Genomic DNA, 57,671 nt, shown 5'->3' with positions numbered 1-57,671 from the left:
TGCCTGCTAAAGCAGGTGGAATTTTATCAATAAGAACCAGTAACAGTACGGCAACTACCAGCATGACAAACATTTCTTTAAGCATGATGTTTTCAGACATTGCAGCGTAATATTGATCTACAAAGGATTTACCAATACCAATAATTAAAATCATGGCAAAAGCTTGTAATGCAATCCCCAACACAGTTTTGTAGTAGTTAATTGCAATGTCCTGAGTCCAACGGCCACCGCCAAACCCCAATAAAACAATGCCACCATAAGTTAAAATCCATGCGGTGATTAAGATAATGAGCATATTGATACTGACTAAAGCCAATATAATCAGAATAACCCCTGCAACGAGTAATCCTACTGTAGTTGCTGCAGGTGACCAGATGGATGAGCTGTCTATGGCTTTTGAAACAATATCAAACCCAACATCCACAATATCAGAAGGAGAGACATGCTCATTAATTCCTGATGCCTTGGCTGCAAGTTGCCGCATCGAGTCTATGATCGCTTTTGCAATTGCAGGTCCATTGTCTAAAATCCAATAGAAAAAACCCACAACCACAAAAAACCGTACTGTTTCAGCTAAGAATTCTTGAATGTCTGCTCTTCGCAATGCCATCAAGCCGTAAGTCCACACCATACTGATTGAGGCCAAAGACCAGAACAAATATCTTGCGTAACTCAACATGGTTTTGCTCCATAGCGCGGATGTGCTGGCAAACCGTTGTAAAATATTATCCAGTAAGTCACGACTATCCATGCCATGCCCCTGAGCATGGCAGCAAGCAGAAAACCCAAGTAAACAGAAAAGGATAAAATAAGGAGTTATTTTTTGTTCATACCATCACCACTTCTGACCAGAGCTTTTGGAATAACTACCTCCTCGGAAGCACGCATCACCAATCACTTGGAGTTCTTCTTTAGTTCGACCTTCTCTTGAACTGTCGCATCTTAGCGAAGCCAAATGTTCAGCCTTTTTTTGAGCTGCGGTTTCAGCGCTGTCGCAACCTGACAGGACACAAGTAAGAACCAAAATTGATAAACATATAACTTTCATTTCCTCTCCTTTTTATGATGGATTACCATTTTTTTCCTGAGCTTTTATGGTATGCCCCTGATCTGAAATGCTCATCTCCCGCAGTCTGTATCGCTTCTTTGTTGGCATTCGCGGCATCTTTGACAGCCTGGGCATTCTGTTGCGCCAATAACACGCCTCTGATTTGAAGCAATTGATGGGATTGATTACTTGCTAATTGAGAAGCAGCTTGAAGAGCCTGTTTTTGGCCTGCAGCACCTTGTGCCTGAGATTGCAAAGTACGCAGCTTTGCAGAGTCATTTTTCAAACTCTGTTGTTGTTTATCAATCCCTTTGAGCATTGCATCATTGGAGCGTTTTTCAGCAACAGAAGCCGCTAATCTGCTTTGTTTGATTTTTCTAAGTTCTTCAGCAGAACATTGACCCGTGCCATTAAAACACGGGGTCTTTTGGTAGTATTCCTGACTTTGGAATCGGTCAAGATACCCTTGGAGGCTGCCAGCTTCCTGCTTGTAGTAATCAATGGTATCAGTCGACTCAAGCAAATTATTAATAACCGAGTTGGCATTATCCCATTCAAAGGAAGTCAGTGATTTGGTGTTGTCTAACATGTTTTGATATTGATCCATCTGATTTTTGTATTGATCGACTTGCGTTTTATACTCGCTAAGCTGAGTTGCAATCATTTTTCCATTTTGAATCCAGTTCGCAATGTCAAACACAGGCGCACCACCCGCGAATACTGGTAAAGCAAAACAATAAATAATCATGGATTTAAATTTCATAATGCTCTCCTTCATTGATAAGCAAATTGCTTATATGGTTGTTTAAACGTTAAATCTTTCACTACGATGATATTGAAACGATAACCTGGACGGACATTGATAGTCGGAGACACATTCAGGTTTTTTGAAACCAGTTGTGAAGTAACCTCGCCCAACTGTTGTCCTAGAGCCTGACTCATGACACTGCCAGCTGTGGGCTGGGCGTAACCCAATTGGTTAGATTGATTTGTATTTTGGCTATAAGTAATACCCGCAATAATGCCTGACATTAAAAGCGCTGAACCATAAATTCTTGCATAATGATGATCTACCTGATCGCGAAAACCACCATATCCAGCACTATCAGCACCGGGCATAGAGCCGATATCCAGAGCTTTACTGTCTGGAAACACTAGGCGTTGCCAAGCCACTAATACGGAAGACTGACCTAAAGGGACATCGCTGGAATAAAGCCCCAATATCTTGGTGCCTTGGGGTATCAAAAGATATTTTCCGGTAGCGGTGTCATATACGTTTTGTGATACTTGAGCGATAATTTGACCTGGTAATTCTGAAGAAATACCACTAATCATTACTCCTGGAATCACGCTGCCAGCTCTTAGTTCGTATCGACTGTTCGGATTTTGCAGCGTTGAATTTAAATGCCAGCGCATTTCATTTTCCTCACCACCTAATGTTTGTGGCATAGGTTTGGCCTGTCTTCCTTGTAATAATGCGAGCTGCTCTTTAAATGCTGATGAAGGGTCGATGTTTAATGTCATCTCATTGCTATTCATGGAAGTTTTAGTAGTGTCGCGATTATTCAATCGTGGGTTATCTACCATTACGGATGACTTAGCTTTGACAGCCTCTTCAAATTCTTGAGTTTTTTCCTGACGAATACGCTCGATTTCAGCTTCAGATACCTCTTGTGTCAGAGTATCTTCTTGATGAGGAAGTTGTTCAGGAATGAGCAAAGGACCTGTTTCATTATTAGCTATCGTGTCACTCTGGGAAGGAATCACTGCTGTTTTATGATTTCCTACCACATCATTGGCAAGGCTCATGGTATTTTTCTTAGGATTCTTTACCTTTACTATTTCTGATGGCTGGTTTTGCGCATTAGCCCGTTTATTGGCAACTAAAGCGATGAGCACCACAAAAAGAGTTAAAATACCAATTGCAATCATGAGTGGCACATTATTTACTCGTTTTACACCTGTGGTTTGAAGCTTTTGCGGTGAATTGTCTGGTGACAAATAATCATTATTTTGATTCATCGTTCTCACTCCTTATGAGTCCATGCGCTGACAGGAAAGATATTTTCATGGTTTTTTTCATACAGACGGCTCAAGGTTTGTATTCCTACAAATAAGCTCACTCTGTAACTTTGAGGTTTAAGCTCATCAAGCACGTAGAAAAAATTAGCTTTATTCTTAGGGCATTGATTTTCATTGATGCCATAACCCTTTTTTCTCAAGTTTTGAATAAGACTTAAGCCAAAGCCATCTGTTACTCTTTGACCAATACAAAATGTATTTTGAGCAGGTGGATATACTCGCGTTAATTGAGTAGCTGCATCTGCTGCCAGATAAGCATCTTTGCCCTGAGGCATTTGGGTGAAATTGCCATAACGCATGCTGGCACAGCTTGATAACAAGACTGCGAGCAATAAAACACTTAATTCTTTCATCTTCAGCACCTTGTAATCGTAATTTTTTCTTGAGAGGAACCGCTACCGATAACCAATATGGCTTTATCAAAAACCCCATCCACGATATAACGACAACCCTGAAGGCGATAATTAACCATCACAGACTCTGATTTTTTAAATAGACCTCGACCTCTTAAAACTAGCAGCGCAGGCGCTTCACTTTGAGCCATGGTTCTTGGCATCTCAATAATCGTTTTGACGCCATTGTTATAAACTCTAACTGGCTTAAATCGGGCATTTCCTTGAATTCGATAATTGAAGTTAAGATCGCCTAGATATTCATTGGTTTCTGGTAAGGTATCTACTTTTCTTCTTTCAGCCTGAATGCGTTGTAGTAACTGCCATTTGGCTTTTGCTTCATCAGGATAAGTAAATGAAATGTAAGGCATAAATTCGGTTCTATCTGACTTTAATCTAAAGTGATACGTTCTTCTGTCTGTGGTGACTACCAAAGAGGAATCAAGCCCTACATCTTTAGGTTTTATGAGCAGATGGATTTGTTGCATAGTCCCAGATCCTGTGAGAGATGGTTCAACAACAAAGCGTGGGTCACCGACGTTCATGTCGTTAAACTGCTCACCTGGTTGAAGGGCAATATCACACACTTGCAAAGGGGCACAAACTACCCTGATTTGCCCTGATCCATAAATAAAACTGACTGAGCCATCAGCAGAAGCAAAGGGTATACTTGTTTTTTCTCCTTGTTGTGTACGCTCTGCAATATCTAAACCTTGTTTTTCCTGACTCGATAGCTTGGGTACAGTATCCGAAAAATAATGCTCGGCCAGAATAGTGTTGTCCAATGCAAAACTTGTGAGTGGTGTTAATAAACAAAATAGCTGTATTATTCTTTTCATTGCTGTTCTCCATGCTTTAATTCGTAGGACCAGTTAAAATCACGCACATAAATCAGATGGGGATTTTTCAAAATGGACTCACTGGTGGCATCATTGATTTCATTCTCCTGATACATCGTAATCATCGCTTTCATCATGCGAGGCTTTTCTTTAAGTGATCCATCACGATTCCTCACCGTTTCAATCCAGTCGACTTGCCAAGTCTCATCCGACTCTTGAAGTACTGAGCGAATGTCTATGCTTACAATCTCAAAGGCAGCTCTTTCAAAGGGATTAGATTGCTGTTTGTCGCTGTAGAACTCTTGAATCTTAGCCAAAGCCGCATCATTGGAATTTAAATAGGAATACACCTGAAAAACTGCTTTCTTTTGCAGTTCCGTATCAAGGCTTACCATGCGAACGTTTTCAATAAAATGGGCAGCTGCAGCACGATAATCATCAATGCTTGCCTCACCAACCTTATCAGCACGGGTAACCGATAAGGTATTACCATTGGCATCTTGTTGAAACACCAAAGGGATAAATTTGGATTGACTACCTATCGCGATGAGTCCACCGACTGCCGCTAATGCAATTAACAAGCTACCTAAGCCTACCAATTGCCAAACTTGTAGTGATTTCATAAGTCCTGCGGTATGAACATTCCAGGCGCGTCTGGCGTTGAGGTAGGGGTTATTCGTTATACTTTTTTTCATGCTGCTTCTCCGTACTGAGCCAAATGAATACCTTTTTCTGAAAGCCATTGAGAGACCCACTCATCTTCATACTTCGACTCCAATTGCTTCATACGCGCAATCGAATCGGGATCTGTTGCACCAACAAATGCCAAGGCCAAAGGTCCTAACGCCAATTGATAAAGGCGCTGGCCTTTTTCACTGACATAGTAGTAATCACGTTTGGGTTGAGCAGATGCTATTATGTCTATCTGGCGTGGATTTAAGCCCATGCGCTCATAAATGAGTCGGGTCTCAGGATCTCTTGCATAAAGATTTGGTAAAAAGATTTTGGTGGCGGTTGATTCAACAATAATATCTAAGATTCCAGAATTGGCTGCATGAGATAAATGTTGCGTTGCCATAAACACCACACAGTTTTTCTTAGCCATGGAGTCAAGCCATTCAGCAATCTTGCTTTTAAACACAGGATGCGCCAGCATTAACCAGGCTTCATCAAGCAAGATTAGGGTGGGGCGACCATCTAATGACGTTTCAATACGCCTAAAGAGATAAAGCAACACAGGCAATGCAAATTTTTCACCTAAGCCCATTAAATGCTCGATTTCAAAGGTCATAAAGGAAGACAGACCAAGCCCATCACTTTCTGCATCCAATAAATGCCCCATCAAACCATCTATGGTGTACTGCTTTAACGTTTCTCTAATGGGTTCATCCTGAATCGTCATGACAAATTCTGATAAGGTTTTAGAGCCACTTTGGTGCATGCTTAGAATGGCATGACCGATTTCATTGCGCTGAGCTGGTGTGGTATTCAAACCATTCAAAGCTAGAATCGTATCAATCCACTCCATAGCCCAAGCTCTATCTGATTTAGTTTCCAAAAACTGCAAGGGCGCAAACGCAAGGCGAGAGTCTTTGCCTGCGATAGTGAAATGCTTTCCACCTGTTGCTTTGCAGGTTGGATACATAGACATGCCTTTATCAAAAGAATAAATACGTGCATCTTTATATCGACGCCAGGAGAATGCCAATAAACCAAGATGGGTTGATTTACCAGAGCGTGTTGGACCAAACATAATGCCGTGACCTAAGTCTCTGACATGAAGATTCAAACGAAATGGTGCATTACCACTGGTGACACAGTGCAGCAAAGGTGGTGATTGAGGTGGGAATAATGGGCAAGGAGCTTTATTTTCACCTGTCCAAATGCTGGATGTTGGCAACAAGTCTGCCAGATTCATGGTATTCATCAGAGGTCTTCTGATGTTTTCAACACCATGGCCGGGTAGGCTACCCATGTAGGCATCCATAGTATTAATGGTTTCTGTTCGTGCGCTAAAGCCTAAAGCGTTGATATTCTTTTCGATAAATAGGGCGGCTTTCTCAACGTTCGCTCTATCCTCATCCATTAATACAACGACGGATGTATAGTAGCCTTGCCCCACCATTCCTGAATTGGTTTCGGCAATAGCTGCCTGCGCGTCATTAACCATGCTGAGTGCATCTTCATCAACGATACCGGAGCTGGTATTAAACATTTGGTCAAAAAAACCTCTGACCTTTTGTTTCCACTTTTTACGGAACTTAGTGAAATGAGCTACAGCTTCATGGGGATCCATGAATATGAAGCGAGAATTCCAGCGATACTCCACAGGTAATTGAGTCAACAGCGTTAAAATACCTGGGTAAGATTCCATGGGGAATCCTTCAATAGCAACACACTGAATGAACTTTCGGCCAATTTTGGGTGTAATACCTGGGGTTAATTCCTGACCGCCTATCAGAGCATCCAGATAAATTGGATTTTTAGGTAGATTAACGGGATGGTTAATTCCCGTGACACAATATTGGATGTGTCTTAAAAAGTTATCTTGAGTGACTTTATGGTTTTCATTGATGAGTATTTCTGAGCCTAACCTTTCTAGGTGAAGTGCAGCACTCATACGGGACTCAAAGTTTCTGCATGATTGCTTGAATGTTTCAATCAATTGATGGGTTTTTTCTTTGTGGTTTAATTTCTCCCCTGAATCATCAAACATCAATTCAACAAAACGCTTTTGAGCCAATACAGGTGGATACCAGGTTAGTGTGATAACAAAATAGCCTTCATACAAAGCACCAATACTTTCAAAGTATTGCCTTCTTTCTTCATCAACAGCCTTCGACATAAGATCGGGAAAGTATGAAGCACTGCACTCACTGTAACTAGGAGCAGCACGTCTTATAGCATCTACATGAATCATCCAGCCATTACCCATAGAGGACATTGCCTGATTGATTCGAAAAGCCATCATTTCACGAGCTTCATCGGTAGTGTTGGCAATATCTTCACCTTGATAAAGCCAGGCTGCCATAAACGATCCATTTTTACCGATAATTACGCCATCATCGACTACCGCAGCATAATTTAGTAAATCAACCAATCCTGCAGTATGACTTCGATGTTTTTTGACATGGTGTTTACGACTTTTCATTCTAGCAGCGCTAAACAAAGTACATAATAGCAACAGCCCAGTAATACTGATTAAAAAGGTAATGAACTCAATCATAAATAACCCCTTTTATTATTACGAAAAGGGGTTGAACGCGCTGGGTAATAGGCCTGATAGCCTCTTTGTCTCAGATAAACGGCGCGCATTTTAGGATCGGCTTTTGCCATAAGCCTTAAACCTTTTAAAGATAAAAACCAAAGAGCAAAGCCAAAAATAGCGGCAAGCCAATCTTGTGCTGCGAATATTAAGATTGCTGAAAGTAATCCTGAAAACATAACCAGCTCGCGGTCACCACCCATAAAAAGACTTGGGCGGTTACCACATCTGCGTATAGGAATGCTACGAAGACTCATGGCTGTGTCTCCATAGCTGTTTTTGAGACGGAAGGTTTAGCAATTTCGGCTCCTTTGCCTGTAATTGCTGTCATGGTATTTTGAGCTGCAACTAAGAATGAAAGCACCAATACAATAAAGAGAAGGGTTCGCAAAAAACCATTCATTTCACCACCGAAAATCAGAGTAGCTCCTGCGCCAACCAAACCAATAATCGCAGCAGTAAAGGCAAATGGTCCGGTAATGGATTTTTGTATTTTGGTTAAATAGGAGTCAAATGGTAAACCTCCACCTGCGCTTGATGCACAAGCAGGATGTGTTATTAACAGAAGCAATAAAACAATAGTTCCCATTATCAATAGACTTCGATAATTTATATTAAATGCTTGGTTCATACCTATTCTCCTTAAGTAAGTTGTTCGATGATGTAATGACCGTTTTCATAGCCTTTAACAGATATGATTTCTTCAACTCTGCGCCCTTGCGGTGTTCTTGTGATATGCACCACACAATGAACCGTTTCACCAATCAAAGGTTCAATTTCAGTCGGGGCTGCTGGGTTTCGGGTAATAAGTGATTTCAAACGATGAAGTCCTGAAAGGCAGTTATTGGCATGCAAAGTAGCAGCACCACCCTCATGACCAGTATTCCAGGCATCGAGTAAATCCAATGCTTCACTGCCCCGAACTTCACCAACAAGGATTCGATCTGGCCGCATCCTTAGAGTGGTTTTTAAAAGTTGGGTCATATTGACATCAAGAGTGGTGTGATATTGAACGCAGTTCTCAGCGGCGCATTGAATTTCACCTGTATCTTCAATGATGAAAACACGCTCAGCTGGCGAACTACGAACCATTTCATTGATAATGGCGTTCACTAAAGTAGTTTTACCAGAACCTGTGCCGCCAATGACTAGAATGTTTCGATGTGCAATAACGGCTTTTTTAATCACCGCACATTGTGCTTCTGTCATAATTTCTGATTTTACGTAGTCATCCAGTGTAAAAACCGAAATGGCTTTTTTACGAATTGCGAATGTGGGTTTTGAGACCACCGGAGGCAGCTGCCCTGCAAAACGTGATCCATCCAGTGGCAGCTCACCTTCCAGTATCGGATTAAAACGGGTTACTTCCTTACCATGAAAGCCCGCAACAGTTTTAATAATGGATTCAGCACGGGCGTCAGTGATACTACCTATGCAACGCATGGTTTCGCCTAGACGTTCCTGCCAAAGTTTGCCATCTGCATTGAGCATGATTTCAACGGTTTTAGGATCACTTAGTGCCTGTTCAATCATGCCACCCAAATCACGCCTTAGCTTTTCACGGGCGCGGTCTTTAACCGTTACCCCTTGTTCTTCTTGTGCTTTCATACGAATAATCCTCGATGTTTTTAAGCTGATTTCAGGCCGTGTTTGAATTTGCTAATTAAACGGTCAACAATGTTTTCCTTATTGGAAGGAGAGTCGCTGAACCATTGATCTTTTTGACGTTCTCGATAAATGCGTCTTTGAATTTCATCACGGTGAACAGGGATCGATTGAGGGGCATCGAAAGCAAGGCGAACTTCACCATCACGATAACCCACTACAGTGCAGTAAACTTCCTCACTGATAACAACTGATTCACCAACTTTTCTTGTTAAAACCAACATAATGCGTCTCCTTTAAGTTATTTAAATAAATAGGCCTTGCACTGCCTGATATTCTCTTCAACCACTTCTTTACTGGCAGGTTGATATTTCTTTGACGTGACGTAAAAAGCATTTCGCCTTTTAATATCCCGGCAAAAGCCAATCATTTGCGGCAGGGTAGGAGGCATTTCGCAATGATCGCGGCAATCAATAATGACCTGATTCAAAATCTCATCATTGAATTGGCTTAAGCCCTCCAACCACTCCTTCTTGGCAAACTCTAAAAAACCATCACTCTTGAACTGACTACGCCACAAATGCCCATAAAAAACTGCAAAGCGGGTAAACAAGTTTTCAATACACTTTTTTCTACTGTCGGTAGCATTGCAGGTTGATGACGTTTGACTGCTTGTATTCGTCTTCATCGGTGATTGCTGCGTCTCCTGTTTCTGGGTTCCAGAATGGATCAATGGCTCCGCTCTTAGTATTTGTGCCGCACTTCTCATTCCGTTTCTCCTGCGTCAATTCGATTTTGACTTCATCTTCCCAACATTTTTGAGACAACCAGTTGACTGGAAATTTCCATGCTGGAACCCATTCCCCATGAGCTTCTTTTGCTGTACGGGTTATGATTTGTTGATCCAGGGCTTGCAGCATGCTTTGCAGCAAAGGCTCATCTGGATTGATTTGTTTAAAGATTTCAAAGGCACGTTCACGTGACTTTTTCTCGGGGTACATACGCCAGAAATGGTCGAAGCGTTGTAATAAATAAATATAATTATTTTCTTTTATTAGAGGTGTGTCGGCTTTTAGGATTTCATCTGTATCGGCTTTTGCTCCTACACCCTCAGAATACCCTGTATTTATAGGGAGTTTCGCATGCGGCTTTGTGTCGGCTTGCTGTGTCGGGTTTGTGCCGGGTTTATTTTGGACACAATAACTGATATCCGCTAAAAGACATTTTAAAATAAGATGTTTATCGAAAGACTGAATGACAATAAGACCTGAGCGTTCAAGCCCTTTAACGGCTCTTCGAATTTGCTGACGGCTAGGACTTCCAGATTCTGTAATGCCTTGATGGGGTTCAATATAAAGTACCTCAGCCAGCGATTGGTAACTAATACGTCGCTTAATCCCTACTACGAAAGTATTGCGATCCATGTAGGGTCGAATCCCTCTTAAGTAGGTAATTTGCTGGATATATGAAAGCCCACAGAGCGCATCCAATTCTTTGTCATTCACTGTAAAGTACATAAATAATCCGTTATTCCTTAACTAAAAGTCTTAGCGCCCAATGAAACATGTGATAACATTTTGAGAACTTAAGATAAAAAGTAGCTCTTAACGAGCTTAACTACTCGAAACGAGTAGTTAATAAATCTCAAAATAACACATATTGAGCTATAGTCAATATGTAAATGGATTAATTTATTAACCAAAAACCGTGGAATGGGTATGAACATCAAAGAGAAAATCGGCCAAAGAATCATGAATGAACGAAAGGCCAAAGGATTGACGAGAAAAGCATTAGCTGAGTTGACCAGTGAGTTGAAAATTTCACGTATTAATAATTATGAAAGAGGGGACCGTACCCCTGGCCCAACAGAAATTAAATTGTTGGCAGATGCATTGGAAGTTTCTGCCTCTTATTTGATGTGCTTAACTGATAACCGTGAAGGGAAGATGACAAAATCCCTTGGCATGGGGGCATTGATTCCTGTCTTGGATTACAAACAAGCAATTGATCCAGCTGCATTCATCCAGAAAATCAAAGAGGATGTTGATACTAAAGTTGAGTTTATTCCCGTCAGTACAGCTGTCAGTGATAGTATTGGAAAAAATGCTTTTGCTCTGCAGATTAAAGATGACAGCATGATGCCGGAATTCCGGATTAATGATGTTCTTATCGTAGATCCTGAAACAAGCCATAAGCCTGGCGATTTTGTAGTGGCGTTGATTGAGTGTGAACAGGAAGTCATTGTTCGCAAGTATAAGCAATTATCGGCCTCTAAAGAGGCTCAGCAGTTTGAGTTAATTGCACTTAATGAAGATTGGGCAGACGTTCGTGTTGGTTCCGGCGAAATGCAAGCCCAGATAATTGGATGTGGAGTTAATTTGGTTAGATCATTAATAGTGTAAACTCTATTTTGTATTACTTGATGATCAAGTTGATTAGATTCCTTAAGTTATACTCGGAATTACAACAATGGTTTGAGAGAGCATAGAATTGATGTAAGTTATCTTTTCGTTACATTCGTAGCAGCAGCATAACAATTAACGTACTCAACGTTGACAATTTCTATAAACAGGCTATATCTATAGTTAAATACTTGTTTAACTATTTGATTGACTATGCTAACTCAAGACCAAATTACTACCTTAAGCGATATTTTACATTTGATGGGCGAACCTAATCGCCTAAAGCTTCTTATAGTATGCTTGTCAGGCCCGCAATCTGTTTCAGAATTGGCAGAGCAATTGCAACTTTCAGTGCCTTTAGCCAGTCATCATTTGAACTTATTGCGTTCATCTCGACTTTTAATCGCTAATCGCGAAGGGAAACATATTTACTATAGCATTTATGATGCTCATGTACGTTGTATTTTAGAGGACATGCTCAAGCACTTTACTGAGGAGATGGAAAATTAACATGAGTTTTTTAAAACGACTGCTTGGTGTTCTTGGTATAGATTATGGCGGATACAGAAATTCTCATCAAGGTCAAACAAGCCAACAAAGTAACTACTTAATTAATCCTGAGTTAAGGGGATTGAGCTGCCCATGCTGTAGAGCTTCTCTGGCATATGGCGTGCGTTTTTACGGTCAATGCGGGGACTCATTATGACAAAGGCACTAACTTTAACCACTTTTTTTGTTGCAGGATTGGACTGTCCGACCGAAGAGCAATCAATCAGGCGGCAACTAGAAAGGATTCCTGAAGTGGAACAGCTGGATTTTAACTTCATTGCTGAAGAAGTGACTGTGCATCATCGTCTTTCTACTATTGATGTGTTGCAAAAACAAATCGAAACCTTAGGCATGAGCGTTCGCGCTCAGGGCAGTATCTCATCAGCAAAGAAAGAGAAGAGGCGGGTTGATTCCTCATGGCCATTTATTGCTGTGGCAGGTTTTTTAGCGCTTTTTTCTGAGTTAACTGCTTATTTTTTGGCAATAGAGCAATCAATTTGGGTTATTTTTCCTGCTGTGCTAGCCATTATCTTAAGTGGCCCATCTACTTTTAAAAAGGGTTTGCTTGCATTGCGTACCAAAGCCATGAATATCAATAGTTTGATGTTGATTGCAATTACAGGAGCTATGATTATAGGTGCCTGGCCGGAAGCTGCAATGGTCACCGTTTTATTTGCGCTTGCAGAACGAATCGAGCGTTATTCTTTAGATAAGGCTCGTCTTGCTATTCGCAGTCTCATGCAAATTGCACCTGAAGAGGCTCAGATTAAGATGGATAATGGTCAATGGCAGACTTTGCCTGTTGAAGGGATAGCAGTTGGTGCAATTTTTAAAGTCAAACCCGGTGAGCGAATACCGCTTGATGGGGTATTAATATCGGGACAAAGTAGCGTCAATCAAGCACCGATTACAGGTGAGTCCATGCCGGTAAGCAAGCAAGTAGGTGATGATGTGTTTGCGGGGACTTTAAATGAGTACGGTACTTTTGAAGTTAGGGTCAGTAAAGCTTCAGGTGATACATTGCTTGCGAAAATTGGTAAAGCCATTGAACAGGCTCAAAGTGAACGGGCTCCAACGCAGCGCTTTGTCGATGAGTTTGCAAAATATTACACTCCAATTATGGTCTTGATTGCACTCTTTATTGCACTTATCCCTCCTTTGGTGTTTGGTTACCCCTTTTATGATTGGATATATAAGGCTTTGACGCTATTGGTGATTGCCTGTCCCTGTGCTTTGGTCATATCCACACCAGTGACGGTAGTCAGCGGATTGGCTTCAGCAGCACAGCACGGTCTTCTAATCAAAGGAGGCAGCTATTTAGAAATTGGTCATCAGTTAAAAATAATTGCTCTAGATAAAACAGGCACCTTAACTGAAGGAAAACCAGTAGTGACTGATTTTATCTCCTACGATAAAAATCAACCCAAAGAATACTTCCTGGCACTTGCTGCAAGCCTTGATAGTCATTCGGAACACCCAGTTGCTCATTCATTGGTTGAATACTGGCGGCAAAATCAACTTGATGAGTCCTTGCTCGAAGTAGAGCAATTTTCTGCCCTTCCCGGCCGGGGAGTGCAAGGCATTATTGGCCAAGAATTATATTATGTTGGAAATCATCAATTAGCAGAAGATAATAAGGTATGCTCATTAGCAGTAGAGCAAGAACTTAAACGCTTGGAAGAAGAAGGAAAAACGACCGTTATTTTGAGTAATTCATCAGTAGTTTTGGCGATTTTTGCAGTGGCTGATAAGCTTCGTGCTACAAGCCAATGGGCGATTGACATGTTGCACCAACAAGGACTTAAAACAACGATGTTAACGGGTGATAATGCGTTAACGGCTAAGGCTATTGCGAAGGAAGTGGGGATTGATGAAGTGCAGGCGAATGTCTTGCCTACTGAAAAATTACAGGCAATCAATCGTCTTTTGGAACAGTATAGAACGGTGGGAATGGTGGGTGATGGCATCAATGATGCGCCTGCTTTGGCTAAAGCCACAATTAGTTTTGCGATGGGAAAGGGTACCGATACCGCTTTAGAAACAGCAGATGTTGCGTTAATGAATGATAATTTAGCCATGCTTCCTTTATACATTGATTTAAGCAAAAAAACGGCACGTATTCTTCGCCAGAATATTGCTTTGTCTCTTGCAATCAAAGGTGTGTTTTTTATTCTGGCTCTGGGAGGATTAGCAACGCTTTGGATGGCAGTATTTGCTGATATGGGTGCGAGCTTAATTGTTGTTGGGAATGGTCTGCGATTACTTAACTCACACAAAGGGCATTCTGAAGATCAGGAAATGAAGGGTTAATGAGTAGCGTGATAGTTTTATCATTTAATTGGGTGGATGATGAATAATTAGGATCATAATGAGCAAAATAGAACTCATTGCTTATTTTTTTAGTGACTGAATCTTCATTAGGAACTCGTACTCTTATTCCTCAAGCATTCGGTAGACATGGCAGAGCTTAAGATTCTATCTTAATGGATAAAAATTTATGTTGGCATAAGCTGATTGCAAAAAACTCAATATTAGGCCTGCTCATTTTTTAGCGCTCTAAACCAAGCCCATTTATTTCGCTATAGTTCTTTTTTTCCATAATAGATAGACTGCAGGAATTACGATGAGTGTGAGCACGGTAGCACTCACCATCCCACCGACCATAGGTGCTGCAATTCGACGCATTATTTCTGAACCCATACCACCTAATAACATAATAGGCAATAAACCACTAATAATGGCGGTTACTGTCATTATCTTAGGTCTTAACCGAAGCAATGCCCCTTCAATTACTGCATCATCAATATCATCATCAGTCAAATCACGGTTTTCTTGGTGGGCTTGTTGCTGCTGTGTGAGTAGAGCTTGATTGAGAAACACCAGCATAATAACGCCTGTTTCGGCAGAAACACCGGCTAAGGCAATAAATCCCACACCACTAGCCACTGATAAGTGATAGCCTAATACATACATGAGGCCAATGCCGCCAACTAACGCAAGAGGTAGCGTTGCCAAGATAATGATAGGCTCAACAATGCCCTGGAAATTTAAATACAACAAGAAAAAGATAATAGCGAGCGTTAGAGGAACAACCATCTTTAAGCGTTCTTTTGCCCGTTGATAATACTCATATTGACCTGACCAGGTCAGCGAATAACCCGCTGGTAATTTCACCTTCTGGCTCACAAGCTGTTGGGCCTCGTTAACATAAGAGCCTAGATCACGTCCGGCAATGTCCACATAAACCCAACCATTCAGTCTGGCATTCTCACTTCGAATCATATCCGGCCCTTCAGTAATCGTGACACTGGCCACTTCACTTAACGGAATGATTGCACCGGATGAAGTGAGTATAGGAAGCAGGCGTAATTTTTCTAATGAATCGCGAATTTCACGTGGGTAGCGAATATTAACTGGATAGCGTTCGCGTCCCTCAATCGTTTGAGTGATATTCATGCCGCCTACCGCCGTTTCAATAATATCTTGGATATCAGCGATGTTTAATCCATAACGTGCGGCTTTCAGTCGGTTAATATCAATGGTGATGTAGCGGCTGCTCGCTACGCGCTCTGCAAACACCGAAACCGTACCAGGTAAGGGTTTAAGTACGGTTTCAATTTTCTCACCAATTGATTGAATCACCCCTAAATCAGGGCCGGCAACTTTAATCCCAACTGGGGTTTTAATGCCTGTGGCTAGCATATCAATACGAGTACGAATGGGCATCACCCAAGCATTAGAGAGGCCGGGTAATTTGAGACGTGATTCCAATTCCGCACGCAAGTTTTCCATGGTTATTCCTGGCCGCCATTCACTTACTGGTTTGAATTGAATGGTTGTTTCAAGCATTGATAACGGAGCAGGATCAGTTGCTGTTTCGGCTCGACCTATTTTTCCAAAGACGGTTTTTACTTCAGGAACGGTTGCAATCAATTTGTCGGTTTGTTGCAAGACTTGTTGTGCTTTACCGATTGAAAGCCCAGGAAAGGTGGTTGGCATATAAAGTAGATCGCCTTCATCCAATTCAGGCATAAATTCCCCACCAAGATAAAAGAGGGGTAACAATCCAAGAACCACCGCGAGTCCTGCAATAGCTAATACGGTTTTTGGTGCTTTCAATACCCTATCAAGAATTGGCCGATATAGCGCGAGTAATACTCTATTTAATGGATTTTTTTGCTCGGGTGTTATTTTGCCACGGATAAGGTAACCCATTAAAACAGGAACTAGGGTAATAGAAAAAAAGGCAGCGGCAGCCATTGCATACGTTTTTGTATACGCTAAGGGGGCAAATAAGCGACCCTCTTGAGCTTGTAGAGTAAATACGGGTAAGAAACTAAAAGTAATGATGAGTAAAGAGAAAAATAAAGCAGGCCCTACTTCAAGCATCGCTTTTTCTATAATCTGCCAACGATTCTCACCAGTGTCGGGCGTGTCCTCTAAGTGTTTATGAACGTTTTCAATCATTACAATCGCCGCATCCACCATAGCCCCTATGGCAATAGCAATACCTCCTAAGGACATGATATTGGCATTGATGCCTTGCAGATGCATGACGACAAGCGCCATTAGAATGCCTAAAGGCAGGCTAATGACAATCACCAGGGACGAGCGAAAATGATAAAGAAAAGCGAGACAAATCAACGAAACCAAAATAAATTCTTCGATTAATTTATCCTTTAAGGTATTGATGGCCCGAGTAATTAAACTCGACCGATCATAAGTCGGAATAATTTTAACACCCTTGGGTAAACTTCCTTGGAGTTGGGCCAATTTTGCTTTGACATCAGCGATCGTCTGTAAGGCATTTTGGCCAAAGCGCATGACAATGATGCCGCCTACTACCTCTCCTTGGCCATTGAGTTCCGCAATACCACGCCTCATTTGCGGACCTAATTGCACGTTGGCTACCTCTTCCAACAAAATAGGTATTCCATTTTTTCCCAATCCAACGGGTACTTGGCTAATATCTTTAATGGATTGTAAATACCCTTTGGCGCGTATCATGTATTCGGCTTCAGCCATTTCTATCGCAGATCCACCTGCTTCACGATTAGCTCGTTGAATGGATTGTTTGATTTGGTCTATGGTTAACCCAAAAGCACGCAGCTGATTAGGGTCTACGGTAATTTGATATTGCTTAACCATCCCTCCGACCGTAGCTACTTCAGCAACACCTGGTACTTTTTGTAATTCATATTTCAAAAGCCAGTTTTGTACACTGGTTAATTGTGCTAAATCATATTTGCCGGTTGTATCTACAAGAGCATACTCATATACCCAGCCAACTCCCGAGGCATCAGGACCTAAAGCAGTTTGTGCACCTTGTGGTAGGCGATTAGCAATCTGACTTAAGTATTCCAATACACGCGAGCGTGCCCAATACAGGTCAACGCCATCTTTAAAAATAATATAGACATAAGACACACCAAAACCAGATTCACCCCGTACAGTAACAGCCCCTGGTACGGATAACATTGCCGTGGTTAAGGGATAGGTGACTTGATCTTCTACCACTTGTGGCGCTTGTCCGGGGAAATCTGTTTTAATAATGACTTGCACGTCCGATAAATCTGGAATAGCATCCACAGCGGTATTTTTGACCGAGTAGATTCCCCATAACATTAACATCACGCAGGTCAATAAAACCAAAAAACGATTTTGTATCGACCAGCGAATAATTCCTGCAATCATGCATCATGTCCTTTTAATGCGATAACCTTTTTATGTCCTGTATCACAAAATGGTTCTCTTTATCTTTTCCTAATATAAATTGAATGCGATCGCCTGCTTTAAAATGGATAAGATCGACCTGTTCAATGACAGAAAAATCCATAGTCATTTCTGGCCAATTCAAAGCTGGAATAGATTCATGCTGCAATGTGACTGTGTGTGTTGCAGCATTGATTGCTTTAATAATCCCTTTGCCTTGAATGGATGTATTTTTTTCTGCAGTAGTTTGGTTAGTATTTGACTGAATCGAGGAGGTGTTTAAGCGTTCTAAACCCACTTTCAAATTGGTTTCTGAATCAATTAAGAATTGTCCTGATACAACGACTTTTTCTCCTTCTTTTAATCCGGAAAGAATTTCTATCTTGTCACCTGATTCGATGCCAACAGTCACTAACTTCGTCTGAAAACGTCCGTCATCTAATGACACAATCACCCTATCTCCTTCGCTACTTCGAATTAAAGCTTCAAGAGGTATGCTAATCACATTTAGTTTTGGCGTGGTTAATAGTGTAATCGTGGCATACATATTAGGTTTTAATAATCCTTCGGGATTATTAAAACGAAATCTTACTTTCAAGGTACGTGTTACCGAATCAACATCAGGATAAATATACTCTACTTTCCCCTTCCATACTGTTCCAGGAAATGCCGTTAATGTGGCTTCAACTGACTCGCCTACTTTTATCCAATTGGCTTGCTCTTCAAATACTTGTGCGATTATCCAAATACACGATAAATCAGCGATACTCAACATTTCAGTTGCGTTAGTCACATACATGCCTTCTCGCACATTGAGCATAGTGACTACCCCATTTTGATGCGGATAAATATCAATTAAATGACTTGATTTTCTACTCTCTTTTAATTGTTGAATTTGTTGTTCTGAAATATGAAAGGATTGTAATCGTTTATAAGACGCATCAACTAAAGTTTGATTTTTACTCGCTAAGGCAATCAAGTACTCTTCTTGCGCGTTAACGAGCGTGGGCGAGTAAAGTTGCAAAACAATTTGACCTTTTTTTACCACATCTCCCACTGCTTTTACAAAAAGCTTTTTTACCCAACCATCGGCATAGGTATGAATATGTGATATTTCATTTTCGTTCACCTCAACATACCCGACAGTTCTAATTTCTTTTGCAAGCTCCCCTTTGGTGACAAGAGCCGTTCGAATACCTAAGTTATTGACTACAGCAGGGGAAATGCGCACTGTCGATTTATCCTCGCTTTGATTATCATCAGGATAAACTGGTATTAATTTCATACCCATTCTGGATACACCAGGTTTTGAATAATGAATAGTAGGCTCCATGGAGTCAATCCAATAGAGCGGTTTTGTTTCAGCTTTTATTTGATTAGACGACTCATCCATTTGAGTAAAATGCCCTGAGTATCGTCCCAAAATCACACCCAAAATAAGCGCTAATCCCACAATCAATAAAGGGTATTTCTTCATGCAACTACTCCTTCTAAATAAAGCAAGATCGCGCGGGACTTGGCTCGTTCAACCTGTAATTGGATAAGCTCTAATTGAATGGTAAGTTCACTACTATAAACTCGCAATACTTGTGTTAACTCAGTAGTTGCATTTTGATACGCGATTAAAGAAGCTTTAGCACTTTGTCTTGCTACAGGAGTCAATTGCTTTTTGTAGACCTCTTCACGTTGGGACAAACGATTCCAGATAGCGTATTGAGTTGTTAGTACTTGCATTAAATCGCGATAATGAGTTTGTTGATCGAGTTTGGTGGCAAGTAATCGATCATACCCTGCGTTGACTTGCCGATCTTGACGATTAGTAGTAAATAAAGGCAAGTCTATTGTGACCTGGGCACCCACAAAGTCAGAACGCGACATACCATCAACAAAGTGTCCTTGTCGTTTAGCATAGCCCGCATTGAGTACCCAGCCGGGTTTATATTGCTCTTTAGCGAAAGCCACTTCACTATGTGCTGCGGCTATCATGGCTGCATCAATACAAAGTATAGGATGTTGACGAAGGCGAGTTTGTAATAGCTTGATTGATGGTGGGCTTGGCCAATGTGGTAATGTTAGAGCTAACTGACGGCTGGCCTGTTCAAGCCCAATCCATCGTTCTAGCTGTGCACGTAGTATACTTATTTGTTGTTGAATTTGAATTGCCTGATCATCCAATTTTGATAGTTCTAACTGTACTTGCAGCACATCCGATTGATTGGCTTTGCGGGTTTCATATAACGATATGGAGACTTTGAGTAAATTTTTATACAGTTTTTGATTCGCTCGCAAGGATCTTAACGCTTGCGTCCAATAATACAGATCCAACCAAGTTTCTCGTACGGTTCGTATCAAGGTGAGCGCTTTTTCCTGGGCTTTTCTTTTCTCACTCAGTGCTAAAGCTTGGTCTTGTTTTGATTTCATTAACAAGGAGTGTCCCCGGGGAAATGCTTGTTGTAGACCTATTTGTTCCATGGTCATATCATCTTGAGTTAAGCTAAAAGAATTCGTAGGCACATTAGCCATGCCAGCTACTAATTGAGGATCGCTTAGTTGTCTGTCTGCAATTGCTTGTTGTTGCAAACCGTGTCTTAAAGCTTGGAAGCGTTGTAACTCTGGTGAGGTATTAAGCGCAAGAGCCTCGGCTTCGGATAAGGTCAGTGGTTTTCCTTGAGGGATCGCTAATACAGGATGACACCATCCAAAAAATAAAATGATAGCAGTTAATTGAATAAAACCACGTATTTTCATGCTTTTCGATCCCTTAATTACCTCCTGATATAAAGCATAAAATATTAACTATTTTAGTATTGTTAATAGCTAATAACACATCTACGGTTATTTTGAGATGTGGCTTTTTATTTACTTAAGTATGCCTTAAGCAATGAATATTTACCATATTCTCAATGGATTAGTATTTCAACTATAGGATTAAACGAGCTTCATTGTTTTGGTTGGAGCCGCTTATAAAGTGAATCAACCTATTGATTGTTACTGGAAATAAACGAGTTGAAATGGTTTTTAACAATAATACGATGTTGGCTCCTACCATTAATGCGCAATCAGCATGGTGAAATAGTGAAAGAGGTTATGTGCCTTCGCAGGTTCCAAGAACTCTTTTCCAGCCAATACTTGGCCGAGCATCAAGGGGCTGGCTTCGAGTATTTGGGCTAGTTTTTTAAAGTCCAATTCACTGTAGGACAGAATATAATCAATCAAATATTTCTGACTATCTTTTTTTAATTGAAACTTAACATCAATAATGGGTTCTGCAATCTCGATAAAACATTCCATGTAACACCCTCACGTTCATATTATTACGACATAGTCCAGTCGAACAACAGTAAACCATAGCCGTGATATCGATAAAATTAGTTTTTTTACATGGAAAAGATCATAGGTAAAATACAATTCTGATCAATTTTGCATCATTGTTTGCGTTTGATACTCCTTTTTTATGCGGTTGTTATCGCTTCTGGTAATCCTGAATCTGTTTTCGGCTCAATAACAGGCTTAATTCTTTTGGCGATCAAGTAAAGGAAAACAGCGCCCAACAGTGCCCACATACCCAGCTGGTTAAACACATGCTGGTAATCGCTATTGGATAGCAATGGATTCGTGGACTCACCTTTGGTCATGGCATTAGAAAAATAATGTGATAACGATGCTGATACGCCTGATACCATCATCCAAGTGCCCATGAGCAGGCCTTGTAAATGTGGTGGGGAAATTTTACCAATCATGGCGTAGCCGACTGGTCCTATCAGTAACTCTGCAATTGCTTGCGTGGTAAAATGGAGCATCACCCAATACACACTAACATATCCATGTTTATTAGCAGAGAGGATGCCGCAGGATAGGAAGAAGAAAGAACCTGCTAATATCAGAAATGCCCAAACAAATTGTTTGGTTATTGATACATTGTATCCTTTTGCTTGCAGTCGGGTTAGCACAATCGATAACAACGGAGCGCCGATAATAATCACCATGGCATTGATATTCAAAAGCCATTGGGTCGCCATTTTATAATGGAATAAATGTTTATCAACATTGTTTTTAATAAATAAGGTTATGCCCATTGGGCCTGTGAAGTAGATCATCCAGAATAAGATTGATGTTACTGTCAGTATTAGAAAAGTCATTATCTTTTGCTTATCCAAAGTCGATTTTTGTTGGTAGCCAAGATATAAAATGACAAAAAACATAATAACGCTAAGGCCTACTACAACTCCATTACTAAACTGAGCTTTATGAAAACAAAGCAGGGTGAATGGAATAAGAGATAATATAATTCCCCAGCCAATAGTTTTTTTGAAGTTTAGTGAAGCCTTGCTTTTAACTTTGAGCAACGGAGTGTCACGATCATTCAAATTTGTCCAGTAACCCCACATGAGCAAAAGCGTAATTACGTTTGGAATTATGCTGGTATAGAGTAAAGTTTGATATTGATTGGAGTAATCAAAGAAGCCACTGATGATGTAACCAGCGCAAAAGCCTACATTCATGTAAGAATAACTCAAGAAAAAGGCTTTATCTCTGCGGTTATCATCCGGCGCAAAGCGTTGTGTCAATATACTGTTGTATGCGGTGGTGTTTAAGCCACATCCTACTAGGAATAAACTCAGTCCAATATAAAGCAACGACTTAACCGAAAGTGCCAAAAGTAAAATACCGATCGTTTGTATGGCTGTGGTAATCAAAAATAAAGATCTGTTACTTAGATATCGTCCACCAACCACTCCGCCGAGTAAATGTAGAACATAGTTAAATGCGAGAAATAAGCCGACAATGCTGTTTGAAAGGGTATTGGACAATCCTAATTGTTTAGTGAGAAACAGTGATAATGAGGAATATAGAATTGCATAGGAGAAGGTTGAAAAAGCTTGTATTAAATAAAGAGGCATTATTCCTTTAGGCATTTTTTCTGACAACATAATTTTTCCCTAAAACTATTTTTGAAGGTGACTCTAACATTTAAAATGGATAAAATTAATCCTTTTCTGCTATTATCCTCTTTTGAAGACAGGATAATTAATATTTAATTTGTTGTATGGATGTTTAGGAATGAACAGTATTACTAAAGTTTCATGGGATGAAATCAAACACAAAGTAAAAAAAATCAATGAGTCAATGTATCGTGTTATTGAAGAAATTAAACCTGACAAAAAAATACCATTCTTTGTAGCTCGTTATAAATTTGGTGAACATTTCGGTATTAAAAATCATGCTTATCTCCCAACCACCAACGGTCAAATGGAAAAAATTGACAGCAAGCACACCGATAATTATTTATTCAACCATCTTGGTTATGGAAAAAATAGTTTGCCCTTGGGCTTAATACTGGATAAGTTTTGCGAGTGGCATTATTTTGGTGAAGATGATCGCATCTTTCCTGACTGTGTACAGGGTCCTGGTGCAATTTTTAATATGCAGGTTATTTTTGATGAGGATCAGACCGTCGATAACAATGTACTCTCTGTTTCTTCTGGGGCTCTTTCGTCCTTTTTATTACCGAATATCGGTTGTAAAAGAAAGCATACAAGAATTCAGAAATATTTTAATGTTGCTGTTACAGCTCCCAAGTCTCCTTATGAGCATTACCAGGTATTTAAAGAAATATTGAAAGATAAAAATACTATCGATGACTGGTATAGCGAGATTCTTTATTTTTCTGAGCAATTTATTAATGAAGTTAAACATAATGATAAATGGCTCAAACTAAAGCTATATTTCTCGGAGTCGTTAAGAAAAAAATTGACGCAAAATACCTATGATGCTTCTTGTAATGATTTATTTCTCAGTGCTAAAAGTATTAATCGTTTTAGACCTACACCATTCATTATGGATACAGCAAAATACATTTTTAATATTTGTATGGGCTCTGGTATTGGTGTGAAACCTGCCATTGATGAGCAATATTTTCCCGTTAAAACAATTCAGAAAATTTATCATGAATGTTATGACTTAGAATATACAGCGACAGTTATGGTTCCATCTGCCTTGAATGGTCAGTCTGATAGCGTTTATTATCCTTTACAGTGTCCCTTTGCCAAGATAAATACATTTAAAACCAATCAAAGCAATAGTGCTTATAGTGAACTGGAAATGCTAAAAAAAGTGTTATTAGCTTATCAGGAGGAGTTTACTGAGGATAACAGTTCTGCTTTTGGTAGTCTGCTTTATCATGTAAGCAAACAAACGGAATTTTCTTTTTACCACTATAAATCTTCTAGTAATAAGAACATTAATAGTTCTGAAGAGTTAGAATATACAGATAACAGATTTGCTTTTTCTTATTGCAATAATAAAACGCAATTTGCCAGTGATGCGAAGTTATTTAGAGGTTGCGTTAGATTAAGCAAACAATAAGGCTATTCGATGAGAATATTAGAAACAGAACGATTATTTCTGCGTACTTTTCAAGAAAAGGATGTGGAATCATTAATTGCCATTAGCCAGGACCAAAAAGTAATGCAGTTTTTCCCTGCCATACCTACGCGGGAAGAAACCATTGGATTCATAGATAGAATCATCACACATCAAGAAGAAAAGAATTTTTCCTTATATGCCGCTGAAATAAAAAGTACTGGTGAGATGATAGGTTTTGTAGGTTTGTATACAGCAACGTTTCAGGCTCATTTTACTCCGGCGATTGAAATTGGTTGGCGTTTATCTTCAAAACACTGGAACCAAGGTTATGCTACAGAAGCCGCCAAAGCGGTTCTTAATTATGCTTTTAGGAAATTAGATTTGGATGAAGTGGTTTCGTTTACATCGGCATTAAATAAACCGTCTATTCGAGTAATGCAAAAGATTGGCTTACATACTAATTCAGAAGATGATTTTGACAATCCAAAAGTACCGCCTGGTAGCCCGCTTATTGGACACGTATTGTATAGATTAAAACGATCAGAGTATTTACAGTATTAACTCGTCAATTGTTAGATCGAGTAGTTTCAAGTATTTATTACTAATGGCCTTTTTTTCCATCGGTGGAATATATACTGTTGTGATTGGGGAAATAACTGATAGCTCAAGATTACATAGTTGTACCCATTCTATTCTGGGGAAGCAAGTAGGTAGGGAAGGGGCCTCATAAAGACAGATGGAGTAATCTGTTGAGTAATAACCACTTATATAATCTTTTAAAATTGAAAGGTTGTTAGTTTTTTTTCCATCAGTTCTACCAAAATTTGCTACCTGCCAAAGTATTACATGTGCATGAATATCAATACATCGCTCAAATAATACTAACTCTGTAGCTTCAATTGAAAAACATCCCTGATCACCTGGATCAATTTCAAGATCACTAAACAAGCAGTCTTGGGTAGATACGGCTGGCAGAATGATGGCGTCACCACCATCTTTCTTAATTTGTCTAACGGCATTAAGTGCTGAGTCTGCAAAAACGGTAGGGTGGCCGTAAAAAACAACACATAAAATTGAAACCTTCTTATATTCTTCAATAATATGATTTGTTAATGCTTGATAAGCTTCAATCCGTTTTTCGCTGCTAAAGTAGATAGAATCCAACGATTCAGACTTTTTCGCTTCTCGTTGAATCCATTGTTTTAGGTTATCTTCATTGAGAAGGTAGAGTACCTTATCAGCGTTTTGAATAACTCGTTTAGTTTCTTGGGTCAGATGAGAAATCGATTTAATTCCCGACCCTACTACTATAAGCTTATGCATTAAATTGTTTTATGTTCACTATTTTATTGCTATCAGGCTGGTACTGTTTTTGTATTGAAACTATTTTATTAGAATTAGCCTGGCTCTGTTTGTTTTGATTTGTATCTAAAAATAAATCTTTGTGGCTGATCAAATACTCATTCCCTACAGCATATTCAAGTTTGTCCATTAAACTCATTTTGATGTCACCTTATATTAAATTCTGATAGCCATTGTACAAATAAAATTCTTATAGGTATAGCCTAAAAAAATATTTGCAGTAATGTGCTCGATATGCTCTAATAAATACTCGAAACGAGTATTTTGGTTTATTAGTTACAGGAGTTGAGAAATCATGAGCAATATTCACCTAATCCCCCGATTAATTCGCTTAAGAGACGCTCCGACCTATGTAGGTATGGATCGTCATCGATTTAATAAAGATGTAAGGCCAAATCTGGTTGAGATTCCAATGGGGACTCAGGGTATTGCTTTTGATCGACTTGATTTAGATGCCTGGGTAGACGATTATATACAGTGTAGTGGTCGTCCCGCGGCAGTTAAACGTAGGAGTTTGGAGTTATGGGACGAAAAAGAACACCAGGGCTGCAAAAGCGTGGCAGCGTCTGGTGTATTGACAAAAAGGTCTTCGGACGACGACTTTGCGAAAGCACTGGTACTGACAACCTCGAAGAGGCGGAAAAGTATCTCGCAAGGCGTCTTGAAGAAATAAGACTGGCAACAGTCTACGGTGTTCGCCCAAAAAGAACATTCAAAGAAGCCGCTACTAAATTTCTGATAGAAAACCAACACAAACGCAGTATCAGTGATGATGCTGGCCGTTTGCGAGAAGTGGTTAAGTACATCGGGGATTTGCCTATTGAAGCAATTCATATTGGTAGTTTGCAATCCTTTATTGAAGGCCGAAGAAAGGATAATGTGAGTATGCGAACTATCAATCATGGTTTGAAAATTGTTAGGCGTATATTAAATTTAGCAGCCAGTGAATGGATGGATGAGTTTGGCTTAACCTGGTTAATTTCAGCGCCAAAGATAAAACTTTTGCCTGAACCAGATTTAAGAAAGCCTTATCCATTAAGTTGGGATGAACAGCACAAACTGTTTCAGCAGTTACCGGAACATCTGAAAAATATGGCTTTGTTTGCCGTAAATACCGGATGTCGGGATCGCGAAATTTGTGAATTGCGCTGGGATTGGGAAATACAAATTCCAGAATTGCCACACATCATCGTTTTTATTGTACCAGGGGAACTGGTTAAAAACGGAGAAGAACGGTTGATTGTTTGTAATGAAACAGTTCGGGAAGTGATAGAAGGGGAGAGAGGTAAACATCCTACTCATGTCTTTAGTTTTAAAGGCCGACCATTAAGTCGTATGTTATCGACTGGTTGGCGACAGGCTAGAGAAAAGGCGAAATTGCCTGAAGTAAGAGTGCATGATTTAAAGCATACCTTTGGCAGACGGTTAAGAGCATCAGGGGTAAGTTTTGAAGACAGGCAAGATTTACTTGGGCATCGTTCAGGAAGGATTACAACTCACTATTCTTCAGCTGAGCTGCAAAGTTTATATCAAGCTGCGAATAAGGTTTGTGAAAATCGTAAAAGCGGAGTGATATTAACGTTATTGCGAAATCCAAAGAGTAGACCTGCCAGTCAAAATACTCTAAGGGATAGTCAGGTAAGTTTGTAAGTGCGTGATCTAGGTCACGCAAAAGTCACGCAAGGACTTTTGTACTAAAACAGGTGATCAACGTAACTTATTGATTTTAAAGGTTTTAATTGGTGGGCCCACTAGGATTTGAACCTAGGACCAACGGATTATGAGTCCGCTGCTCTGACCAACTGAGCTATGGGCCCGAAGAGGGTGTCATTTTAAACTTAATTTACTTAATGTGCTAGTTTTTTTTTATTTTTTTTATATATTCTTATCCTCAAATTTTAAAATGAGGATAAGAGATTTAAGTTGCTTTTATCCTCATTTTGAATTTATGAGTTTATCCTTCATCACCTTCAAGGAAACTTCTTAATTTTTCTGAGCGTGAGGGATGGCGTAGTTTACGTAATGCTTTGGCCTCAATTTGACGAATTCGCTCACGAGTTACGTCAAATTGTTTTCCTACTTCTTCCAGAGTATGGTCAGTATTCATTTCGATACCAAAACGCATGCGAAGTACTTTAGCTTCACGTGGTGTTAGTGTTTCTAGAATTTCCAGAGTAGCTTCTCTTAGTCCTTCGGCAGTAGCCATATCGATAGGAGATTCAATGTTGTTGTCTTCAATAAAATCACCTAAATGTGAGTCATCATCATCGCCAACAGGAGTTTCCATGGAAATGGGTTCTTTAGCGATCTTTAAGACTTTACGAATCTTGTCTTCGCTTAACTCCATTTTTTCGGCGAGTTCTTCTGGAGTTGCTTCACGTCCTGTCTCTTGAAGAATTTGTCGGGAAATTCGATTGAGTTTGTTAATGGTCTCAATCATATGAACTGGTATACGAATAGTACGTGCTTGATCAGCAATAGATCGAGTAATTGCTTGCCTAATCCACCAAGTCGCATAAGTAGAGAATTTATAGCCGCGGCGGTACTCGAATTTATCTACAGCTTTCATTAAGCCTATATTTCCCTCTTGAATCAAATCAAGGAATTGTAAACCACGGTTTGTGTATTTTTTGGCTATAGAAATGACCAGACGTAAATTTGCTTCGACCATTTCTTTTTTTGCTCGGCGTGCTTTCGCTTCACCAATAGACATTTTACGGTTAATTTCTTTAATTTCAGAAATTGATAAGCCGTATTCTACTTCGAACGCAACTAATCGGGATTGGATGCGTAAAATATCTTCAGTATTATCCTGAATACGATTCATATCCAGTTTTTTGCTGTATTTCGCAACAATTGTGCTCAGCCATTCAAGATCCGTTTCTTGGCCGGGAAAGGTATCTATAAATAACTTCCTTGGGATACGTGCTTTCTCAATGCAAAGACGCATGATACCGCGTTCATGTTCTCTGATATGATTACGTAATTGACGGAAATGGCGGGTTAGGCGATCTACTTGTCTTGATGTGAGCTTAAGCTTTAAGAATGACTCCGACATTATCTCTAATGCTTTATTGGTTTTGGCATGAGTTCTGCCATGTTCTTTTAATGCAACCAGTGCTGTTTCATAAGTTTCACGTAAATCATCAAAATAAATTTTTGCCTGTTCCGGATTAGGACCATCGTCAACTTCAACCATGCCTCCTTCACCATCTTCATCTTCATCATCAGATAAAAGAATTTCTTCTTGTTGATCTTCGTCAAGCATAGAGCCAATACTTGAAGCAGGGGCTATTTCATCTTCAACATCAGCAAAGCCACTAATAATTTCATTAAGACGAATTTCTTGGGCATTGAAGCGTTCATAATCATCAAGAACAAGTTGTACTGTTTCTGGATAATGAGCTAAAGATTTCAGCACTTGATAAATGCCTTCTTCAATCCGTTTAGCAATACGAATCTCACCTTCTCGGGTCAATAATTCTACTGTACCCATTTCACGCATATACATACGTACAGGATCTGTAGTGCGTCCGGTTTCCTTGTCCACAGATGCGAGTACCATTGCAGCTTCTTCAATGTCAGGTACTTCTTCGGTATTCAGCAGAAGCGCTAGTTCATCATCACCAGGTGGTAGCTCAAATACTTTGATATTCATGCCTTCTAGCATGCTAATAATGACATCAAAATGTTCCGTATCGACTATATTCGGCAGTAAGTCATTGATTTGACTGTAAGTCAAATAACCCTGCTCTTTTCCTAGGCTAATGACTTTGGTTATCTGTGAGCTTTGCTGTTCTTGATCATTTATGGTCATAGGCACTTCTCTAGGGACAATTGGAAAAAATCCTAAAAAAACAACTCTATCCTTAGCATTAAGGCTATTGATTGAGTTTTGATTGTTTTTTTAGGATTACAAAATCTTATAATTATAAACTGGGTAGCAGCAACATACCAGTAATTTTTCATTGCTTTTTTGGCGTTTCCCTAATTTTTTATAATTAAATAAGTATGGAGCCTGCTCAATCATGAGTGTCTTTCTTTTAACATTTCTTGTAATTTCATTTTTTCTGCTTCGTTTAAACCATGTAGGCGTGATTTATTAATAAGCTGGCGGATGGTCAATTCTCGATTTTGCTTTTGTAAAAAGAACATAATATCAATAAATTCTTTGATTAGCTCTGGTTCAGGTACTTGATGATCCCATGCTGCTAATTTATTGATAAAATCAAAATAGGGATGATTTCGCCATGCTTCAATTAGTGTTGCGGTATTTGCCTTTGGGTTTGAGGCTAATTGATTTAGGAGTTGGAGTAATATTTCATGTTCTTGGGTATCGAAAAGTTCAAGGTTCATTTGCGACATAATGTGCATATAAATTTCTGGATGTTGCAGTAACAGAGCTACGGCAATACGCATTGGGGTGCGTGTAAGAGCCATTATAGGTTCTGGAGCAAGATCTTTAGATTGATCTGTAATAAGTTGATTGAGTCTATGAGGTTCAATATGCGTCAAGCGTGCAAGATCTTCTATAAGTATTTGCTTGTATGATCCTTCACTCATCTTCTGTAAAAAAGGTTTAGCTAGATTAATGAGTTGGGTTTTACCTGCTGGTCTAAGTAAATTCAGATCTTTTGCCAAACTGTCAAAGAAAAAGCGATTGAGGGAGATAGCTTGTTTTATTCGATTTAAGAAATTTTCTTTCCCTTCTTTTCTGACCAGACTGTCTGGATCGTGGCCGTCAGGTAAAAACATAAAACTCACATCCAAACCTAGATTTAAATGAGGTAAGCTGCTTTCCAGTCCTCGCCATGCAGCTTGTTTTCCTGCATTATCTCCATCGAAGCAAAAAATCAATGATTTAGTATGTTTGGTCAGCAACTGAATATGATAAGTGCTCGTTGCTGTGCCCAATGTGGCTACTGCATTCATGATTTCATGCTGAGCCAGTGCTATGACATCCATATAACCTTCAACAATAATTATATAATCTATTGATTTTTGTTGGCTTAAAATTTGATGCAATCCATACAACTCCCGGCTTTTTTGAAAAATTACTGTTTCTGGAGAGTTTAGATATTTGGGTTTTTGTTCTGAGTCTAAGACGCGTCCACCAAATCCAATTATACGTCCATGCCGATCATGAATAGGAAACATAATCCGATTACGATAGCGATCATAAATTTTTCCCTCTTCATTTTTAATGAGCATTCCTGTTGCAATCAGTTCTCGTTGATTGCGAGGAAATGCTTTTTCCAAGTGATGCCATCCTTCGGTTGCAAAGCCCAATTGATAAAGTTTAGCTATTTCTCCACTTAAACCTCGTTCGCGTAAATAATTAATGGCAGCTTGTCCTTCATGCTTTAATTTTTTTCGATAATAAAGACTCACTGCAGCTAAGAGCTTATAAAGATCACGGGATGTGTTGTCTTTTTCAGTTTGTTTTTCTCGAGGGATAATTAAACCAATACGTGTAGCAAGAGTTTCAATCGCATCAACAAATCCCTGATTGAAGTAATTCATTACAAAACTGATTGCATTTCCAGAAGCGCCGCAGCCAAAACAATGATAAAACTGTTTTTTAGCAACAACATTAAAAGAGGGGGATTTTTCATTATGAAAAGGACAACATGCGACATGACTGTTCCCTCTTTTTTTTAAGGGAACATAACTGTCAATAAGTTCAACCAAATCCGTGCGTTGTAGGAGATCATCAATGAATGGCTGAGGGATTAAGCCAGACATGGTACTCCTTAACTTAATTTAGCCTTAATCAACACGCTAACTTGAGCCATATCAGCACGCCCTTGTAAATTCGGTTTTAACAAAGCCATGACTTTGCCCATATCTGCCATTTTTGTGGCACCAGTTTCTGCAACAGCATCATGAATCATTTTTTCGATTTCTGCAGCAGATAATGGCTCAGGCAAATAGTTCTTTAAGATATTCAATTCAAATTGTTCTTGTGCCACTAAATCATCACGATTTGCTTTTTCATACTGTGCTATGGATTCTTTACGTTGTTTACTCATTTTATCCAAAATTACCAACATACGCTCGTCATCCACTTCAATGCGCTCATCAACTTCAACTTGCTTCACCGCAGCAGTAATTAAACGCAATGTAGCAAGTAATTCTTTCTCTTTAGCACGCATAGCTTCTTTAATGTCATTATTAAGGCGCTCTTTAATAGTCATTTTTTAATTCCTTAAAAAGAAAAAGGCCACATTCGATGCGACACCTTAGTCAATTTATATGTGACCACGCGCAGTATATGTGACCTTAGTAATAATACAGGACAGAGAAAAATCCTATTTACGTCGGCGTTTTGAACCTTGTTGTCTCGCAGAAGCGTCACGAGAAATTTTCTTTAAATGACGTTTTACTGCAGCAGCTTGTTTGCGTTTGCGCTCGGCAGTTGGTTTCTCATAAAATTCACGACGGCGTAATTCGGTTAAAATACCGGCTTTTTCACAAGAGCGCTTAAATCGGCGCAATGCATATTCTGGGTTTTCGCCTTCTTTGACGCGAACGGTAGGCATTAAACTGATCCTCTGGTTATTTGACTTATTAGGTGGGCAATTCTAGTGCTAGTTGAAGCACTCGTCAAGTTTTAAATAGATAAATTTATTAACGCTTAGTCTATCCTAAGGTATACATAATTACAAAAACCATTTTTTAATTCTCAAAGAAGATAGAAGCTTTCTTCCCAAATTAATGTGCTACAATGCTAAGTTTGATTTAATCTTTCTCTTTGGATTAGGTTTTTTATGTTTGTTTTAGGCATTGAATCTTCTTGTGATGAAACTGGTGTGGCTCTATATGATTCAAATACTGGTTTGTTAGCACATGCGTTGCATTCACAAATTGAAACTCATCGAGTGTATGGAGGGGTGGTACCTGAACTTGCTTCACGTGATCACATCAATTACCTGATTCCTTTGGTTGATGAAGTTCTTCATCGGGCAGGACTTGATAAGAAGTCTTTAGATGGAATTGCCTATACAGCCGGCCCAGGTTTAATTGGTGCTTTACTGGTAGGTTCTTGTTTTGCAAAAAGTTTAGCCTATGCTTTACAGATTCCTGCATTGGGAATTCATCATTTGGAAGCCCACGTATTGGCTGCAAAAATGGAAACACCTTCTCTGGGATTTCCTTTTATTGCTCTTTTAGTATCAGGTGGCCATTGCCAATTAATTGAAGTCAAAGATTTAGGTGTATATCGGTTACTTGGAGACACCATGGATGATGCTGTAGGTGAAGCTTTTGACAAAACCGCCAAACTTATGGGGATTCCTTATCCAGGAGGTCCTGTATTGGCAGCACTTGCAGATCAATGCGAATCAACCCCTTATCGTTTTCCGCGGCCTATGACTGACAGACCTGGACTCGATTTTAGTTTCAGTGGATTAAAAACTTATGCATTAAATACCTGGAATCAAAGTACAAAAGATGAGCATGCACGCTCGGAAATTGCGAAAGCATTTCAACAAGCAGTTGTGGATACTTTAATGATTAAATGCAAAAGAGCACTTCACGAGTTTTCGCACAGACAATTAGTGGTTGCAGGGGGTGTCGGAGCGAATAAGTCATTACGTATAGGCTTACAGGAATGGATTGAAAGTATTGGTGGAACAATTTATTTTCCGGCTTTGGAATACTGTACCGACAATGGAGCTATGATTGCTTATGCAGGATGCTTGCGGATGCTGCGAGGAGAAAAGGACTTAAACTCAGGAATAGAAGTTAGGGCAAGATGGCCATTGGCATGATATCAAAATTTCTTACCCTATCCTCATAACTATTCTTCTTTTTGTTTCTTTATTTTAGGTTTTGATGGAGCAGCTTTTTTTGCTGTTTTTGTTTTCTTTGTCGATTCATCCGCTGGTTTACCCTTTATTTCAGGCGTTGTTTCTACTTCAATTGTTTGAGGCTGTTCGATTACTGTTTCTGTAATTGTTACAGTTTCTATTTCAATTTCTATCTCTTGATGGGTAGTCGGAGTAGGATGTTGTGTCCTATGCGCGGGCTTATGCTCTTCCTCCATGATTTCTTCAATAACATTTTGTTTTAGCTTGATTTTAGATTCTGTTCCATCTATCAAACGATTAATGTTATCTTTGTGTTTATAAAGGATAAGCAAAGCAATAGCAAAAACAGGTAGAAAAACACTCAATTGTTGAATAAGTAAAAGTGAATATAAAGGAGCTAAACCAATGGAAGTTATCGAAGCTAATGAAGAGTAACGAGAAAATTTAGCGACTAATAACCAGGTTGCAGCAACAAGAATACCAACAAGAAAATACAAACCTAATAATGCACCTATTGCGGTTGCAACTCCCTTGCCTCCCTTAAATCCAAAAAAAATGGGGTACATATGTCCAACCACAGCTGCTAAAGCAGTAAAACTTACTGTGCCGGGATCTGCATCTAACATTTTAGCGATTAGAACTGGAATAGTCCCTTTGAGAAGATCTGCTGCCATAACTAATGCGGCATATTGCTTACCTGCCAATCGTAATACATTAGTCGCACCAGGATTTTTTGAGCCTTCGGTGCGTGGATCGGGAAGAGAGCACGCTTTGCAGATAATCACTGCAGAGCAAATAGACCCCATTAAATAGCCAAGAACTACCAAAAATATAGGTAACATCGCTGCTTGCTCCTTTTTCGGAAAGTATTTTAATTATTAATTAATCTTTATTTACAAGCAAGTAGCTTCACTCTATAACTTGAAATCATGTCATTATTTAATGCGCATTATAAGTATAAAGCTTGCAGATCATTTGTATAACGCCTCCCTAAAGGGGTAACCTGCCAGTGCGTGTCTGTCAAAGCAATTAAATTTTTCTTTTCAGCCATTTTAAGCTTGGGGAGTAGCTCCGTGAGTGCCAGTCCTGTAGTTTGTGAAAATAGTGCTAAAGGAATGATTTGTTCAAGACGGGTTGTGTTGAGCATAAATTCAAAAAGAAGGTCCTTTGCATTTACGGTTTCCATGTGGGCTAAGAAAGGTTTCTGAGTGTCTAAATATTCTTTGGGTTGGCGATGTTTCCGTGTTCTTATGATTCCATTTTGAGTGGTTATCTTTCCATGTGCTCCTGCACCTATGCCTAAGTAATCACCATATAACCAATAATTTAAATTATGTCGCGATCGGTGATTTGTTCGAGCAAAAGCTGAAATTTCATAACGCTCAAACCCAGCTGCTTTGAGTAATGCTAATCCCTCTTCTTCCAGAAGATAAGTTTCATCTTCTGAGGGTAAAGGAGGTTTTGTTTTATAAAATAGTGTATTGGGTTCTAAGGTTAATTGATACCAAGATAAATGCTCGGGTTGGTGGGCTAATGCAGAACGCAAATCCTCTATCCCTTGGATTGTACTTTGTTGAGGTAAGCCATGCATAATGTCTAAATTTAGGTTGTTAAAACCTGCGTTTCGTGCTGATTCAATGGCACGATGTGCTTGCTGGCCGTCGTGAATGCGGCCCAATGCGCGCAAATGTTCGTGATTAAAGCTTTGGATACCTAGGGAAAGACGGTTAATGCCTAATTGTCGGTAATCAGTAAAACGCTGCTGTTCTACAGTGCCAGGATTGGCTTCCATGGTGATCTCTATATCTTGAGACAAGGGTAAAATGCGTTGAAGTTCAGTGAATAAAGTTTCATAGGCATGAGCAGAAAGCAGGCTAGGAGTGCCGCCGCCAATAAAAATAGAGCAAATTTCTCTGATCTCGAAACGCTGCAAATCAGTTTTCAGGTCGGCAATAAGTGCTTGAATATAGCTTTGCTCCGGTAAAATATCGGGGCTTTTATGTGAATTAAAATCACAGTAAGGGCATTTACGAATGCACCACGGAATATGAATGTACAACGATAAAGGAATCATTATTTTTTGGCTGGCTTGTTTGCACCTGCAATAGTATACTTCGCTCAGCTACAATTTGAAGTTCTTGTCTAATTTACTATTTCGAAAAACTTCAAATTGTAGCTGAGCGAAGTATATCATATCGCGAGATTTATCACAAAAATTATAATTATTCATTTTACTTTTCTCATAAATAGAATAAAAATTTGAGATGTTATACCTAATAAAAAGGAAATCACATGGCGAATAAACGAGTAAGAGTTGCTGTTACTGGAGCAGCGGGACAAATTGGTTATGCTTTATTATTTCGAATCGCTTCTGGGCAAATGTTTGGTGCAAATACAGAAGTAGAATTGAATTTACTTGAGCTTGAAGCTGCTCTTCCTGCTTTAGAAGGGGTGGCTATGGAACTTGATGATTGTGCTTTTCCCTTATTAAAGCGAGTAGTCTGTACTGCAGATATGAATAAAGCGATGGATGGGGTAAATTGGGCTTTATTAGTAGGCTCCGTTCCTCGTAAACAAGGAATGGAACGTTCTGATTTATTACAAATTAATGGCGGCATATTTACCAAACAAGGCTTGGCAATTAATGATCATGCAAGTGATGATGTGCGTGTGTTTGTCGTAGGTAATCCTTGTAATACAAATTGCTTAATTGCAATGCATCATGCCAAAGATGTACCTAATGATCGTTTTTATGCTATGACTACTTTGGATGAACTAAGATCGCGTACGCAATTAGCTAAAAAAGCAGGTGTTGATATTACTGCTGTGACTCAAATGACTATTTGGGGTAACCATTCTTCTACTCAATACCCTGATTTTTATAATGCAAAAATCAATGGCGTCTCTGCAGCCCAGGTTATTGATGAGACTTGGCTGAAAGATACTTTTGTTTCTACAGTCCAACAACGCGGTGCTGCGGTAATCAAAGCTCGAGGCTCATCTTCTGCTGCCTCTGCTGCAAACGCTATTGTTACTGGTGTGAATCATTTGGTTAATGATACTCAAGCAGGAGAATCATTTTCTATGTGTCGTAGTTCGCAAGGTGAGTATGGTGTTGATGAAGGATTGATTTTTTCATTCCCTTGCCGTCGTGAGCAAAGCCAATTAAAAGTTGTTGAAGGTCTAAGCTTTAATGATTATGGTCGCGATATGTTTAACAAAACTCTGGATGAGTTGAGACAAGAACGAGATACCGTGAAATCTCTAGGTTTATTGGATTAAGAGCTATTTCTAATTCGAGCATTGCATGAAAACCAATGCTTGAATTAAATGAGGTCATCTGATTCTTATTCTATATCCTGTGGCTTGCTTACGGGATATAAAATCTTATCAAGATCAATCTGATTGTTCAGATTGATGTGTTAGGTGTGCTTTGGATTTATACTTTAGGCTTTAAATGCTCTTCTTCGGCTGCGAATATAGGGGGGGGCTGGCGATTTTTGTATTCATCTGTTTGATAAATAATAAAAAAGTCAGAATGCTCCAAAATTGATTTAGCTTCCGCATTACGCAAAAGAGTAGAAATAGAGCGGCCGTTAGATAATATTTCATTGACTTTATCCACTAATTGTTCTACCTGCATGAATGTGTCTGGATGCTTCGGGAGTAAATTAGGCAAATATTTGATTATTGCACTGGCTATCTGTTCATCAGTTAAGTACAGAATGAGGCGAGTATTCGCAATTTTGATGAAATCACTTTCTGATTTCATAATCAAACGGAATAAAAATTCTGGATCTTTTTCTAAGTGCGCTCTTAATTTTTGGCTAAAGCCAAGATGTTCTCTATGTGCAATTAAGATAAGAGTTTGTTCACTGGATGCAAATTTAGTGAACACTTTTCCTGACTGGGTGTTTAGCCAGGGGATAAGTTCAACATCTTGCTGTTTAACAGCTAGAGCATTAAAGGGAAATCTTGATGAAGACGTAGAATGAGGTAGAAATTTATCCCAATTGACTCGGGGCATTTGGTGCATTGCTGCCATAAGATCAATCGAGGTTTTTACAGCTTCGAAATTAACCCTTAATTTTTCAAAGTGAGGTAATGCCGCCCCTATGGCTTTTACTAAATGAATAAATGTTATTTTTTGTTCTATATTGTAGCTGACACAGGCCTCTTTTAAATGCTGAATTTCAGGATAAGTAAATTTACCGTTTCTCGTTGGTACGGAATGAAATGCAGAATCCAATGCTGTTTTTAGCGCATGAAAAGGGTCATCCATCAAATTATCCTCTGTAGGCCCTTATTTAAAAGTAGTTTATAAAAACGCAAATGCCAAGATTTTTTTCAAATTGACCTCTCCGTGTCTTCATGGTTTAAAAAAATACTTCTTTTAAAATGACGCTAACTAGCGAGGGGATGTTCTGTTTTATTGTTGAATATGATGCTAGCTATGTGTTATGAATAGCCACCAGATAATTTTTATGAAAAGGTTATTTGAATAGTGATTATCCCGTAAAGTCTATCCGAAACAAAGTAGGATCGTGTGGATGATACCTAGGGAGGAGTTGAGGACAGTTCGGGATAAAGGTGACATTATTTTTTATTGTTACGTCACATTAATGAAGTAGGGAAAAAATATTTATAAGGAAATTGGTTATGAATAAGCTGTTTGTCGATCCCGATATCGAAAAAGCATCTACTTTACCTGCACATTTTTATACTTCTTTAGATTGGTATGAGCAAGTAAAAGAGAAAATATTTGCAAAAACGTGGCAGTTTTGTTTAGGTACCGAAAGCTTGCGTTTGAATAAACAACTAGTTCCTTTTACTTTATTACCAGGATTACTCGATGAGCCTTTATTATTCGTTCGTGATGAACAGGATAAACTGCATTGCCTAAGTAATGTTTGTACTCATAGAGGTAATCTTCTTATTGACGCCCCTTGTTTAGCAGAAAAAATAAAATGCTCTTATCATGGCCGAAGATTTAACCTTTGTGGTGAATTTTTGCATATGCCTGAATTTGAGAAAACGTGTAATTTTCCATCAGCAAAAGATAGTTTACCGCAGATTCCGTTTGCTTGTCTTGATCCATTTCTTTTTGTTTCTTTAGCGCCACAAGTGCCTTTTAGTGATGTTTTTAGTGATATTAAAGAACGTCTTTTCTGGTTGCCTATGGAAAAAATGCGTCTTGATGGCAATCTTTCGCGCGATTATCTCGTCAAAGCGCATTGGGCATTATATTGTGAAAATTATCTTGAGGCATTGCATATCCCATTTGTGCATCATTCATTGAGACAATTGATTGATTGTACTAGTTATACAACAGAACTTTATCGTTATTGTAATTTACAATTGGCTTTAGCAAGTGATGGGCAGGAATCTTTTATTTTACCCAAAGACTCACCAGACTATGGAAAACGAGTAGCTGCGTATTACTACTGGATTTTCCCTAATACAATGCTTAATTTTTATCCTTGGGGATGCTCCGTAAATGTAGTAAAACCATTAGGGCCTGAATTGACCAAAGTATCATTTTTAACTTATGTCCTGGATGAGACTAAATTAGGTCAAGGTGCAGGAGGTGATTTGGATAAGGTTGAGCGTGAGGATGAGGCTGTGGTTGAATCAGTTCAAAGGGGGATTCGTTCGCGCTTTTATGAGTCGGGGCGATTTTCAGCTACAAAGGAACAAGGAACGCATCACTTTCAACGATTACTTTGTGAGTTTCTGCATGATTTATAAAGAGTAACTCTTTTGTGATTTGCTCTTTCTCTTGCAAGAGAGGCAGCTGCTTTATGCAACACAGTAGCTTTGGAAAATTAGTTTAATGTTTTGAGATTAACGGGAAATAATTCCACTCTAATCCAAGGATTGAATAATTGATGATTTGGCCCAAGAGCCTCTACTGCAAAGAAAACTCAATGCTCGCATATTAAGTATGATAACCTTGGGTGGTTCTATCGGGACAGGTATTTTTTTAGCGAGCGGGAATGCTTTATCTTTCGCAGGACCAGGAGAGGCTTTGTTGGCCTGCCTCATTATGGAAATTATCGTTTATTTTTTAATGATGGGCCTTGGTGAAATGGTTGCTTTTATACCTACGAGCGGCTCATTCTACGTTTATGCTTTAGGCTATGCTCTAGGATGGAATTATTGGTACAGTTGTGCCATTTACATAGCTTCGGAAATTTCAGCTTCTGCATCGATTATGAATTTTTGGTTTCCTGATAGCTCTTCTTTAATTTGGTGTCCAGTCTTTCTTGTGCTTATCATCGGGTTTAATGCAATATCAACCAAAGTATTCGGTGAAGTAGAATACTGGCTTTCATTTCTCAAAATTTCGGTTGTCATTGTATTTATTGTCATTGTTTTTTTTCTGATTTTAGGATTTGCCGAGTATGATGCAGGTGGTTTTCAAAATTGGCGTATTGGTGATGCGCCATTTCATAGTGGATGGGTTGGAATACTTGGAGCATTGGTAGCTGCAGGGTTTTCATTTCAAGGTACAGAATTAATCGGTATTGCGGCAGGGGAAAGTGAAAATCCACAGACCAACATTCCTAAAGCAATCAAAATGATTTTTTGGCGAATTTTAATATTTTTTATTTTATCATTGTTTATTATTAGCCTTTTAATTCCTTACACTTCATCGCAATTAGGAAATTCTGATGTAGTTACCAGCCCCTTTACCTTAGTTTTTAAACAATACAATAATTCTTTTGCAGCTGTAATTATGAATGCGGTAATTTTTATTGCGGTCATATCCACAGCAAACTCAAGCATGTATGTAGGGAGTAGAATGCTTTGGTATCTTGCCAAAGAAGGGCATGTTCCTCGTATTTTTTCCAGAGTGAACCAACGGGGCGTACCTATCTATGCATTGGTGGTGACTAGTCTAGTTACTGCATTTGCTTTTATATCGTCCATATTCGGTAATGGCACCGTTTATTTTTGCTTGCTGAGTGCAACAAGTTTTTCTGGTTTTATTGCTTCGCTATTAGCCATTATCGTTTTCGCAAGGCATATTTATATCAGGGAAAAGATCTCACTAAGCTTCCTTATTTAGCTAAAGGATATCCATTTGGGCCGTTGTGCGCTTTGAGTGTTTGTTTCATAGTGCTTAGTGGTCAAAATTATTCTGCTTTTACTACTAAGCCTCTAGATTGGTCAGGCTTAATAATTTCTTATATTGAAATTCCGCTGTTTCTCATGATATGGGTTGTGCATAAGTGGGTTAATAAGACAAAAATAATACCTTTAATGGAATGTAATTTTGATTAAGAAATAATTAGAGTTAGAAAATAATGCAATGCTGAGTAGGTTATTTAGAGGGGAGTGGCACGGTTTACTCTAAATTCTGCTAAAATATGTATTTTGTACGGATGTCACTGATGCAGTCTTTCAAAGTGGTTTTTGTTGTTATTATTGCAATTGTCTTGTGGGCTTCGGCATTTATTGGGATACGCATTGGATTGGCTGATTATTCGCCAGGAGCACTTGCATTATTGCGATTTATGATTGCATCACTTTGTCTTTTAATTATTTATTCTAGTTTAGGCATAAATAAACGAGTTGTATGGAAAGATAGAATTCAGTTACTTCTTGCGGGAATGGCTGGAATAGGGATTTATAATCTTTGTTTAAACTATGGGGAGCTTAGTGTTTCTGCTGGGATAGCCAGTTTTGTGATTGGTTTCATGCCTGTGATGACTGTAGTTTTGTCACTTATTTTTTTACAAGAAAAACTAAAGCCCAGTGTTTGGTATGGTATCTTAACTAGCATATTAGGTCTTGTGCTGTTAATGCTTGGCGAACACTCAGTTCCTGGAATGCAACAAGGAGTTTTAGCCATTTTAATTTCTGCCTTAATGGGTGCTATTTTAACAATTGTACAAAAGCAATTTGTACATGTTTATCATCCAGTTGCGATTATTGCTTGGGTAATGTGGGGTGGGACTTTATTGTTGGTTATTTTTCTACCTGATTTACTGATGGAAATTAAGAGTGCCAATATTCAGACTAATATAGCAGTTGTTTACATGGGAATTTTTCCTGCAGCACTTGCTTATCTGGCCTGGGGGTATGCATTGAAATACTTATCTGCTTCTAAAGCCTCAATTACTTTATACGCACTTCCTATTGTATCCACGTTAATGGGATTTCTATTATTACATGAACAACCTTCATTTCTTTCTTTAATTGGATGCAGTATTTCTTTGTTTGGTGCTTATATTGCCAGCCGCTCTCAAACAGGGGCTCCTTTATCTTATAAGGAACCGCTCAAAATAGAATAGTTTTCTCTATAACTTGAAAGTTGTTAATTAATTCTCTGTAAAAAGCTTCAAACTGGGTTTATACTTTTTATTTTGAAGTTTTTGGCGAAATGCTCATGGAATTGAGAATTGATAACACTCCGTTTAAAGCCCTATTCCAATCTTTGGATTTAGGTTTTACTCAATTAAAGAATCGTTTATTGATGGGTTCGATGCATACTGGTCTTGAAGAAGATAAGGACAGTTTAAATCGATTGGCTCAATTTTACCGAGAAAGAGCCCTTGGCGGTGTAGGATTAATAACTACAGGTGGTTTTGCACCGGATCGAGTAGGTCGTTTGGCTCCTTTTTCTGCTAAGTTGACGAACAGTAAAGAGCAGCAACGACATGAATTAATCACTCATACAGTGCATGAGGCAGGAAGTAAAATCGTTCTGCAGGCCTTACATGCTGGACGTTATGGTTTTCATCCTTTTATTGTTGCTCCTAGTGGAATCAAATCACCAATTAGCCCATTTAAACCTTGGGTGATGAGTCAATCTCGTATTAAAAAAACCATCAAGCATTTTGCTCGTTGTGCGCGGCTTGCCCAATTAGCTGGTTATGATGGGATTGAAATTATGGGTAGTGAAGGTTATTTAATCAACCAGTTTATAGTTACCCACACCAACCAACGTCAAGATGAATGGGGTGGTGATTATAGTAATCGTATTCGTTTTCCTATTGAGATAGTACGGGCTGTACGAGAAGCAGTAGGTGAGAAATTCATTATAATTTTTCGTTTGTCCATGCTCGATTTAATTGCTGATGGAAGTAATTGGGAGGAAATCGTTATCCTTGCTAAAGCTATCGAAGAAGCAGGTGCGACTTTAATTAATACAGGTATTGGGTGGCATGAGGCACGAATTCCGACTATTGCAACTATGGTTCCTGAAGCTGCGTTCACTCATTTGACTCAGCATTTAAAGCCAGAGGTAAAAATACCGGTGATTACTTCAAATCGAATTAATACCCCTGAATTAGCTAATCAATTGATTGAGTCAGGTGTTGCTGATATGGTCTCTATGGCCAGGCCTTTTTTAGCAGATCCTTTATTTGCTGAAAAAGCCAAAAAAGGTGAGAGTGAAGCGATCAATGTTTGCATTGCATGCAATCAGGCGTGCCTTGATCGAGTTTTTGTGAATAAAACCGCTTCATGTATGGTGAATCCTCGAGCATGCAATGAAACTGAGTTGGTTTATGAAGTGACGGCAGAGCCCAAATCAATTGCTGTAGTAGGGTCTGGACCCGCAGGATTAGCTTTTGCTGCCGTTGCTGCTGAGCGTGGACATAAAGTGACTTTATTTGAGAGAAATACGCAACTAGGTGGACAATTTAATTTAGCAAAAAAAATTCCAGGCAAAGAAATTTTTCAATACACGCTGGATTATTTTGCTTATCAATTACAGAAATTTCAGGTAACAATTCATTTAAATACAGAAGCAACAGTGAATCATTTGCTGGATTTTGATGAAGTGGTTTTGGCGAGTGGCATTAAGCCGCGCACTCCAGAAATTCCAGGCATCGATCATCCCAAAGTTGCCAGTTATATTGATGTAATTACTGGAAAAAAGGAAGTAGGTAAACGGGTTGCAATTATTGGTGCAGGTGGAATTGGTTTTGATGTAGCTGAATTTTTAACGCATGAACATCAGGCTTCGAAAGAACAGTTTTATAACGAATGGGGTATTGATGTATATGGCAAATACCGAGGAGGGATCAAGCCTCCTGAGAGTACGCCCAGCCCACGTGAGGTATATTTATTACAGCGTAAAAAAGAAAAAATGGGTAAACGTCTGGGAAAAACGACAGGTTGGATTCATCGCGCAAGTCTGAAACACAAGCATGTTAAAATGATTTCAGGGGTGAGCTATGATGCTATTGATGAGCAAGGATTACACGTACGAATCGATGAAACCTCACAAGTCATAGCGGTCGATACCGTGGTGATTTGTGCAGGACAAGTTGAATTAACGGAACTATTCGCTCCATTAAAAGAGGCCAAAAAAATTGTCCATTTAGTAGGTGGGGCATATAAAGCATTGGAGTTGGATGCACGCCATGCTATTGATCAAGCATGTCGCTTGGCGGCGCTGATTTGAGGTATTTGCTCATACTTTCAAACAGTAGTCTTTACTGAGTGAAGTATATAATCAGGCTTTGTTGTGTTTTAGACCTTCCCTTTTGCCGAAGGCGTCGTATGGGAATGTGTCATTTGCTGCGTTATGTATGTTTCATATTGTGGCAACCACGCAAAAAGAAGGGCAACTAAGAGGTTCCTATAAAAATCTTAGTTGCTTCCTGGCTTTATAAAGATTCTATTTTATTTACTAAACTCGTCAAATGCTTCTAAAGCTTCTGCTGCGTACATTAAAGAGGGACCACCTCCCATGTAAACAGCCATTCCTAAAGTTTCTAAAAGTTCTTCACGGGTAGTTTGTAGTTTTATTAACGTTTGAGAGTGAAATCCAATGCATCCTGGGCATTGTTTCGCAACAGCTAAAGCCATGGCGATTAATTCTTTAGTTTTTTTATCTAAAACTCCATCTTTAGTTGCTGCTTGAGCTAGAGCTGAAAATCCAGACATCACTTCTGGCATTTCTTTGCGCATTTTAGCTAATTGCGTGCTGATATCTTTAGTAATATGAGTAAACTTATCTGACATTTGAACGAGCTCCTTTTTTTAATTACTCATTTTTATGGATTATCAAATCTATTAAGTTCGAGTAATTATTCTAATGTAACGCCAAATTGGCATTTATAATTTAACTCATTACATGATTTAGAAAAAGAGCTTAATGATTGTTCTATCAATACAGCAGAGTATCTTCTAGGATGATACAGCGCGATGTAATGTTTCTTTTGCCAAAGTTAAACGTCGTTCAACTTCTCCTAATTCAGCTTTTAAATTCAAAAGTGAATTCGAATCTTGTCGATGCTGTAATTTCGCTAAACTTTGTATCATCGCTTGCTGTTGGTTGGACAAAGCTTCAACTTCTATTTCAAGATCATTTATCCATTGTTGTCGGGTACTTAACATTTTGATGCCAAAAAAATTTTTTCCGTCAGGCTTTTTTTTCCGATGATGTATTTGACATAAAACTACTAGCACATTGATCTTTTGACGGATGCGTTCTGCTAAGTAAAAGGCGCTGCGTTTGTTAGTTTGGGTGGATAATGCATGTATGTCTGCTTTAATTTCAGCAATATATAGTGTAGTGGTTGACTCAGAAGCAGTACGAAATAATCCTTTAGGCAAGCTATGAGTTAAAAAAGACATACCTAAGCCATTTATCTTCCATTCTAACTCAGGTAATCGAGCTATTAATTTATTGAGCAACTCATCAGGTTCAAATAGCATAACAATAAAGCCTCTGATTAATCCAAAATGGGCTCCATTTCAGTTGTCTTTCCTTGTACCCATGAACTAATAAACGGTGGTAAGCACATTAAAATTAAACCCCCGATTAGCGTCAATTCATAACGTACTAAACCGCCTACGTTAATACCGTCAGGCGGAATGAAACTTACTCCTAAGGTAGCACATACACCAATAATCCCTATGCCTGCAACAAATAACATTCCAGCTAATCCACCAGGAATTTTAAAAGGGCGTGGATGTTCGGGCTCTGACAGACGTAATTTAATTGCGGCTATAAACATAATAAAATACATTAACATGTATAATTGAGCAGCTAATGCTGTGAGTAGCCAATAAGATCCATTCACACTAGGCATAAACAAAAATAATCCTGAAAGCACGGTGACTATGGTAGCTTGAGTGTATAACATTACCACTGGAGCACCTTTTGCGTTGGTACGCTGGAAATAATCTGGTAGGTTTCCATCCTCAGCAGCAACCAATAACCCTTTTGTGGGTGCAATAATCCAGTTGCTTACCCCCCCGAGTCCTCCTAACACTAACATGACAGCGACTACAGGCATCATCCAAGACATATGGTAACTTGAAAAAAATGCTTCAAATGCCTGCATAATTCCTGCTACTAAGTTAATGTCTTTTCCTGGTAAAACAATCGCAATAGCTAACGAACCAAGAATTAAGGTACTTAAAATAATACCTACTGAATAAATTAAAACTTTTGGAAAAGCATGTTGTGGATTTTTTACATCATTTGCATGAACAGTAGCGATTTCTATACCGCAGAAGGACATAATAATTGCGGTTAGAGATACCCACATGGATTTATCCTCTACATGGGGAACAATACTTGGGATATCGAATTGAATTTGTAACGGGTTACCTTGAGTCACCCATACCAAGCCTAGACCAATAATTAATGACATAGGCAACAGCAAACCAGCAAGAGAACATAAATTGCTAAATGCTGCAGAAGATTTCATACCGCGCAGATTGAGTATTGTAGTACCCCAAAATGAACTGACAATGACAGCCCATAAAAAGTAGGGATTACTTGTTAGCGTCGGATTAATTAAATAGCCAATTGTTCCTGCAACAAAAGATAAAATCGTTGGGTACCAAATGACATTTTCTATCCATTGTAACCAAATGGCTAAAAAGCCTATTTTTTTTCCAAATGCTTGTTTCACCCAAATATAAATTCCTCCTTGCTTTGCCCATCCTGAGGCGAGTTCAGCTGAAACTAAGGCAGTGGGAATCAGAAAAAACAACGCGCCTAGAAAAAAATAAAAGATTAATTGACTACCAAATAAGGCTGTTGCAGGCAAATTACGTATGCTATCCACAGATCCAACTGTAATCATAGTCAAACTGAAAATTGTTAGTGAATGTTTTTTCTCAATCATCGCAGTCCTTCAGTGCAGTTTTTTGGGGCTTGCAGAAGCCTTATTATATAAAAATAAGCTTAAGAAACCCTTAATAATAGATCAATAAATAAACAAAATGTTCCTGAATCTCATTTATTATGAAATCTACATATCGGTTGTCTCGTAAAATAGCATGATTTCATGAGAAAATCTCTGCATTTTTTCTTAGCGCTATGCTGAGCAATAGGGCTGGAATAGAGCAAGAAAGTTTATTGTTTTTTTATTTTGTTTTTTTAATTACGGAGGTTTGTCCGCACTATCCAGAGAGCATAATGAATGGAGCGGACAGGGCACAACACGTAGGATATTTAAAATATCGTCTTGGCCAAGGCTGGATAAAAACAGTATTTGCCAGTTTCATACCATAGCCTCTCTATGCTATAGTGGATATTTTTTTGGGCGCACATTATGTTTGAAACCTTAACGGACCGTTTAACCCGCACCTTTAAAAATTTACGAGGGTTAGGGCGATTAACTGAAGAGAATGTACAACACGTTTTGCGTGAAGTCAGACTTTCTCTGCTTGAAGCAGATGTTGCCTTACCCGTTATTAAAGAATTTATAGAGCAAGTTAAGCAAAATGCTTTAGGACAAGAAGTATTAGCTCACTTAAATCCTGATCAAGCTTTTGTGAAAATTGTACATGACGAATTAATTCATGTCATGGGTGATGAGCGTGTCGAGCTCAACTTCAAGACTCAACCTCCAGCCATATTTTTAATGGCAGGGTTACAAGGGTCAGGTAAAACTACCAGCACTGCGAAACTAGCGCGCTATTTAAAAGAATCTGAAAATAAAAAAGTCATGGTCGTTAGTGTTGACGTTTATCGACCTGCTGCGATTCAACAGCTTAAGGTGTTGGCAGAGCAAATAGGGGTTGGCTTCTTCCCTGCAGAAGTTAATGAGCAACCTTTAACGATTGCTCGTAAAGCTCTAGAAGCCGCAAAAAAGCAATATATGGATGTATTGATCATTGATACGGCAGGCCGTCTGCACATTGATGCGGATATGATGACTGAAATCAAAGAGCTGCATCAAGCAGTAAACCCAATTGAAACTCTATTTGTTGTAGACAGCATGACTGGACAGGATGCTGCGAATACTGCAAAAGCATTTCATGAGGCACTTCCATTAACAGGAGTTATCTTAACCAAAACAGATGGTGACGCTCGAGGTGGTGCTGCTCTTTCTGTAAAGCAAATTACCGGGCAACCCATTAAATTTATTGGTAGTGGTGAAAAAGTAGATGCACTTGAACCATTCCATCCTGAGCGCGTTGCTTCAAGAATTCTTGGCATGGGCGATATACTGACCTTAATTGAAGAGGTTGAGCGTAAGGCAGATAAGCAAGCTAGTGAAAAACTTGCTAAAAAATTAAAAAAAGGAAAAAGTTTCGATTTAGAAGATTTCAAGCAACAACTACTGCAAATGAATAATATGGGTGGTATTGCTGGAATGATGAGCAAGTTACCTGGGGTGAGTCAAATGATGCCGCAACAAGCAATGAAACAAGTCAGCGAAAAGGCTATGGCACAAACTATTGCTATTATTAACTCGATGACTCCAAAGGAGCGTCGTATTCCTAAAATTATTGTCGGTTCTCGCAAAAAGAGAATTGCTCAGGGTTCAGGAACACAGATACAAGATGTAAATAAGTTATTAAAGCAATTTGAACAAATGCAAAAAATGATGAAAAAATTTACTAAACCTGGTGGAATGCAAAAAATGATGCGTGGAATTGGTGGTATACCTGGATTAAAAGGAATATTACCAGACGATTTTAAATAATTCGCAAGAATTACTTCACATGACGAATTAATTTTCGTACAATACACGGCATTTTTATGCTTAGTGCGATTACTAAGTATGTGTAACCACTCTAAAATAGAGGAAAACAATGGTCGTTATACGTTTATCTAGAGGCGGCGCTAAAAAGCGTCCTTTTTATCACATGGTCGTTACTGACAGTCGCAAACGCCGCGATGGCAGTTATATTGAGCGTATTGGTTATTTTAACCCTATAGCGCGTGGGCAAGAAGTTCGTCTGCATATTGATGCAGAAAAATTAAGCCACTGGCAAAAAGTAGGAGCAAAACTATCTGATCGAGTCAGTGCTTTGGTGAAAGAATTTAATAAAAAAGGCGAAGCTGCTTAAATAACGTGGATAATCAGAAAAATTGGATAATAATTGCCCGGTTTGGGCGGCCTCATGGTGTTAAAGGCTTTGTAACGGTGCACTCTTTTACAGAACCCCGTGACAATGTTCTGAAGTATACTGATTGGCATGCTTTTATTAATAATAAATGGCAACCTATTAAATTAGTGCGTGCTGAAGTACAAAACAAATCTATTATTGTCCAAATAGAAGGTTATTCTGAGCGTGAATTAGTAGCACATCTTACTAATATAGAAATTGCAGTACGCCAAGATCAATTAGAAAAATTGAAGCCTGGTGAGTATTACTGGCATCAGCTTATAGGTATGAATGTGATTAACCAACACGAGGAATCTTTTGGAAAAGTCACTGAAATAATCCCTACAGGTGCTAATGATGTGCTGGTTGTAGAAGGTGAAAAAAGACATTTAATCCCTTACTTACCTGGCCAGTTTATATTAGATATTGATCCCGGCCAGCAATTAATTACTGTTAATTGGGATATGGATTTTTAGTGGTGCTTCATCTAGGAGTCATTAGCTTAATACCTGAGATACTTAATGCCTTGAATTATGGTGTATCAGGTAGAGCAATAGAGCAAGGGCTAGTAAAAATTGATTTCTGGAATCCAAGAGATTGGTCCTCCAGACCTTATAGACAAGTAGATGACAAACCTTATGGCGGTGGTCCTGGGATGGTCATGATGTATGAACCCTTGCGTGGCGCCATTTTGCAGGCACGAAGCCAAATGCCAAGCCATTGTAAGACGATTTATCTAAGTCCTCAAGGCAAGGTAATTCGCCAAAATGACTTAAATCAGGTGGCAAGTGAGAAGCAACCCCTGCTGCTTATTGCGGGACGATATGAAGGAATTGATGAGCGCATTCTTCATCATTATGTAGATGAAGAATGGTCTTTAGGAGATTTTGTTTTAAGTGGTGGTGAGTTAGCAGCCACGGTATTTATCGATGCAATTATTCGCTTGATACCAGGTAGCCTTGGGCATCTTGGTTCAGCAGAACAAGATTCATTTATGAATGGTTTGCTGGATTGCCCCCATTACACTCGACCGGCAGAGGTAGATGGATTAGGTGTTCCATCTGTTTTATTAGGTGGTAACCACAGAGATATTGAACTGTGGCGAAGAAAACAGTCTCTAGGTAAAACTTGGCTTAAGCGGCCGGATTTACTTGAAAAAATACAGTTAAGTGAAGCAGACAAGCAATTGCTTGTTGAGTTTAAGTTTGAGCACGGTGAATCCTAGAAGATGAACCAATTTGAGGAGTAGTCCATGACTAATATTATTGACCAACTGAATGCTGAGCAAATGCAAGGTAAGGAAATACCTGAGTTTAATCCAGGTGATACTGTTTTGGTTCAAGTGAAAGTAATTGAAGGTACCCGTGAACGTTTACAGGCTTTTGAAGGTGTTGTCATTGCGAAGCGTAATCGTGGTTTGAATTCTGCTTTTACTGTTCGTAAAATTTCTCATGGCGTTGGTGTTGAGCGTGTGTTTCAAACCTACAGTCCAATTGTTGATAGCATAACTGTAAAAAGACGTGGTGATGTACGCCGTGCTAAGCTATATTACCTACGTAACTTGGCTGGGCGTGCTGCACGTATTAAAGAAAAATTAACTGGCAAAAAAGAAGGCTAGGATTTTATTCTTTAATTCAAAAATTTCGTTAAAATCATTTTTATGCTCTGTCCCCACATTGTGGGGACAGTTATTTGTGTTACAGTAAAAAAGCCTAATTTTTTCATCAATTAACCCTGCATCATAGTGTGGCTGTTAAAAACAAGTGGTGCAAATCGAGTCGGAAAAAAGGCCGAAAGTTCATATTTTCTTATTAAAATCGATATGTTAGTGGTTCTTTCTCCTGAGTAGCAGCTCGTAATAAGGAGGCAATTTCAATATGACCTTGTCCTTCCGCAAATTGTAATGGAGTTCTTCCATCGAATAAGCAATCAAGTTTTACTCCAACATCAATTAACAGTTTGACGATTTCCAAGTTTCCGTTGCTTACGGCAATAAATATAGGCATTATTCCATCATTGGATGGTGCATTAAAGTCTACGAGTAACCTCCCGTCGGGTGCTTTAATGCTTGCTAAAACACGAAGCGCTTCTATTTGGTCAAGTTGCACTGCCATATATACGGGAGTAAATCCATTATTTTCTGATTTATTAAAATCAACTAATGGTAGACCGTCTGCAGTTTTGATTTCTGTCAAGAGGCGCAATATTTCGGCGTGACCGGATAAGGTTGCAATAAAGACAGGAGTGGCGCCATCAATTGTGGATTTATTGAAATCAATCAGTGGCATACCGTCTGATGATTTGAGGTTTGCTAAAACGCGAAGTGTTTTTGTATAACCTTCTTGAGCAGCAATGAAGGCAGGGGTTGCACCATTAAGTGTAGGCAAATTAAAATCCACCAGCTGGGCGCCATCAGGTGTTTTGAAGCTTGCTAAAACGGACAATACCTCATCATTGCCTTTATTCGCAGCGATGAACGCAGGAGTAGCTCCATCATTGGCTTGCAGATTGAAATCGACTAATATTTTTCCATCAGCGTCTTTAATTTGTGCTAGGAATCGCAATGCCTCTGGCTGACCAGTTAAAGCAGCCATATAGGCGGGGGTTACACCATTCAGTGCGGGCTTATTAAAGTTTACAAGATGCGTACCATCAGCTTTTTTGATATTTTCTAAAATATGGAGTATTGCTATATCCCCATTATTAGCAGCGACACAAGCAGGTGTTATACCATCCTTAGTCGATTGATTAAAATCAACTAAGTGTTCACCGTTCTCCGCTTTAAATCGAGTTAAACAGTCGAGTGTCTTGGCATCGCCGTTTTTGGCAGCAATCCAGGCTAGCGTTGCCCCCCTGGAATTTACTCGTTGAAGTCGTTCTGTTGTAAGCTCTTGGATGTTTTTAAAGTGTTCCTCATTAAGAAAACCATCGACGTGAGCTTTAAATCGCTCCTTACAGGAGTTAGTTGTTATGAGGCGAGTGATAAAGGCGCAGTTATTATCTTTGTCATTAAATAACAGCTGTACCGCATACGCGATGAGTTGATCATTCGCATCTACAGCAGGTATAGGAGGCAAATCAGGTTGATTTACATCGTTCAATTGCCAACAGTTGTCACTATAAGAATAACAAAGTCCAATACGATGATTGTCGCTTCCCAAACTTAAGGCAAAGTCACCGGCATAATTTTGAGCTAATTGGCGCATAGAGATGATGTATTGATGCAATTCCTTTTCTGTATAAATTCCAGAAAAAGAATCCAATTGGTGGCGATTAATAGCAAGAGGCTGGGCATAAGGAGCTATTTTTTCTGGAGAATTTTGGGATATAGGCGTACCAAATACTGCTGTATATCTCTCCGGCTGCATATAAAGTTCTCCTTGGTCAAAAAATGCAGCAACATCGAAGATCATTTGTCGCTCAACATCGGAAAGAAATGCATTTTCAGAGGTAAGTTCTTTCTTACTTAAAAGTTTTCCTTCTTCTTTTGCCTGAAAAAATAAACCCGGAAATTGGGTGTATTTTTTTGAAATGTATTGGTTACGAAAGTTAAAAACATCACTTTCTCCTGCTAAAAATGCATCAATTGCTTTTTCGGCGTAAAGGGCGCAAGCACCTTCATCGTTTGCTGCATAACCCAAGTCATTGTGTAATTGAACCAGAATATGGTGAAGATCTAACATTGTAACGCTCTTTTTTGTCATAGATGGTTAATTATTCCACAATTAGTTTTAAATGTATATATTCTGATGAATCAATTAGCTTAGTAATGTCGTTTGAGTGGTTAAAAATTGAACAAATATGATCTGTATGCTATATATTTGATCATATAGGGGTTTGGTTTTGGAGAGTAGATATGTTTGTTCCTGTATTAGTGGGTGGTGCTGCTGTAGCTAGTGGAGGGGCATATGCGGTTCATAAAAAATATGAGTTTGAAAACCCGAGCTTACTTTTGGCTTTGCCATTTTCGATTGTTCGTAATCAAATCAGTCCTGTACAACATCCTAAAGAATTTACATGTCCACATCGACAAGAATTACATGAGCATTGTACAAAAGCAGGTAGTTTTGATCAAATGACAGTCCCTCCGGTAAATACTGTATTGCATCAAAAGGGAATACCATTATCTAAAGATGCTCTTCACGCTATTAAGGATGATATAGATCATTCGACATCGTTAAAATCAGATGCTACAGCCCATGAGAAGATACAACATTATAAACAACAATCAGCAAATCAACGAAGAATTGGGGATGCTTTTATGAAATCGCAAGAACCGGAAGGAGCGTTTATGCATCATGTGTTGTCAGGTTTTTTTGCAGCTAAAGCCACAATCTCACAAACTTTCGTAGATCATGTCCATCATATGGAGAAACAAATGGAGCATGGGGGGCCAGATTATCACTAATTTAAGATGCAGAGGAAACTTATCATGACTTTAAAGCCGCTGACTCTAGGTAGAAGTGTGCAGGGCGCGCCTGGAAAGGAAGGTGCAATAATTACATTAACACCTACAGAAAAAATCTTTTCACATTTAAAAGAAATTTCTGGGGATTTACTTGATTTACCGGAAAATAAAATTAATTTATTTCTGGATGAACATCTCCTTCAAAGTCATACAGTCCCAGTTTGCATTCCTCTGATGAGTACTCCTCATGATTTGTTATCGTTTATTAAAAGTAATAGCCAAATATTGTTTGACTTTATGCTAACTGCTTGGCCATTTCCAATTGCAAAATGGGGCTTTTCAAAAAAAAACATAGAATTGGTTGGTGAGTTTATTAATATTAGTTATTTCCCAATGATGTGTAAAGCAATTACCAAACCCTATAAAAATACCATGGAACTAGCTGTAACATTGGCCACTCCAACAAGCAGTCTTGTTGAATACATTGTAGAAAGTATTGGCTCAGGTAAATTCATTTTAAGTCCAGATGAAAGAACGCAACTAGAGTTTTTACTAGCGACCGGAATTGCTGTTGTTACGAATAACATAGAAAGAGCAGAAAATCAGGATACTAGAGAACTTTTTTTGGCAATGAATGATTCAAAAAATTATTTAGCACCACTTAAAGATAAAATTGTAGAAACTCTTTTCTCCTTTTACTTTAAGAGTAAAGATGAATTTCCTCCCGATCAGAGCAATGAGTTTCTGAATGCTTGGTTTAACACCAAGACATATTTAGGTTTGTATATGCTTACTGAGCCAGAAGTTGAAAGAAAATATGCATGAGCAGATTTGAATATTCTCATCCATATTTTTAGATTCTTTTTAAGTTATGTATGGAAGTAAATAGACTTATCGTGGCAATGGATGAAGTTTCAGTAAATGAGTGACCTCTTACTGAAACTTTTAGTCGTTCTTTGGGGTAATTTTGAGTGCTTAGAAAATAGTGCAATTCATATTTTTTTGATTTTGAGCTTCTTGTAAATCAATTGTTGGCATTTTTTCTTCTAGTTCTTGAGGCTGGATTAACGAAACCAGTTTTAAATGCTTAGCAGAAATTTTACCATTATTATCTATAAGATCACTTTTTACATTCAATGCAACGTCAGCCTTAATAATTAAAGGAGTATGCCAAACAGGATCTCTACCTTCAATGCCATCCATAGAGGAACCATAGGTAAAGCTTAAATTTGAATGTCGCTTGGAAATTGTTAACGCATATTCTTGTGCCTCTTTTTCAGAGCCAAATATCTTAACTTTTTCACTTCCTTTAGGCAGAGCATTGATAATATCCTTTGTTGGATCCTCATTATAAAGGTATTGAACGCTGCTTATGATGCCTCCTTTGATATTCTGCATTTCTACAATCTTGTTACTCACAACGTACACTGGACTTTTACCTAATCCGGCTTCCTCTAAGATTTTTATTTTAATAAATTTAGGGGGCTGGGCGTGCTTACTAATCACTTTCTTAATAGCCATTAATGCAGTCAAAGTTGCATTGTTTCTCGCAAAAATATCTTCTTTAGCTTTCATGCTAATCTCCGGTGGTTGTGCTAAAAAAGGTTTTTAAAACAAGGAAGTACGAGATCGTTTATTTCCTTGCTTATAAAACCAGAAAATCACGATATACCCGTTTAATGAAAGCGATTAAACTAAACACCTGTAGCGTGATGTCAGTCCTCTGACTTACTCAGAGAAGATATCATCATTATTTACCATAAAATGAAGCGTAATATTATCACACTATGATTAAATGTCAATCACTCGGTTCTTAATTTGTCCGTCTGTATGTTAAAAATTTACGGCAAAAATACTCGAATGAATCTATTATTTGTTTAGGATTTTCAAACCATGGATAATGTCCTGCATCAGCAATTTCCTTTATGAGTATATTATTTCTTTGGTAAAGAGTATTATTTTTAAAATGTGATATAGGTGTAATATGATCATGAGATCCTGTGATAATTAGAGTTGGAGTTTTTTGCGGTACCCACGTGGCTTTATACTTTTTCGAATCATATAGTTCGGATGATTGGATGTGGGCTGTATTATTAATAGGGAGCTTTTCAAACAGAGCCTTTCCTTCACATAATGATTTTTCATTGATAAAACAGTACTTAGCGCATGCCACTAAGAGTTGCTTTAAACTTTCGTCATCAGGATTGTTGGCATATTCCTCTTCTGCTTTAAGAATGGATTCGTCCGTATGATTTTTGCAGTATTCAACAAATGGTTCTTGCCATGATGAGTCTGGTGCGGTACCTATCAATACCAGACCTTCTAATATATTTTCAAGCTCGGGCATCGTTTGAACATACATTCCTGGAGTAGAATGTGCCACTAATATTACTTTTTCAAATGCTGTAGTAGCTTGGAGAATTGCATGATGTAATTTTGCGATGGATTTATCTTTTAAAATATTTGAACCATCATTGGGTAAATCTAAATGCCAAATAGTGCCAGGGATTTTATCTTTCAGTAATCCAGTTAAACCGGCGATTGCCTCTGAGCCAAGACCTGGGCCGCCAGGAAGGAATAACCAATTTATAGTATTTCCTCCGCTTTGACAAGACAATCTACTGCCATCCAATGTCCATAAGTACTGTTTCATAAGCTAGCTACCTTCATATTATTAGGGGGGCTGACAATTGATTTTACTCTCATATAGTTAGCTCATGATGCACACAGAATCTACTTGAGATGGGTTTGCATCTTGCAGAGCTGGATGTGATGCATAAATCGCGATAAATAGGCAGTGGAAATCAAAATGCAACAGGCACCAATTGAATGGTTTTATCTTACTAAAAAGAGGGATACAAACACAATAAATAATGCGTACGATAAAAAACGGTAGAATCAAATTTGGGGTGTCTCTGATTGTCCCGAAATCAACTCCCCAATGGATTTTTTATGTAAAACCAAATTAAAAAAGCCTATTCCTATTCCCGTTACCCAACGCCAGGTATTGTCCAATGTGGATGGAGGAGAAAGAGCATCTAAACGCTCTTCTTCCCATTTATTAGGGTGAAGTTCACGCAGCGCATTTACATAGTTACTAATTTCATCGGCGACTTTGGGAGTAAATTCAAGCTGCTCGTAGATATAGGTAAGAAAACGTTTTGCCAAGCTTAATCGTGCCGTATGAAGCTCGTCCTGGTCTTTTTTTGAGCGATCTAGGTGTAAAATATAATCTTCAAGAAGATACCTAAGTCGAGTAATTGCATGAATTTTATCAAAAACAACAGTTACTTCATGTGTATCACTATTATCTACCCACTGAAAAAACTCGGTTTGTACTCCAGCTAAGCTGCTTCTGTAAAGCGAAGGAGAAAGTTGTTTCCCGCTTTTTTCTATTAGTTGATTGATTTCTTCACAAGTCATTTGGGGAGAATCAGATTGCAGATATAAATTATGTTTATGAAAAACCATGCATAGAAATAAAGCAACTATAATTGTTTTGAATGCATAATCTAATTTTCCTTGTAACGCTTTAGATTCTAAATCATATACTGCGTGTAAGAGTGCTAAATTTTTGGCATCTTCTTCTGAATAACCATTATTTAACCATTCGAAAATCAAGGAGTTTGTTGTATCATCTGCATCAAGAATATACTCATCACGAGTATATTTTTTTGTAATAAAATCAACCCATTCTAAAAAAAGAAGGTACTTTCCCTCACGTAGCGCTTTAATATATTCGGAACTGGATGAAAGCATAAGATTCCTTGACTACTTTTTTTCAATCATATCCTATAATTAGAAAACATAAACATGGAAATGGTGCCCACTATGAAAAGGAAATGGTATGTGACTGTTGCTTTATCTCTTTTACCCCTTCATTTATCTTTAGCGGCAAATTGTGATTTGACACATTTTCGTTGGGAATGTGATTTACCTATTCATGTTAAACCTAAACCGGGAGCTTCATCACTTGTATATTGTGGTAACTCTTACGGATATATAACAAAACAAGAGTATGACATACTTGCGCGTTATCAACGTGCTAATGTCAATATGGTTTTAGATATTAATGGCGAATATATAGACAGTCCTTGTATTGGTGCACAAAGAGAGTAAAATAGACAATGGATTAACGAAAACCTCGAGATAAAGAGTCTATTTAAATCTGGTCTCCATTTCTAACTGTTCGTGCCGATGCAGCACTTTGCGCTTTCTTAGCTCGAACGGTTCGAAGTAAAACCACTTTCTCTTTTATGTCGCGCTCCCTTGTTTTATCTTGCGGTACATCAACTTAAAATATGACGAATAATATGATCATTGAATTGGACGGCATTTCTATTGAAGTAACGCGCAAAAAAATTAAAAACATGCATCTACGTATTTACCCCCCCGATGGTTTGGTTAAGGTGAGTGTACCGATTAAATTTAGTGAACAGTTAATTCGACAAACACTACATACGAAGGGCGCATGGATCCATCAGCAACGCGAACGCATTCGTAGCCGGGCCA

General features: G+C 38.8%; 56 protein-coding genes, 1 tRNA gene and 1 pseudogene (2 of these 58 only partly in view). 22 read left to right on the top strand and 36 right to left on the bottom strand.

Annotated features, from left to right (window positions below):
* The 14 genes from trbL to EL220_RS14750 form a co-directional block, all read right to left on the bottom strand.
* Positions 1-751, bottom strand: the 5' portion of a protein-coding gene (trbL, locus tag EL220_RS14815) for a P-type conjugative transfer protein TrbL (RefSeq protein WP_232002486.1). The gene continues 551 nt to the left of window position 1, outside the view; only the first 751 of its 1,302 coding nucleotides appear in the window; the start codon lies at positions 749-751; the stop codon falls past the left edge of the window.
* Between the two features lie 84 nt (positions 752-835).
* A complete protein-coding gene (locus EL220_RS14810; RefSeq protein WP_027269502.1) occupies positions 836-1,048 on the bottom strand; it encodes a hypothetical protein in 213 nt (70 codons plus the stop codon).
* A 22-nt stretch (positions 1,049-1,070) separates the two neighbouring features.
* Positions 1,071-1,811 (bottom strand): P-type conjugative transfer protein TrbJ, encoded by a 741-nt coding sequence (gene trbJ / locus EL220_RS14805; protein ID WP_027269503.1) that lies wholly within the window; start codon positions 1,809-1,811, stop codon positions 1,071-1,073.
* Positions 1,812-1,822: 11 nt separating this feature from the next.
* Entirely contained in the window at positions 1,823-3,070 is a 1,248-nt protein-coding gene (locus tag EL220_RS14800) for a TrbI/VirB10 family protein (RefSeq protein WP_027269504.1), read from the bottom strand.
* Between the two features lie 5 nt (positions 3,071-3,075).
* Complete coding sequence (locus tag EL220_RS14795) at positions 3,076-3,483, bottom strand: conjugal transfer protein TrbH (RefSeq protein WP_027269505.1); 408 nt, start codon at positions 3,481-3,483, stop codon at positions 3,076-3,078.
* A gap of 2 nt (positions 3,484-3,485) precedes the next feature.
* A complete protein-coding gene (trbG, locus tag EL220_RS14790; protein ID WP_027269506.1) occupies positions 3,486-4,361 on the bottom strand; it encodes a P-type conjugative transfer protein TrbG in 876 nt (291 codons plus the stop codon).
* Entirely contained in the window at positions 4,358-5,056 is a 699-nt protein-coding gene (locus tag EL220_RS14785) for a conjugal transfer protein TrbF (RefSeq protein ID WP_027269507.1), read from the bottom strand. The genes trbG and EL220_RS14785 overlap by 4 nt, the downstream gene beginning before the upstream one ends.
* Positions 5,053-7,587, bottom strand: coding sequence for a VirB4 family type IV secretion/conjugal transfer ATPase (locus EL220_RS14780; RefSeq protein ID WP_027269508.1), 2,535 nt, complete (start codon positions 7,585-7,587; stop codon positions 5,053-5,055). Before EL220_RS14780 ends, EL220_RS14785 begins: the two co-directional genes overlap by 4 nt.
* Complete coding sequence (locus tag EL220_RS14775; RefSeq protein ID WP_027269509.1) at positions 7,584-7,883, bottom strand: conjugal transfer protein TrbD; 300 nt, start codon at positions 7,881-7,883, stop codon at positions 7,584-7,586. Before EL220_RS14775 ends, EL220_RS14780 begins: the two co-directional genes overlap by 4 nt.
* On the bottom strand, positions 7,880-8,257 hold the full coding sequence (locus EL220_RS14770; RefSeq protein WP_027269510.1) for a TrbC/VirB2 family protein: 378 nt from the start codon (positions 8,255-8,257) through the stop codon (positions 7,880-7,882). Before EL220_RS14770 ends, EL220_RS14775 begins: the two co-directional genes overlap by 4 nt.
* A gap of 11 nt (positions 8,258-8,268) precedes the next feature.
* Positions 8,269-9,234: a P-type conjugative transfer ATPase TrbB gene (trbB, locus tag EL220_RS14765; RefSeq protein ID WP_027269511.1), complete on the bottom strand. Its 966-nt coding sequence runs from the start codon at positions 9,232-9,234 to the stop codon at positions 8,269-8,271.
* 20 nt (positions 9,235-9,254) lie between these two features.
* A complete protein-coding gene (gene csrA, locus EL220_RS14760) occupies positions 9,255-9,515 on the bottom strand; it encodes a carbon storage regulator CsrA (RefSeq protein ID WP_027269512.1) in 261 nt (86 codons plus the stop codon).
* A gap of 17 nt (positions 9,516-9,532) precedes the next feature.
* Complete coding sequence (locus tag EL220_RS14755; RefSeq protein WP_027269513.1) at positions 9,533-9,844, bottom strand: Vir protein; 312 nt, start codon at positions 9,842-9,844, stop codon at positions 9,533-9,535.
* Positions 9,845-9,863: 19 nt separating this feature from the next.
* Positions 9,864-10,748 (bottom strand): hypothetical protein, encoded by an 885-nt coding sequence (locus EL220_RS14750; RefSeq protein ID WP_027269514.1) that lies wholly within the window; start codon positions 10,746-10,748, stop codon positions 9,864-9,866.
* 201 nt (positions 10,749-10,949) lie between these two features.
* Between EL220_RS14750 and EL220_RS14745 the strand changes: the two genes are divergently transcribed.
* The 4 genes from EL220_RS14745 to EL220_RS14730 all read left to right on the top strand — a co-directional run bounded on the left by EL220_RS14745 (position 10,950) and on the right by EL220_RS14730 (position 14,492).
* The gene (locus EL220_RS14745) at positions 10,950-11,633 is read left to right on the top strand and encodes a helix-turn-helix domain-containing protein (protein ID WP_027269515.1); all 684 of its coding nucleotides are present in this window, start codon (positions 10,950-10,952) and stop codon (positions 11,631-11,633) included.
* A 213-nt stretch (positions 11,634-11,846) separates the two neighbouring features.
* Positions 11,847-12,143: an ArsR/SmtB family transcription factor gene (locus EL220_RS14740; RefSeq protein WP_027269516.1), complete on the top strand. Its 297-nt coding sequence runs from the start codon at positions 11,847-11,849 to the stop codon at positions 12,141-12,143.
* Between the two features lies 1 nt (position 12,144).
* Entirely contained in the window at positions 12,145-12,339 is a 195-nt protein-coding gene (locus EL220_RS14735) for a hypothetical protein (RefSeq protein WP_027269517.1), read from the top strand.
* Complete coding sequence (locus EL220_RS14730) at positions 12,336-14,492, top strand: heavy metal translocating P-type ATPase (RefSeq protein ID WP_027269518.1); 2,157 nt, start codon at positions 12,336-12,338, stop codon at positions 14,490-14,492. Before EL220_RS14735 ends, EL220_RS14730 begins: the two co-directional genes overlap by 4 nt.
* A gap of 261 nt (positions 14,493-14,753) precedes the next feature.
* On the opposite strand, the gene EL220_RS14725 is transcribed toward EL220_RS14730, so the two are convergent.
* From EL220_RS14725 to EL220_RS14705, 5 genes are all read right to left on the bottom strand, one after another.
* Positions 14,754-17,876, bottom strand: a complete 3,123-nt coding sequence (locus EL220_RS14725; RefSeq protein WP_027269519.1) for an efflux RND transporter permease subunit — start codon at positions 17,874-17,876, stop codon at positions 14,754-14,756.
* Positions 17,877-17,889: 13 nt separating this feature from the next.
* Complete coding sequence (locus EL220_RS14720; RefSeq protein WP_027269520.1) at positions 17,890-19,371, bottom strand: efflux RND transporter periplasmic adaptor subunit; 1,482 nt, start codon at positions 19,369-19,371, stop codon at positions 17,890-17,892.
* Entirely contained in the window at positions 19,368-20,642 is a 1,275-nt protein-coding gene (locus EL220_RS14715) for a TolC family protein (protein WP_027269521.1), read from the bottom strand. Before EL220_RS14715 ends, EL220_RS14720 begins: the two co-directional genes overlap by 4 nt.
* A gap of 300 nt (positions 20,643-20,942) precedes the next feature.
* Complete coding sequence (locus EL220_RS14710) at positions 20,943-21,185, bottom strand: hypothetical protein (protein WP_027269522.1); 243 nt, start codon at positions 21,183-21,185, stop codon at positions 20,943-20,945.
* Between the two features lie 161 nt (positions 21,186-21,346).
* Positions 21,347-22,825, bottom strand: a complete 1,479-nt coding sequence (locus tag EL220_RS14705) for a peptide MFS transporter (RefSeq protein WP_035905532.1) — start codon at positions 22,823-22,825, stop codon at positions 21,347-21,349.
* Positions 22,826-22,955: 130 nt separating this feature from the next.
* On the opposite strand from EL220_RS14705, the gene EL220_RS14700 reads away from it, so the two are divergent.
* Together EL220_RS14700 and EL220_RS14695 are read left to right on the top strand one after the other, a co-directional pair.
* Positions 22,956-24,260 (top strand): hypothetical protein, encoded by a 1,305-nt coding sequence (locus EL220_RS14700; protein WP_027269524.1) that lies wholly within the window; start codon positions 22,956-22,958, stop codon positions 24,258-24,260.
* A 9-nt stretch (positions 24,261-24,269) separates the two neighbouring features.
* A complete protein-coding gene (locus EL220_RS14695; RefSeq protein WP_027269525.1) occupies positions 24,270-24,821 on the top strand; it encodes a GNAT family N-acetyltransferase in 552 nt (183 codons plus the stop codon).
* Here EL220_RS14695 and EL220_RS14690 read toward each other — a convergent pair.
* On the bottom strand, positions 24,810-25,583 hold the full coding sequence (locus EL220_RS14690; RefSeq protein ID WP_027269526.1) for an SAM-dependent methyltransferase: 774 nt from the start codon (positions 25,581-25,583) through the stop codon (positions 24,810-24,812). The genes EL220_RS14695 and EL220_RS14690 overlap by 12 nt on opposite strands.
* Positions 25,576-25,761, bottom strand: a complete 186-nt coding sequence (locus EL220_RS14685) for a hypothetical protein (RefSeq protein WP_027269527.1) — start codon at positions 25,759-25,761, stop codon at positions 25,576-25,578. The genes EL220_RS14690 and EL220_RS14685 overlap by 8 nt, the downstream gene beginning before the upstream one ends.
* Positions 25,762-26,144: 383 nt before the next feature.
* Here EL220_RS14685 and EL220_RS14675 point away from each other — a divergent pair, with 383 nt between their 5' ends.
* Positions 26,145-27,272 carry a tyrosine-type recombinase/integrase gene (locus tag EL220_RS14675; RefSeq protein WP_027269528.1) on the top strand — a complete coding sequence of 376 codons (1,128 nt, stop codon included), beginning with the start codon at positions 26,145-26,147 and terminating at the stop codon, positions 27,270-27,272.
* A 90-nt stretch (positions 27,273-27,362) separates the two neighbouring features.
* Here EL220_RS14675 and EL220_RS14670 read toward each other — a convergent pair.
* The 5 genes from EL220_RS14670 to rpsU all read right to left on the bottom strand — a co-directional run bounded on the left by EL220_RS14670 (position 27,363) and on the right by rpsU (position 32,164).
* A tRNA-Ile gene (locus EL220_RS14670) sits at positions 27,363-27,439 on the bottom strand.
* A gap of 137 nt (positions 27,440-27,576) precedes the next feature.
* Positions 27,577-29,439 (bottom strand): RNA polymerase sigma factor RpoD, encoded by a 1,863-nt coding sequence (rpoD, locus tag EL220_RS14665; protein WP_027269529.1) that lies wholly within the window; start codon positions 29,437-29,439, stop codon positions 27,577-27,579.
* Between the two features lie 209 nt (positions 29,440-29,648).
* Positions 29,649-31,367: a DNA primase gene (gene dnaG, locus EL220_RS14660; RefSeq protein ID WP_027269530.1), complete on the bottom strand. Its 1,719-nt coding sequence runs from the start codon at positions 31,365-31,367 to the stop codon at positions 29,649-29,651.
* A gap of 8 nt (positions 31,368-31,375) precedes the next feature.
* A complete protein-coding gene (locus tag EL220_RS14655) occupies positions 31,376-31,819 on the bottom strand; it encodes a GatB/YqeY domain-containing protein (protein WP_027269531.1) in 444 nt (147 codons plus the stop codon).
* A 114-nt stretch (positions 31,820-31,933) separates the two neighbouring features.
* Positions 31,934-32,164, bottom strand: coding sequence for a 30S ribosomal protein S21 (gene rpsU, locus EL220_RS14650; protein ID WP_003634990.1), 231 nt, complete (start codon positions 32,162-32,164; stop codon positions 31,934-31,936).
* A gap of 228 nt (positions 32,165-32,392) precedes the next feature.
* Here rpsU and tsaD point away from each other — a divergent pair, with 228 nt between their 5' ends.
* Positions 32,393-33,394, top strand: a complete 1,002-nt coding sequence (gene tsaD, locus EL220_RS14645) for a tRNA (adenosine(37)-N6)-threonylcarbamoyltransferase complex transferase subunit TsaD (RefSeq protein WP_027269532.1) — start codon at positions 32,393-32,395, stop codon at positions 33,392-33,394.
* Positions 33,395-33,423: 29 nt separating this feature from the next.
* Here the strand turns inward: tsaD and plsY are convergent, their stop codons facing one another.
* The gene (plsY, locus tag EL220_RS14640; protein WP_027269533.1) at positions 33,424-34,275 is read right to left on the bottom strand and encodes a glycerol-3-phosphate 1-O-acyltransferase PlsY; all 852 of its coding nucleotides are present in this window, start codon (positions 34,273-34,275) and stop codon (positions 33,424-33,426) included.
* Between the two features lie 107 nt (positions 34,276-34,382).
* Positions 34,383-35,507, bottom strand: a complete 1,125-nt coding sequence (gene hemW / locus EL220_RS14635) for a radical SAM family heme chaperone HemW (protein ID WP_027269534.1) — start codon at positions 35,505-35,507, stop codon at positions 34,383-34,385.
* A 218-nt stretch (positions 35,508-35,725) separates the two neighbouring features.
* Between hemW and EL220_RS14630 the strand changes: the two genes are divergently transcribed.
* On the top strand, positions 35,726-36,715 hold the full coding sequence (locus EL220_RS14630) for a malate dehydrogenase (RefSeq protein WP_027269535.1): 990 nt from the start codon (positions 35,726-35,728) through the stop codon (positions 36,713-36,715).
* Between the two features lie 157 nt (positions 36,716-36,872).
* On the opposite strand, the gene EL220_RS14625 is transcribed toward EL220_RS14630, so the two are convergent.
* A complete protein-coding gene (locus EL220_RS14625) occupies positions 36,873-37,715 on the bottom strand; it encodes a hypothetical protein (RefSeq protein WP_027269536.1) in 843 nt (280 codons plus the stop codon).
* Positions 37,716-38,092: 377 nt separating this feature from the next.
* On the opposite strand from EL220_RS14625, the gene EL220_RS14620 reads away from it, so the two are divergent.
* The 4 genes and pseudogenes from EL220_RS14620 (at position 38,093) to EL220_RS14605 (ending at position 43,853) form a co-directional block, all read left to right on the top strand.
* Positions 38,093-39,181, top strand: coding sequence for an SRPBCC family protein (locus tag EL220_RS14620; RefSeq protein ID WP_027269537.1), 1,089 nt, complete (start codon positions 38,093-38,095; stop codon positions 39,179-39,181).
* A 196-nt stretch (positions 39,182-39,377) separates the two neighbouring features.
* A pseudogene (locus tag EL220_RS14615) lies at positions 39,378-40,720 on the top strand (amino acid permease).
* A gap of 110 nt (positions 40,721-40,830) precedes the next feature.
* Entirely contained in the window at positions 40,831-41,733 is a 903-nt protein-coding gene (locus EL220_RS14610) for a DMT family transporter (protein ID WP_027269538.1), read from the top strand.
* Positions 41,734-41,828: 95 nt separating this feature from the next.
* On the top strand, positions 41,829-43,853 hold the full coding sequence (locus EL220_RS14605) for an NADPH-dependent 2,4-dienoyl-CoA reductase (protein ID WP_027269539.1): 2,025 nt from the start codon (positions 41,829-41,831) through the stop codon (positions 43,851-43,853).
* 221 nt (positions 43,854-44,074) lie between these two features.
* Here the strand turns inward: EL220_RS14605 and EL220_RS14600 are convergent, their stop codons facing one another.
* The 3 genes from EL220_RS14600 to EL220_RS14590 form a co-directional block, all read right to left on the bottom strand.
* A complete protein-coding gene (locus tag EL220_RS14600; RefSeq protein ID WP_027269540.1) occupies positions 44,075-44,416 on the bottom strand; it encodes a carboxymuconolactone decarboxylase family protein in 342 nt (113 codons plus the stop codon).
* Positions 44,417-44,581: 165 nt separating this feature from the next.
* On the bottom strand, positions 44,582-45,112 hold the full coding sequence (locus tag EL220_RS14595; protein WP_035905535.1) for a hypothetical protein: 531 nt from the start codon (positions 45,110-45,112) through the stop codon (positions 44,582-44,584).
* Between the two features lie 17 nt (positions 45,113-45,129).
* On the bottom strand, positions 45,130-46,536 hold the full coding sequence (locus EL220_RS14590) for an amino acid permease (protein WP_027269542.1): 1,407 nt from the start codon (positions 46,534-46,536) through the stop codon (positions 45,130-45,132).
* A gap of 429 nt (positions 46,537-46,965) precedes the next feature.
* On the opposite strand from EL220_RS14590, the gene ffh reads away from it, so the two are divergent.
* From ffh to rplS, 5 genes are all read left to right on the top strand, one after another.
* Entirely contained in the window at positions 46,966-48,345 is a 1,380-nt protein-coding gene (ffh, locus tag EL220_RS14585) for a signal recognition particle protein (protein WP_027269544.1), read from the top strand.
* A gap of 109 nt (positions 48,346-48,454) precedes the next feature.
* Complete coding sequence (gene rpsP / locus EL220_RS14580; protein ID WP_003635023.1) at positions 48,455-48,712, top strand: 30S ribosomal protein S16; 258 nt, start codon at positions 48,455-48,457, stop codon at positions 48,710-48,712.
* A gap of 5 nt (positions 48,713-48,717) precedes the next feature.
* Positions 48,718-49,227 (top strand): ribosome maturation factor RimM, encoded by a 510-nt coding sequence (rimM, locus tag EL220_RS14575; protein WP_027269545.1) that lies wholly within the window; start codon positions 48,718-48,720, stop codon positions 49,225-49,227.
* Positions 49,227-49,976: a tRNA (guanosine(37)-N1)-methyltransferase TrmD gene (gene trmD, locus EL220_RS14570; protein ID WP_027269546.1), complete on the top strand. Its 750-nt coding sequence runs from the start codon at positions 49,227-49,229 to the stop codon at positions 49,974-49,976. Before rimM ends, trmD begins: the two co-directional genes overlap by 1 nt.
* A gap of 27 nt (positions 49,977-50,003) precedes the next feature.
* On the top strand, positions 50,004-50,369 hold the full coding sequence (rplS, locus tag EL220_RS14565) for a 50S ribosomal protein L19 (RefSeq protein ID WP_027269547.1): 366 nt from the start codon (positions 50,004-50,006) through the stop codon (positions 50,367-50,369).
* Positions 50,370-50,562: 193 nt separating this feature from the next.
* Here the strand turns inward: rplS and EL220_RS14560 are convergent, their stop codons facing one another.
* Positions 50,563-52,434 carry an ankyrin repeat domain-containing protein gene (locus tag EL220_RS14560; protein ID WP_027269548.1) on the bottom strand — a complete coding sequence of 624 codons (1,872 nt, stop codon included), beginning with the start codon at positions 52,432-52,434 and terminating at the stop codon, positions 50,563-50,565.
* A gap of 173 nt (positions 52,435-52,607) precedes the next feature.
* Between EL220_RS14560 and EL220_RS14555 the strand changes: the two genes are divergently transcribed.
* Both EL220_RS14555 and EL220_RS14550 read left to right on the top strand, forming a co-directional pair.
* Positions 52,608-53,159, top strand: a complete 552-nt coding sequence (locus tag EL220_RS14555; protein WP_051544684.1) for a hypothetical protein — start codon at positions 52,608-52,610, stop codon at positions 53,157-53,159.
* Positions 53,160-53,183: 24 nt separating this feature from the next.
* A complete protein-coding gene (locus tag EL220_RS14550; protein ID WP_027269549.1) occupies positions 53,184-53,984 on the top strand; it encodes a hypothetical protein in 801 nt (266 codons plus the stop codon).
* A 150-nt stretch (positions 53,985-54,134) separates the two neighbouring features.
* Here the strand turns inward: EL220_RS14550 and EL220_RS14545 are convergent, their stop codons facing one another.
* The 3 genes from EL220_RS14545 to EL220_RS14535 all read right to left on the bottom strand — a co-directional run bounded on the left by EL220_RS14545 (position 54,135) and on the right by EL220_RS14535 (position 56,918).
* Positions 54,135-54,734, bottom strand: a complete 600-nt coding sequence (locus EL220_RS14545) for a hypothetical protein (RefSeq protein WP_027269550.1) — start codon at positions 54,732-54,734, stop codon at positions 54,135-54,137.
* Between the two features lie 238 nt (positions 54,735-54,972).
* Complete coding sequence (locus tag EL220_RS14540) at positions 54,973-55,812, bottom strand: alpha/beta fold hydrolase (RefSeq protein ID WP_035905537.1); 840 nt, start codon at positions 55,810-55,812, stop codon at positions 54,973-54,975.
* Positions 55,813-56,057: 245 nt separating this feature from the next.
* Positions 56,058-56,918, bottom strand: coding sequence for a helical bundle domain-containing protein (locus EL220_RS14535; RefSeq protein ID WP_027269551.1), 861 nt, complete (start codon positions 56,916-56,918; stop codon positions 56,058-56,060).
* Positions 56,919-56,990: 72 nt separating this feature from the next.
* On the opposite strand from EL220_RS14535, the gene EL220_RS14530 reads away from it, so the two are divergent.
* Together EL220_RS14530 and EL220_RS14525 are read left to right on the top strand one after the other, a co-directional pair.
* A complete protein-coding gene (locus EL220_RS14530) occupies positions 56,991-57,278 on the top strand; it encodes a hypothetical protein (protein ID WP_027269552.1) in 288 nt (95 codons plus the stop codon).
* Between the two features lie 194 nt (positions 57,279-57,472).
* On the top strand, positions 57,473-57,671 hold the 5' end (the start) of the coding sequence (locus tag EL220_RS14525) for a M48 family metallopeptidase (protein ID WP_027269553.1). The gene runs 491 nt beyond the window's last position; only the first 199 of its 690 coding nucleotides appear in the window; the start codon lies at positions 57,473-57,475; its stop codon lies beyond the right edge, outside the window.

Origin of the sequence: Legionella sainthelensi (assembly GCF_900637685.1) — a bacterium.
GTDB lineage: Bacteria > Pseudomonadota > Gammaproteobacteria > Legionellales > Legionellaceae > Legionella > Legionella sainthelensi.
Note: the sequence above shows the minus strand (reverse complement) of the source record. Positions and strands in the feature narration are given on the sequence as shown.

Excerpts from the sequence above, each read along its gene's own strand:
- EL220_RS14810 (WP_027269502.1), bottom strand. The coding sequence starts at position 1,048 with ATGAAAGTTATATGTTTATCAATTTTGGTTCTTACTTGTGTCCTGTCA.
- trbJ (WP_027269503.1), bottom strand. The coding sequence starts at position 1,811 with ATGAAATTTAAATCCATGATTATTTATTGTTTTGCTTTACCAGTATTC.
- EL220_RS14800 (WP_027269504.1), bottom strand. The coding sequence starts at position 3,070 with ATGAATCAAAATAATGATTATTTGTCACCAGACAATTCACCGCAAAAG.
- EL220_RS14795 (WP_027269505.1), bottom strand. The coding sequence starts at position 3,483 with ATGAAAGAATTAAGTGTTTTATTGCTCGCAGTCTTGTTATCAAGCTGT.
- trbG (WP_027269506.1), bottom strand. The coding sequence starts at position 4,361 with ATGAAAAGAATAATACAGCTATTTTGTTTATTAACACCACTCACAAGT.
- EL220_RS14785 (WP_027269507.1), bottom strand. The coding sequence starts at position 5,056 with ATGAAAAAAAGTATAACGAATAACCCCTACCTCAACGCCAGACGCGCC.
- EL220_RS14780 (WP_027269508.1), bottom strand. The coding sequence starts at position 7,587 with ATGATTGAGTTCATTACCTTTTTAATCAGTATTACTGGGCTGTTGCTA.
- EL220_RS14775 (WP_027269509.1), bottom strand. The coding sequence starts at position 7,883 with ATGAGTCTTCGTAGCATTCCTATACGCAGATGTGGTAACCGCCCAAGT.
- EL220_RS14770 (WP_027269510.1), bottom strand. The coding sequence starts at position 8,257 with ATGAACCAAGCATTTAATATAAATTATCGAAGTCTATTGATAATGGGA.
- trbB (WP_027269511.1), bottom strand. The coding sequence starts at position 9,234 with ATGAAAGCACAAGAAGAACAAGGGGTAACGGTTAAAGACCGCGCCCGT.
- csrA (WP_027269512.1), bottom strand. The coding sequence starts at position 9,515 with ATGTTGGTTTTAACAAGAAAAGTTGGTGAATCAGTTGTTATCAGTGAG.
- EL220_RS14750 (WP_027269514.1), bottom strand. The coding sequence starts at position 10,748 with ATGTACTTTACAGTGAATGACAAAGAATTGGATGCGCTCTGTGGGCTT.
- EL220_RS14745 (WP_027269515.1), top strand. The coding sequence starts at position 10,950 with ATGAACATCAAAGAGAAAATCGGCCAAAGAATCATGAATGAACGAAAG.
- EL220_RS14740 (WP_027269516.1), top strand. The coding sequence starts at position 11,847 with ATGCTAACTCAAGACCAAATTACTACCTTAAGCGATATTTTACATTTG.
- EL220_RS14735 (WP_027269517.1), top strand. The coding sequence starts at position 12,145 with ATGAGTTTTTTAAAACGACTGCTTGGTGTTCTTGGTATAGATTATGGC.
- EL220_RS14730 (WP_027269518.1), top strand. The coding sequence starts at position 12,336 with ATGACAAAGGCACTAACTTTAACCACTTTTTTTGTTGCAGGATTGGAC.
- EL220_RS14725 (WP_027269519.1), bottom strand. The coding sequence starts at position 17,876 with ATGATTGCAGGAATTATTCGCTGGTCGATACAAAATCGTTTTTTGGTT.
- EL220_RS14720 (WP_027269520.1), bottom strand. The coding sequence starts at position 19,371 with ATGAAGAAATACCCTTTATTGATTGTGGGATTAGCGCTTATTTTGGGT.
- EL220_RS14715 (WP_027269521.1), bottom strand. The coding sequence starts at position 20,642 with ATGAAAATACGTGGTTTTATTCAATTAACTGCTATCATTTTATTTTTT.
- EL220_RS14710 (WP_027269522.1), bottom strand. The coding sequence starts at position 21,185 with ATGGAATGTTTTATCGAGATTGCAGAACCCATTATTGATGTTAAGTTT.
- EL220_RS14705 (WP_035905532.1), bottom strand. The coding sequence starts at position 22,825 with ATGTTGTCAGAAAAAATGCCTAAAGGAATAATGCCTCTTTATTTAATA.
- EL220_RS14700 (WP_027269524.1), top strand. The coding sequence starts at position 22,956 with ATGAACAGTATTACTAAAGTTTCATGGGATGAAATCAAACACAAAGTA.
- EL220_RS14695 (WP_027269525.1), top strand. The coding sequence starts at position 24,270 with ATGAGAATATTAGAAACAGAACGATTATTTCTGCGTACTTTTCAAGAA.
- EL220_RS14690 (WP_027269526.1), bottom strand. The coding sequence starts at position 25,583 with ATGCATAAGCTTATAGTAGTAGGGTCGGGAATTAAATCGATTTCTCAT.
- EL220_RS14685 (WP_027269527.1), bottom strand. The coding sequence starts at position 25,761 with ATGAGTTTAATGGACAAACTTGAATATGCTGTAGGGAATGAGTATTTG.
- EL220_RS14675 (WP_027269528.1), top strand. The coding sequence starts at position 26,145 with ATGGGACGAAAAAGAACACCAGGGCTGCAAAAGCGTGGCAGCGTCTGG.
- rpoD (WP_027269529.1), bottom strand. The coding sequence starts at position 29,439 with ATGACCATAAATGATCAAGAACAGCAAAGCTCACAGATAACCAAAGTC.
- dnaG (WP_027269530.1), bottom strand. The coding sequence starts at position 31,367 with ATGTCTGGCTTAATCCCTCAGCCATTCATTGATGATCTCCTACAACGC.
- EL220_RS14655 (WP_027269531.1), bottom strand. The coding sequence starts at position 31,819 with ATGACTATTAAAGAGCGCCTTAATAATGACATTAAAGAAGCTATGCGT.
- rpsU (WP_003634990.1), bottom strand. The coding sequence starts at position 32,164 with ATGCCTACCGTTCGCGTCAAAGAAGGCGAAAACCCAGAATATGCATTG.
- tsaD (WP_027269532.1), top strand. The coding sequence starts at position 32,393 with ATGTTTGTTTTAGGCATTGAATCTTCTTGTGATGAAACTGGTGTGGCT.
- plsY (WP_027269533.1), bottom strand. The coding sequence starts at position 34,275 with ATGTTACCTATATTTTTGGTAGTTCTTGGCTATTTAATGGGGTCTATT.
- hemW (WP_027269534.1), bottom strand. The coding sequence starts at position 35,507 with ATGATTCCTTTATCGTTGTACATTCATATTCCGTGGTGCATTCGTAAA.
- EL220_RS14630 (WP_027269535.1), top strand. The coding sequence starts at position 35,726 with ATGGCGAATAAACGAGTAAGAGTTGCTGTTACTGGAGCAGCGGGACAA.
- EL220_RS14625 (WP_027269536.1), bottom strand. The coding sequence starts at position 37,715 with ATGGATGACCCTTTTCATGCGCTAAAAACAGCATTGGATTCTGCATTT.
- EL220_RS14620 (WP_027269537.1), top strand. The coding sequence starts at position 38,093 with ATGAATAAGCTGTTTGTCGATCCCGATATCGAAAAAGCATCTACTTTA.
- EL220_RS14610 (WP_027269538.1), top strand. The coding sequence starts at position 40,831 with ATGCAGTCTTTCAAAGTGGTTTTTGTTGTTATTATTGCAATTGTCTTG.
- EL220_RS14605 (WP_027269539.1), top strand. The coding sequence starts at position 41,829 with ATGGAATTGAGAATTGATAACACTCCGTTTAAAGCCCTATTCCAATCT.
- EL220_RS14600 (WP_027269540.1), bottom strand. The coding sequence starts at position 44,416 with ATGTCAGATAAGTTTACTCATATTACTAAAGATATCAGCACGCAATTA.
- EL220_RS14595 (WP_035905535.1), bottom strand. The coding sequence starts at position 45,112 with ATGCTATTTGAACCTGATGAGTTGCTCAATAAATTAATAGCTCGATTA.
- EL220_RS14590 (WP_027269542.1), bottom strand. The coding sequence starts at position 46,536 with ATGATTGAGAAAAAACATTCACTAACAATTTTCAGTTTGACTATGATT.
- ffh (WP_027269544.1), top strand. The coding sequence starts at position 46,966 with ATGTTTGAAACCTTAACGGACCGTTTAACCCGCACCTTTAAAAATTTA.
- rpsP (WP_003635023.1), top strand. The coding sequence starts at position 48,455 with ATGGTCGTTATACGTTTATCTAGAGGCGGCGCTAAAAAGCGTCCTTTT.
- rplS (WP_027269547.1), top strand. The coding sequence starts at position 50,004 with ATGACTAATATTATTGACCAACTGAATGCTGAGCAAATGCAAGGTAAG.
- EL220_RS14560 (WP_027269548.1), bottom strand. The coding sequence starts at position 52,434 with ATGTTAGATCTTCACCATATTCTGGTTCAATTACACAATGACTTGGGT.
- EL220_RS14555 (WP_051544684.1), top strand. The coding sequence starts at position 52,608 with ATGTTTGTTCCTGTATTAGTGGGTGGTGCTGCTGTAGCTAGTGGAGGG.
- EL220_RS14550 (WP_027269549.1), top strand. The coding sequence starts at position 53,184 with ATGACTTTAAAGCCGCTGACTCTAGGTAGAAGTGTGCAGGGCGCGCCT.
- EL220_RS14545 (WP_027269550.1), bottom strand. The coding sequence starts at position 54,734 with ATGAAAGCTAAAGAAGATATTTTTGCGAGAAACAATGCAACTTTGACT.
- EL220_RS14540 (WP_035905537.1), bottom strand. The coding sequence starts at position 55,812 with ATGAAACAGTACTTATGGACATTGGATGGCAGTAGATTGTCTTGTCAA.
- EL220_RS14535 (WP_027269551.1), bottom strand. The coding sequence starts at position 56,918 with ATGCTTTCATCCAGTTCCGAATATATTAAAGCGCTACGTGAGGGAAAG.
- EL220_RS14530 (WP_027269552.1), top strand. The coding sequence starts at position 56,991 with ATGAAAAGGAAATGGTATGTGACTGTTGCTTTATCTCTTTTACCCCTT.